At 43.7% G+C, this 57,671-nt stretch carries 57 protein-coding genes, 1 tRNA gene, 2 pseudogenes and 1 riboswitch (1 of these 61 running past the window's edge); of the genes and pseudogenes, 34 read left to right on the forward strand and 26 right to left on the reverse strand.

The window, feature by feature from the left end:
• The 5 genes from GPUN_RS08745 to GPUN_RS08765 form a co-directional block, all read left to right on the forward strand.
• On the forward strand, nucleotides 1–374 hold a 374-nt coding region (locus GPUN_RS08745; RefSeq protein ID WP_193360402.1), incomplete at its 5' end, for an XdhC family protein.
• Entirely contained in the window at nucleotides 374–1,666 is a 1,293-nt protein-coding gene (gene guaD / locus GPUN_RS08750; RefSeq protein ID WP_006005725.1) for a guanine deaminase, read from the forward strand. The genes GPUN_RS08745 and guaD, both read left to right, overlap by 1 nt.
• A 302-nt stretch (nucleotides 1,667–1,968) precedes the next feature.
• A complete protein-coding gene (locus GPUN_RS14370) occupies nucleotides 1,969–2,127 on the forward strand; it encodes a hypothetical protein (RefSeq protein ID WP_006005727.1) in 159 nt (52 codons plus the stop codon).
• The gene (locus GPUN_RS08755) at nucleotides 2,124–2,591 is read left to right on the forward strand and encodes a DUF3427 domain-containing protein (protein WP_500778377.1); all 468 of its coding nucleotides are present in this window, start codon (nucleotides 2,124–2,126) and stop codon (nucleotides 2,589–2,591) included. The genes GPUN_RS14370 and GPUN_RS08755 overlap by 4 nt, the downstream gene beginning before the upstream one ends.
• A gap of 254 nt (nucleotides 2,592–2,845) precedes the next feature.
• Entirely contained in the window at nucleotides 2,846–3,289 is a 444-nt protein-coding gene (locus GPUN_RS08765; RefSeq protein WP_006005731.1) for a hypothetical protein, read from the forward strand.
• Between the two features lie 256 nt (nucleotides 3,290–3,545).
• Here GPUN_RS08765 and GPUN_RS08770 read toward each other — a convergent pair.
• The 4 genes from GPUN_RS08770 to GPUN_RS08785 all read right to left on the reverse strand — a co-directional run bounded on the left by GPUN_RS08770 (nucleotide 3,546) and on the right by GPUN_RS08785 (nucleotide 5,698).
• Nucleotides 3,546–3,621, reverse strand: a tRNA-Phe gene (locus GPUN_RS08770).
• Nucleotides 3,622–3,741: 120 nt separating this feature from the next.
• Nucleotides 3,742–4,014, reverse strand: coding sequence for an oxidative damage protection protein (locus tag GPUN_RS08775; RefSeq protein WP_006005736.1), 273 nt, complete (start codon nucleotides 4,012–4,014; stop codon nucleotides 3,742–3,744).
• A gap of 23 nt (nucleotides 4,015–4,037) precedes the next feature.
• Nucleotides 4,038–5,297 (reverse strand): A/G-specific adenine glycosylase, encoded by a 1,260-nt coding sequence (locus tag GPUN_RS08780; protein WP_006005738.1) that lies wholly within the window; start codon nucleotides 5,295–5,297, stop codon nucleotides 4,038–4,040.
• Nucleotides 5,298–5,329: 32 nt separating this feature from the next.
• Nucleotides 5,330–5,698 (reverse strand): hypothetical protein, encoded by a 369-nt coding sequence (locus GPUN_RS08785; RefSeq protein ID WP_040520782.1) that lies wholly within the window; start codon nucleotides 5,696–5,698, stop codon nucleotides 5,330–5,332.
• 234 nt (nucleotides 5,699–5,932) lie between these two features.
• On the opposite strand from GPUN_RS08785, the gene trmB reads away from it, so the two are divergent.
• From trmB to arcA, 4 genes are all read left to right on the forward strand, one after another.
• Complete coding sequence (gene trmB / locus GPUN_RS08790) at nucleotides 5,933–6,652, forward strand: tRNA (guanosine(46)-N7)-methyltransferase TrmB (protein WP_006005743.1); 720 nt, start codon at nucleotides 5,933–5,935, stop codon at nucleotides 6,650–6,652.
• Nucleotides 6,653–6,668: 16 nt separating this feature from the next.
• On the forward strand, nucleotides 6,669–7,817 hold the full coding sequence (locus GPUN_RS08795; RefSeq protein WP_006005746.1) for a class I SAM-dependent methyltransferase: 1,149 nt from the start codon (nucleotides 6,669–6,671) through the stop codon (nucleotides 7,815–7,817).
• A gap of 30 nt (nucleotides 7,818–7,847) precedes the next feature.
• On the forward strand, nucleotides 7,848–9,284 hold the full coding sequence (locus GPUN_RS08800; RefSeq protein ID WP_006005748.1) for a glycogen synthase: 1,437 nt from the start codon (nucleotides 7,848–7,850) through the stop codon (nucleotides 9,282–9,284).
• Nucleotides 9,285–9,537: 253 nt separating this feature from the next.
• Complete coding sequence (arcA, locus tag GPUN_RS08805; protein WP_006005749.1) at nucleotides 9,538–10,242, forward strand: two-component system response regulator ArcA; 705 nt, start codon at nucleotides 9,538–9,540, stop codon at nucleotides 10,240–10,242.
• Nucleotides 10,243–10,332: 90 nt separating this feature from the next.
• Here arcA and pmbA read toward each other — a convergent pair whose 3' ends face one another.
• A complete protein-coding gene (gene pmbA / locus GPUN_RS08810; protein WP_006005751.1) occupies nucleotides 10,333–11,664 on the reverse strand; it encodes a metalloprotease PmbA in 1,332 nt (443 codons plus the stop codon).
• A 90-nt stretch (nucleotides 11,665–11,754) separates the two neighbouring features.
• Between pmbA and yjgA the strand changes: the two genes are divergently transcribed.
• Entirely contained in the window at nucleotides 11,755–12,300 is a 546-nt protein-coding gene (yjgA, locus tag GPUN_RS08815; RefSeq protein WP_006005753.1) for a ribosome biogenesis factor YjgA, read from the forward strand.
• 10 nt (nucleotides 12,301–12,310) lie between these two features.
• Here the strand turns inward: yjgA and GPUN_RS08820 are convergent, their stop codons facing one another.
• Complete coding sequence (locus GPUN_RS08820) at nucleotides 12,311–13,405, reverse strand: Gfo/Idh/MocA family protein (protein WP_006005755.1); 1,095 nt, start codon at nucleotides 13,403–13,405, stop codon at nucleotides 12,311–12,313.
• Between the two features lie 171 nt (nucleotides 13,406–13,576).
• On the opposite strand from GPUN_RS08820, the gene GPUN_RS08825 reads away from it, so the two are divergent.
• On the forward strand, nucleotides 13,577–13,774 hold the full coding sequence (locus GPUN_RS08825) for a hypothetical protein (RefSeq protein WP_006005757.1): 198 nt from the start codon (nucleotides 13,577–13,579) through the stop codon (nucleotides 13,772–13,774).
• Here GPUN_RS08825 and GPUN_RS08830 read toward each other — a convergent pair.
• The gene (locus GPUN_RS08830) at nucleotides 13,749–14,222 is read right to left on the reverse strand and encodes a MarR family winged helix-turn-helix transcriptional regulator (protein ID WP_006005759.1); all 474 of its coding nucleotides are present in this window, start codon (nucleotides 14,220–14,222) and stop codon (nucleotides 13,749–13,751) included. The two genes, GPUN_RS08825 and GPUN_RS08830, sit on opposite strands and share 26 nt — an antisense overlap.
• Before the next feature lie 318 nt (nucleotides 14,223–14,540).
• Here GPUN_RS08830 and hppD point away from each other — a divergent pair, with 318 nt between their 5' ends.
• Genes hppD through GPUN_RS08845 form a run of 3 tightly spaced genes read left to right on the forward strand, consistent with a single transcriptional unit; the run spans nucleotide 14,541 to nucleotide 17,217 of the window.
• Nucleotides 14,541–15,632, forward strand: a complete 1,092-nt coding sequence (hppD, locus tag GPUN_RS08835; protein ID WP_006005760.1) for a 4-hydroxyphenylpyruvate dioxygenase — start codon at nucleotides 14,541–14,543, stop codon at nucleotides 15,630–15,632.
• On the forward strand, nucleotides 15,632–16,180 hold the full coding sequence (locus tag GPUN_RS08840) for a VOC family protein (protein ID WP_006005761.1): 549 nt from the start codon (nucleotides 15,632–15,634) through the stop codon (nucleotides 16,178–16,180). Before hppD ends, GPUN_RS08840 begins: the two co-directional genes overlap by 1 nt.
• Before the next feature lie 26 nt (nucleotides 16,181–16,206).
• Nucleotides 16,207–17,217 (forward strand): fumarylacetoacetate hydrolase family protein, encoded by a 1,011-nt coding sequence (locus GPUN_RS08845; RefSeq protein ID WP_006005763.1) that lies wholly within the window; start codon nucleotides 16,207–16,209, stop codon nucleotides 17,215–17,217.
• 92 nt (nucleotides 17,218–17,309) lie between these two features.
• Here the strand turns inward: GPUN_RS08845 and GPUN_RS08850 are convergent, their stop codons facing one another.
• Nucleotides 17,310–18,536: a threonine/serine exporter family protein gene (locus tag GPUN_RS08850; protein WP_006005766.1), complete on the reverse strand. Its 1,227-nt coding sequence runs from the start codon at nucleotides 18,534–18,536 to the stop codon at nucleotides 17,310–17,312.
• 517 nt (nucleotides 18,537–19,053) lie between these two features.
• Here GPUN_RS08850 and GPUN_RS08855 point away from each other — a divergent pair.
• The 3 genes from GPUN_RS08855 (at nucleotide 19,054) to GPUN_RS08865 (ending at nucleotide 22,200) form a co-directional block, all read left to right on the forward strand.
• Nucleotides 19,054–19,587, forward strand: coding sequence for a DUF2058 domain-containing protein (locus GPUN_RS08855; protein WP_006005767.1), 534 nt, complete (start codon nucleotides 19,054–19,056; stop codon nucleotides 19,585–19,587).
• A gap of 62 nt (nucleotides 19,588–19,649) precedes the next feature.
• Nucleotides 19,650–20,543: a putative RNA methyltransferase gene (locus GPUN_RS08860; protein ID WP_006005769.1), complete on the forward strand. Its 894-nt coding sequence runs from the start codon at nucleotides 19,650–19,652 to the stop codon at nucleotides 20,541–20,543.
• A 379-nt stretch (nucleotides 20,544–20,922) separates the two neighbouring features.
• The gene (locus tag GPUN_RS08865; RefSeq protein ID WP_006005772.1) at nucleotides 20,923–22,200 is read left to right on the forward strand and encodes an O-acetylhomoserine aminocarboxypropyltransferase/cysteine synthase family protein; all 1,278 of its coding nucleotides are present in this window, start codon (nucleotides 20,923–20,925) and stop codon (nucleotides 22,198–22,200) included.
• 152 nt (nucleotides 22,201–22,352) lie between these two features.
• Here GPUN_RS08865 and ylqF read toward each other — a convergent pair whose 3' ends face one another.
• From ylqF to efpL, 4 genes are all read right to left on the reverse strand, one after another.
• Nucleotides 22,353–23,351 carry a ribosome biogenesis GTPase YlqF gene (ylqF, locus tag GPUN_RS08870; RefSeq protein WP_006005774.1) on the reverse strand — a complete coding sequence of 333 codons (999 nt, stop codon included), beginning with the start codon at nucleotides 23,349–23,351 and terminating at the stop codon, nucleotides 22,353–22,355.
• Between the two features lie 63 nt (nucleotides 23,352–23,414).
• On the reverse strand, nucleotides 23,415–24,323 hold the full coding sequence (locus GPUN_RS08875; protein ID WP_006005776.1) for a cache domain-containing protein: 909 nt from the start codon (nucleotides 24,321–24,323) through the stop codon (nucleotides 23,415–23,417).
• A 146-nt stretch (nucleotides 24,324–24,469) separates the two neighbouring features.
• The gene (locus GPUN_RS08880; RefSeq protein WP_006005780.1) at nucleotides 24,470–24,748 is read right to left on the reverse strand and encodes a hypothetical protein; all 279 of its coding nucleotides are present in this window, start codon (nucleotides 24,746–24,748) and stop codon (nucleotides 24,470–24,472) included.
• A 99-nt stretch (nucleotides 24,749–24,847) separates the two neighbouring features.
• Nucleotides 24,848–25,414, reverse strand: coding sequence for an elongation factor P-like protein EfpL (gene efpL, locus GPUN_RS08885; RefSeq protein ID WP_006005782.1), 567 nt, complete (start codon nucleotides 25,412–25,414; stop codon nucleotides 24,848–24,850).
• Between the two features lie 201 nt (nucleotides 25,415–25,615).
• On the opposite strand from efpL, the gene GPUN_RS08890 reads away from it, so the two are divergent.
• The 3 genes from GPUN_RS08890 (at nucleotide 25,616) to GPUN_RS08900 (ending at nucleotide 27,688) form a co-directional block, all read left to right on the forward strand.
• Entirely contained in the window at nucleotides 25,616–26,083 is a 468-nt protein-coding gene (locus GPUN_RS08890; RefSeq protein ID WP_006005787.1) for a GNAT family N-acetyltransferase, read from the forward strand.
• Between the two features lie 200 nt (nucleotides 26,084–26,283).
• Nucleotides 26,284–27,141, forward strand: coding sequence for a class I SAM-dependent methyltransferase (locus GPUN_RS08895; RefSeq protein ID WP_006005789.1), 858 nt, complete (start codon nucleotides 26,284–26,286; stop codon nucleotides 27,139–27,141).
• A gap of 307 nt (nucleotides 27,142–27,448) precedes the next feature.
• A complete protein-coding gene (locus GPUN_RS08900) occupies nucleotides 27,449–27,688 on the forward strand; it encodes a TIGR02647 family protein (RefSeq protein WP_006005792.1) in 240 nt (79 codons plus the stop codon).
• 44 nt (nucleotides 27,689–27,732) lie between these two features.
• On the opposite strand, the gene GPUN_RS08905 is transcribed toward GPUN_RS08900, so the two are convergent.
• Nucleotides 27,733–28,524 (reverse strand): CLCA_X family protein, encoded by a 792-nt coding sequence (locus tag GPUN_RS08905; RefSeq protein WP_006005794.1) that lies wholly within the window; start codon nucleotides 28,522–28,524, stop codon nucleotides 27,733–27,735.
• A 405-nt stretch (nucleotides 28,525–28,929) separates the two neighbouring features.
• On the opposite strand from GPUN_RS08905, the gene GPUN_RS08910 reads away from it, so the two are divergent.
• Nucleotides 28,930–30,516, forward strand: a complete 1,587-nt coding sequence (locus tag GPUN_RS08910) for an ABC-F family ATPase (protein WP_006005796.1) — start codon at nucleotides 28,930–28,932, stop codon at nucleotides 30,514–30,516.
• Nucleotides 30,517–30,552: 36 nt separating this feature from the next.
• On the opposite strand, the gene moaC is transcribed toward GPUN_RS08910, so the two are convergent.
• Together moaC and GPUN_RS08920 are read right to left on the reverse strand one after the other, a co-directional pair.
• Nucleotides 30,553–31,050: a cyclic pyranopterin monophosphate synthase MoaC gene (gene moaC, locus GPUN_RS08915; RefSeq protein WP_006005798.1), complete on the reverse strand. Its 498-nt coding sequence runs from the start codon at nucleotides 31,048–31,050 to the stop codon at nucleotides 30,553–30,555.
• Nucleotides 31,043–31,825, reverse strand: coding sequence for an AsmA family protein (locus GPUN_RS08920; protein WP_006005800.1), 783 nt, complete (start codon nucleotides 31,823–31,825; stop codon nucleotides 31,043–31,045). Before GPUN_RS08920 ends, moaC begins: the two co-directional genes overlap by 8 nt.
• A gap of 167 nt (nucleotides 31,826–31,992) precedes the next feature.
• On the opposite strand from GPUN_RS08920, the gene moeB reads away from it, so the two are divergent.
• A complete protein-coding gene (gene moeB / locus GPUN_RS08925; protein ID WP_006005802.1) occupies nucleotides 31,993–32,745 on the forward strand; it encodes a molybdopterin-synthase adenylyltransferase MoeB in 753 nt (250 codons plus the stop codon).
• A gap of 121 nt (nucleotides 32,746–32,866) precedes the next feature.
• Here the strand turns inward: moeB and GPUN_RS08930 are convergent, their stop codons facing one another.
• The 6 genes and pseudogenes from GPUN_RS08930 to GPUN_RS08950 form a co-directional block, all read right to left on the reverse strand.
• A complete protein-coding gene (locus GPUN_RS08930) occupies nucleotides 32,867–34,996 on the reverse strand; it encodes a TonB-dependent receptor family protein (RefSeq protein WP_006005804.1) in 2,130 nt (709 codons plus the stop codon).
• 426 nt (nucleotides 34,997–35,422) lie between these two features.
• Entirely contained in the window at nucleotides 35,423–35,959 is a 537-nt protein-coding gene (locus tag GPUN_RS08935; RefSeq protein ID WP_006005806.1) for a superoxide dismutase family protein, read from the reverse strand.
• 138 nt (nucleotides 35,960–36,097) lie between these two features.
• Nucleotides 36,098–36,193: pseudogene (locus GPUN_RS14740) on the reverse strand (hypothetical protein); the annotation flags it as partial.
• Between the two features lie 62 nt (nucleotides 36,194–36,255).
• The gene (locus tag GPUN_RS08940; protein ID WP_006005808.1) at nucleotides 36,256–36,639 is read right to left on the reverse strand and encodes a SpoIIAA family protein; all 384 of its coding nucleotides are present in this window, start codon (nucleotides 36,637–36,639) and stop codon (nucleotides 36,256–36,258) included.
• A 92-nt stretch (nucleotides 36,640–36,731) separates the two neighbouring features.
• Nucleotides 36,732–37,040, reverse strand: coding sequence for a P-II family nitrogen regulator (locus GPUN_RS08945; RefSeq protein WP_006005810.1), 309 nt, complete (start codon nucleotides 37,038–37,040; stop codon nucleotides 36,732–36,734).
• 1 nt (nucleotide 37,041) lies between these two features.
• Entirely contained in the window at nucleotides 37,042–38,019 is a 978-nt protein-coding gene (locus GPUN_RS08950; RefSeq protein WP_006005812.1) for a sodium-dependent bicarbonate transport family permease, read from the reverse strand.
• Between the two features lie 332 nt (nucleotides 38,020–38,351).
• On the opposite strand from GPUN_RS08950, the gene GPUN_RS13975 reads away from it, so the two are divergent.
• Nucleotides 38,352–38,687 (forward strand): Mpo1-like protein, encoded by a 336-nt coding sequence (locus tag GPUN_RS13975; RefSeq protein ID WP_081483938.1) that lies wholly within the window; start codon nucleotides 38,352–38,354, stop codon nucleotides 38,685–38,687.
• Nucleotides 38,688–38,690: 3 nt separating this feature from the next.
• Here GPUN_RS13975 and GPUN_RS08955 read toward each other — a convergent pair whose 3' ends face one another.
• Nucleotides 38,691–40,583: a propionyl-CoA synthetase gene (locus tag GPUN_RS08955; protein ID WP_006005814.1), complete on the reverse strand. Its 1,893-nt coding sequence runs from the start codon at nucleotides 40,581–40,583 to the stop codon at nucleotides 38,691–38,693.
• Between the two features lie 392 nt (nucleotides 40,584–40,975).
• On the opposite strand from GPUN_RS08955, the gene GPUN_RS08960 reads away from it, so the two are divergent.
• Entirely contained in the window at nucleotides 40,976–41,323 is a 348-nt protein-coding gene (locus GPUN_RS08960) for a NirD/YgiW/YdeI family stress tolerance protein (protein WP_006005818.1), read from the forward strand.
• A 286-nt stretch (nucleotides 41,324–41,609) separates the two neighbouring features.
• Here the strand turns inward: GPUN_RS08960 and rlmF are convergent, their stop codons facing one another.
• The 4 genes from rlmF to gnd all read right to left on the reverse strand — a co-directional run bounded on the left by rlmF (nucleotide 41,610) and on the right by gnd (nucleotide 44,875).
• Nucleotides 41,610–42,545 carry a 23S rRNA (adenine(1618)-N(6))-methyltransferase RlmF gene (gene rlmF, locus GPUN_RS08965; protein WP_006005820.1) on the reverse strand — a complete coding sequence of 312 codons (936 nt, stop codon included), beginning with the start codon at nucleotides 42,543–42,545 and terminating at the stop codon, nucleotides 41,610–41,612.
• 90 nt (nucleotides 42,546–42,635) lie between these two features.
• Complete coding sequence (locus tag GPUN_RS08970; RefSeq protein WP_238528963.1) at nucleotides 42,636–42,965, reverse strand: hypothetical protein; 330 nt, start codon at nucleotides 42,963–42,965, stop codon at nucleotides 42,636–42,638.
• Between the two features lie 31 nt (nucleotides 42,966–42,996).
• Nucleotides 42,997–43,344 (reverse strand): hypothetical protein, encoded by a 348-nt coding sequence (locus GPUN_RS08975; RefSeq protein ID WP_006005823.1) that lies wholly within the window; start codon nucleotides 43,342–43,344, stop codon nucleotides 42,997–42,999.
• Between the two features lie 79 nt (nucleotides 43,345–43,423).
• Nucleotides 43,424–44,875 (reverse strand): decarboxylating NADP(+)-dependent phosphogluconate dehydrogenase, encoded by a 1,452-nt coding sequence (gnd, locus tag GPUN_RS08980; protein WP_006005825.1) that lies wholly within the window; start codon nucleotides 44,873–44,875, stop codon nucleotides 43,424–43,426.
• Between the two features lie 535 nt (nucleotides 44,876–45,410).
• Here gnd and katG point away from each other — a divergent pair.
• The 10 genes and pseudogenes from katG to nadE all read left to right on the forward strand — a co-directional run.
• Nucleotides 45,411–47,714 carry a catalase/peroxidase HPI gene (gene katG, locus GPUN_RS08985; RefSeq protein WP_006005829.1) on the forward strand — a complete coding sequence of 768 codons (2,304 nt, stop codon included), beginning with the start codon at nucleotides 45,411–45,413 and terminating at the stop codon, nucleotides 47,712–47,714.
• A 306-nt stretch (nucleotides 47,715–48,020) separates the two neighbouring features.
• Complete coding sequence (locus tag GPUN_RS08990) at nucleotides 48,021–49,217, forward strand: FAD-dependent monooxygenase (protein WP_006005832.1); 1,197 nt, start codon at nucleotides 48,021–48,023, stop codon at nucleotides 49,215–49,217.
• 229 nt (nucleotides 49,218–49,446) lie between these two features.
• A riboswitch (TPP riboswitch) is annotated at nucleotides 49,447–49,568 on the forward strand.
• 151 nt (nucleotides 49,569–49,719) lie between these two features.
• A complete protein-coding gene (locus GPUN_RS08995) occupies nucleotides 49,720–51,312 on the forward strand; it encodes a bifunctional hydroxymethylpyrimidine kinase/phosphomethylpyrimidine kinase (RefSeq protein WP_006005834.1) in 1,593 nt (530 codons plus the stop codon).
• A pseudogene (locus GPUN_RS09000) lies at nucleotides 51,309–52,150 on the forward strand (HesA/MoeB/ThiF family protein). The gene GPUN_RS08995 and the pseudogene GPUN_RS09000 overlap by 4 nt, the downstream one beginning before the upstream one ends.
• Entirely contained in the window at nucleotides 52,147–52,362 is a 216-nt protein-coding gene (gene thiS, locus GPUN_RS09005; protein WP_006005841.1) for a sulfur carrier protein ThiS, read from the forward strand. Before GPUN_RS09000 ends, thiS begins: the two are co-directional and overlap by 4 nt.
• 3 nt (nucleotides 52,363–52,365) lie before the next feature.
• Nucleotides 52,366–53,136, forward strand: coding sequence for a thiazole synthase (locus tag GPUN_RS09010; RefSeq protein ID WP_006005843.1), 771 nt, complete (start codon nucleotides 52,366–52,368; stop codon nucleotides 53,134–53,136).
• Complete coding sequence (gene thiH / locus GPUN_RS09015; protein WP_006005846.1) at nucleotides 53,123–54,241, forward strand: 2-iminoacetate synthase ThiH; 1,119 nt, start codon at nucleotides 53,123–53,125, stop codon at nucleotides 54,239–54,241. The genes GPUN_RS09010 and thiH overlap by 14 nt, the downstream gene beginning before the upstream one ends.
• A 68-nt stretch (nucleotides 54,242–54,309) precedes the next feature.
• Nucleotides 54,310–55,086: a 3-oxoacyl-ACP reductase gene (locus GPUN_RS09020; RefSeq protein WP_006005849.1), complete on the forward strand. Its 777-nt coding sequence runs from the start codon at nucleotides 54,310–54,312 to the stop codon at nucleotides 55,084–55,086.
• A gap of 253 nt (nucleotides 55,087–55,339) precedes the next feature.
• Entirely contained in the window at nucleotides 55,340–56,578 is a 1,239-nt protein-coding gene (pncB, locus tag GPUN_RS09025) for a nicotinate phosphoribosyltransferase (RefSeq protein ID WP_006005850.1), read from the forward strand.
• A gap of 55 nt (nucleotides 56,579–56,633) precedes the next feature.
• Nucleotides 56,634–57,671, forward strand: partial view of an NAD(+) synthase gene (gene nadE / locus GPUN_RS09030; RefSeq protein ID WP_006005852.1) — the 5' portion only. It continues 840 nt past the right edge of the window; only the first 1,038 of its 1,878 coding nucleotides appear in the window; the start codon lies at nucleotides 56,634–56,636; the stop codon falls past the right edge of the window.

Here is a 57,671-nt window from a genome sequence, read left to right on the forward strand (position 1 = left end):
TTCTAACTCACAATCATCAGCTTGATTATGAGCTTGTTGAAACAGCATTAAAACTGCCTACCTTAGGTTTTGTAGGCATGATTGGTTCGCAAACTAAAGCAAAACGATTTATGATTAAATTGGCACATCGAGGCTTTAATACCAAACAAATGAGCAAGTTTATAAGCCCTATTGGTGATTTGAGCATTCCAGGTAAGCGCCCGCTTGAAGTGTCGGTGTCTATCTGTGCGCAGCTTATACGCTTGCTGCACGGCCCTTCTCAAAACGCTGTATTGCCAAGTCAACAAACTCAAGTAGATGCCTCTACTTACGATAAAACTGCATCTTCAACTGCAGCGCAAACATTGCCGCCACAAACCTTAAAGGGAAATTAGTGACACACTCATCTACTTTATATCGCGCTAGTATTCTTCATTTTAGCCAAACGACTCATAATATTGGTGATCAGGGCGATTACTTCGCAGACGGCGCATTAATTGTGCAAAACGCCCGCATAGTGGCCGTTGGTCATTTCAGTGAACTTGCTCCGGATTATGCAACATCGGTGCTAGTAGATTATCGAAATCGTTTAATAATTCCCGGCCTGATCGACAGCCACCTGCATTACCCGCAAACCGAAATGATCGCAAAATATGGTGAGCAGTTGCTGACTTGGCTTGAAAACTTTACCTTTCCCACCGAACAAAAATTCGAGTCATACACTTATTGCGAGCTTATGGCTAAGCACTTTGTGACACAGTTAATAAATAACGGCACCACCACTGCGTTTGCCTATTCCAGCGTTCATAAACATGCCGCAGACGCCCTATTTATTGAAGCCTCGAAGCACAACATGGCGATGATAAGCGGTAAGGTCTGTATGGACCGCCACTGCCCAGACGCGTTAAAAGACACGCCCGCGTCAGCTCAGCGCGACAGCGAAGACTTAATCAACAAGTGGCACGGTAAAGGACGTAATTTATACGCACTGACGCCGCGATTTGCGCCTACCAGCAGCCATGAGCAATTAAGCTTGTTAGGTGAACTAGCGCAGCAGTATCCTGATGTGTTTATTCAAACTCATTTGTCTGAAAACCAAAGTGAAATTGATTGGGTAAAAAGCCTCTTTCCTAAACAAAAGTCATACTTGGATGTTTACGATCATTATAATATGGTAAGGCCACGCGCCTTATTTGGCCACTGTTTACATTTAGAACAGCAAGACTGGCAACGCCTAGCTGAGGCTAAGGCAACAGCAGTATTTTGCCCTACTTCTAACTTGTTTTTAGGCAGCGGTTTGTTCAACCTCAAAGAAGCACAAGCAAATGATGTGTCTATTGCCTTGGCCACTGACGTAGGCGGCGGAACTAGCTTTAACATGCTGCGAACCTATGGTGAAGCTTATAAAATTGGGCAGTTACAAAACAATCCCTTAAGCGCTTTAGAAGGCTTATATTTGATGACTCAAGGACCAGCGCTAGCCTATTCGATGGCAGATGAAATTGGCAATTTGAACCCCGGCACTTTTGCTGATTTTGTGGTTTTAGACCCGCATTTCAATCAACTTGCAGAGTTACGCATGGCTAATTTTGAAAGTGGCGAAGATATTCTGTTCGCGTTGAGTTTTATAGGTGATGAGCGGGCGGTTGAGGCGACTTATATTGCAGGTAAGCAGTGTAAGGTTTGATTTGCTTATTATTTGAAGTTTCGACTTCAACTTTAAGACGTCTCGCGAACATAGGTTTCTGTACCATCGCAGCAGAAACTCTTAGCGCTAATGAATTGCCCCATTGTTTACTTTCCGTTTCAAATTTTATGTGTAAGCACCGTTAAGTGCTAATGGCTTAAGCACACACAATGTATCTACTTGTTCAAGTGAAAACCCCTTTCGTCTACTTGCTTAATGTTCACAAAGCAACTAAAGAAGTGCTTGTGATAAGAACAAGGCCTGCTTTTAAAAAGATCAGGCCCTAGACATTTTGCAAGCTAATGTTTAAACGAGAGATAGCACAAGAGCTTTCAGTAACGGTAGAGCATCTAGCCTTTTTCACAGTTAACAACAAGGGCACAAACTTCAATAGTGAATTAGTAGAAGCCTTTGAAACCTGCACCTCGTTTAGAATTAACGTGGTTTTGGCGACCAAATAAACGGTGATAACTTCCTAGGCCTTTATAAACATTACAATATGCGCGATGTTGCATTAGCATGCGAATATAGCAAAAAACACAGTGCGTTTAGAGGCGCGGGTGTCTTTAGCTACCGTCAGCATTATTTTTTGTTTATAGAGCTGCATAAAGATGAAGATGCAATTGCCTATCAAGACAAGTTGCTTAGCCCACAGCAGATGCAGTGGGACAGCCCAGAGTCGAGTCGTCCAGACAGAGGCCGCGGCGATGATATTATTAAGCATGTAGAAAAAGGACTTAAATTACACCTTTTCGTGCGCAAATTCAGAAAGATAGATGCAGTGGTACAGCCCTACATTTATATCGGCGAGGGCGTATACTTATCGCATATTTATAAGTCCTCCCATAAACCGATAACGTTTCAGTTAAGCTTAGACAATGTGATACCTACGCAGATTTATGCCGAATTTGTTACTACAGGCTAAGCTTTGTATTAACCCATTCAAAAGTATGAGCTGCAAACAATGCTAAATAACTTGCAAAACATAGCGAGCAAAATTTTGCAAGAGCACATAAAAAACATATTTTAATGTCTTTATTTGTGTTGGATACGCTGACAAACTTGCAATATTCACATAATATGCATGAAAAATATTGGCAATAAATGTTCGCTATGGCTGGCATAAAAAAATCAGAAAAGCGCATCAAAGATCTTAATTAGCTTTTAAAAGGAATTAGTATGGAACCAAATTATGCAAGGTATACTATTGACGAGTTACTTGAAGCAAAACGCAGTATCGAGAAAGAGGAAAACCCTGATGAATATGAGGAGATTGTTCGTGAAATTTCTATTCGGCAACAAACTGAGCCTTCTGGGCACGGCTCGCCACAAATCGATTCAGGTAAAACATCACCTCTGCGCAAAAAATTAAGTTTTGCAGTAGCTCGCCTGAGTTTGTTTCCACTCGTTATGGTAAAGATAATAGCCGGCACTTTATGTGTCTATTATGGTCTAGAATTGTTTGACGGTTATGTCTTGCAAGAGGTTGTCCGCAGAGATCAATTACTAACACTCGCGCAGGAACCAACTAGCTATTATATTCGGATGTTGACATATTTTGTGATTAGTTTAGCAGGGCTATGGGTTTTGACATTTGGCACTAAGCTGCGTAAATCATCCTAATTTATAAGAGTAGCTCTTAATAATCTTGCCAAAAGTGCCTGTTATAGATTATCTAAAGCCTTCGGGGCGGTGTCTATATCGAGCGATATTATTTTAAAGGTAGGCTGTTTAAGCGTTAATAGCATTTTGACATCGCCTACATGTACCTTTATCTTGATGGCAGGCGGCTATAGCGGTAGCACCTACTTCGAAAGAACCTGTGACCTTGACCCTGAAACTAAAAAGCCCCGCAATTTCTTGCAGGGCTTTAGGATAGTGGTGCCTCGACCCGGGATTGAACCAGGGACACGCGGATTTTCAATCCGCTGCTCTACCAACTGAGCTATCGAGGCATGAAACGCTACATAAAATGCAGCATTTCGCTTGAGGGGCGTATTAAACGGATTTTGGGGCGTTAAGTCAACAAATTTTTGCCATATTTGCTACTTTCCATCCAAAAATCGTTTGAGTGCCTATTTTGTAGGCGGCACGTAACCTTCTATAGTTGGCTCGACACCTTCAAACAAAAATGCGCTCATTTTTTCTTCCAAATATTTGCGATCGCTGGCTTCCATCATGTTAAGTTTATTTTCATTTATCAACATGGTTTGTTTCTTCTGCCATTGCGTAAACGCCTCTTTTGATATGTTATCAAAAATACGTTTGCCTAGCTCGCCAGGGTATAGTTGAAAATCTAGACCAGGGGCGTCTTTTTTGAAATGTTCGCAGTATACTTCTCTAGCCATTTTATTTTCCTTTGCTTGTTCATTTAATACATTAACTGTATTTGTTTAATTATTTTAACCGTGGGCGCAGCAAGGCCAACTTTTGATGCTTCTTGAATATTAAACCAAAGCGACTTTACATCCGTGCTACTTGGCGTCTCAATTTCCACTTCGCTTTGCGGCGCGGGTTCATTAAACGCTAGTGTAGCCGAGCTTTGCTGTAATTGCTTCACACTTTCTAACTCTATTAGTATGGGCGAAATATGCAAATGAAAGTGACTAAAGGTGTGTGTAAAGGGTTCTAGCGCTTTAATTTGTGGCTTTTTATCCACCAGCAGGCTAGCTAACTCTGCGGGCAATGAAGCGTTAAACGTTCCTTTCAAAGTTTCTAGTGGCTCTTGGCTTTCATAAAAACCCCATAAACCACCCCAAATACCTGAAGAGGGTCGTTTATGCATAAGAATGCTGCCGCTGGTAAATGGAATGAGCATGTAGGTGTATTTTGTTGGAATCGCTTTTTTGGGCTTTTTGTGCGGAAGTTCTTGCTGTCTGCCTTGAGCAAAAGCTAAACAGTGAGACTGCAATGGGCACTCATCGCATTTAGGCTTGCTTCGCGTGCATAGCGTTGCGCCTAAGTCCATTATCGCTTGGGTATAGTCGTCAAATCGCAGCTTATCATCACTAATCGATAAAGGTAAATCATCTTCGCTAGTAGCGTCTGAGACATTATCATAGTCATCTTTATCGCTAACCTTGGTTAATTTGGGGGTACTAGGTTTAAGTGATTCAGCCATTATCCACATAGCGTCTTCTACTTTTTTATTACCCGGCCAGCCTTCTACTGCAAAAAAACGAGCAAGTACGCGTTTTACATTACCGTCTAAAATCACATAAGGCTGGTTACTTGCTAGCGACAGCACCGCAGATGCCGTAGAGCGACCAATGCCCGAAAGTGACAATACTTCGTCAAAATCTTTGGGGAATATACCACCAAACTCATCACGCACACGCTGGGCAGCTTTATGCATATTACGCGCTCGGGCGTAATATCCTAAGCCTGTCCATAAATGCAGCACTTCATCTTGCGTCGCATTGGCTAGATCAATTACGCTTGGGAAGCGCTGTATGAACCTCTCATAGTAAGGAATTACGGCGCTTACTTGGGTTTGCTGCAGCATAATTTCCGACACCCACACTGAATAGCGCGATTTTTGCTGCTGCCAAGGCAGGTGCTTGCGGCCGTGTTGATCAAACCATGCAAGCAAATGCTGACTGAAATTAAAAGGTGGTAATTTATTGGGCATTTTTTCTAATTCATTTGAAAGGTAAAGGCTAACTATTTATTGCCTTTTTTAGGCGTAATGATAAGTTTTGGTGAGTATTTCCTTCTATATATTTCATAAGCTGGAACGGCGCCAAACATACCGATTAAATAACTCGTTTGAAATGAGCTATAGTCAAATATTGTCTTTGCGATTATATCAACCAACAACCAAACCACAGCGAATGCAAGCAAAGCAATTGCAATTCCTACCGTGTGAAATCGAAGCATAGATTGGCCATACAAAGTAGCACCGAATTCTTGTGAGCAGTACGGGCACGTAAAGCTGTCGCGAGGGTGCTCAATATCAAACTTATAGGCTCTACTTTCTAAAAACGGCTTATCACACGAGGAACAGCTAACTTTTCTACCTGGAAAATTCATTTGCAGATCGCATCCGTTCAAACACCCTAAATTCAAATAAATACAAATTAAAGCAAAAGCTTTTTCTATGCAACCGCTTTCGATTTTGCAGCAATCAGCTTCATTAACACCTCAGAAAACTAAAAATAATCACCGTTAAGCCAGCAAGCCAATTCACACAAGCTATTATGAATTGCAATTACCACCAACACTGGGATAATACGCGCCAACGTTTTTACAAGAGCACTACAGTTCATGAGTCGGTTTAACTCTGAAGAAGAAGCACGCGCCGCCGGCGTTTACATATCAAAGATCAAAAGTTTTGTGAAACGCGAAGGTCGCTTAACGAAAGCTCAAGGCAGTGCCATTGAAGAAAATTGGCCCAGCATGGGCCTAAGCATAGATCAAGGCCAGCTTAATTTAGAGCATGTTTTTGGCCGCAACGTCCCAACCGTGCTCGAAATTGGTTTTGGTATGGGTAAATCTTTGGTAGAAATGGCGCAAAACGCGCCAAACACCAACTTTATTGGGATTGAAGTACATCGCCCAGGCATAGGCGCCTGCTTGGCATCCGCGCAGCAGGCTGAGCTAACTAATTTACGCGTGTTTGAGCACGACGCCGTAGAGGTCTTAGACAAGTGCATCGCCAATGAAAGCTTAGATCGCTTGCAGCTATTCTTCCCCGATCCTTGGCATAAAACACGTCATCATAAGCGCCGAATTGTGCAAAGCGAATTTGTGCAGGCGCTTCGTACAAAACTCAAAATTGGCGGTGAATTTCATATGGCAACCGACTGGGAGCCATATGCCCAACACATGCTAGAAGTGATGCAGATCGCCCACGGCTTCGAAAACAAGTCAAGTAGTCAAGACTATTTAGCGCGCCCCGATTACCGGCCTATTACCAAATTTGAAGTACGCGGCCAAAAGTTAGGCCACGGCGTTTGGGATATTATTTTTACGCGAACACAATAAGGTTATTTTTAAGCATATGTCTACATTTAACACTACATCAAACCAAAGCCTGCTATTGCTTAGAAGCGAAGACCTTTTCAGCCAAGGCAAGTGGGCATTCATAAACCCATTAGACGCGGCGGTTTTCAACAATATCGATAACCCTAATATAATTGGCCTACATCAATATCATCATCATTTTAGCGAATGCGAACGTGCATGCAGCCAAGCTCAATACTTTGGCGCTGCTTTTGGCGAAGGCGTGTTTGGCGAAACTGCCGATGATGAAAAAGCTACTGACCAAAGTACCGTCGCCAATAGCCAAGCAAATAAAGCTGACGCCATAGCAAAACACTCTTTAGACGGCGTGGTTATATACATGCCAAAATCTAAACAGCAATTGGCCATGCTCATAAATAACGCTAGCTATTTAGTAAAGCCAAACGGCAAAGTATTAATAGTGGGTGAGAATAAGGCCGGTATAAAAAGCGCACCGAAGCTGTTAGATAAAATTGGTGAGCACGTTAATAAAATAGATAGCGCAAAACACTGCGGCCTATTCGCCGTTGCTGTTACCAATCCACTGCCAAGCTTTACAATAGCCGATTACGCGCAAGTGCACGAGTACAAGATTAACCAGCAAAGCATGCATATATATTCCTTACCCGGCGTGTTTGGTCACAAACAATTAGATCCGGGCACCGATTTGTTACTACAGCAGCTCACCCCAGAGTCACTGGCTAAAACACGCGGCCATATATACGATTTCGCCTGCGGTACGGGTATTATTGGCTGTTACTTAGCCAAAATTATCACAAAAACCAAACGCGTTACCATGAGCGACATTTCAGCCTTAGCCACTTACTGCAGTGAACAAACGGCGCGTTTAAATGAAGTAGAGGTAAACATTATTGCTTGCAGCGGCGTTGCCCAGTGCGATCCGAAGTTTGACGTAATAGTCTCAAATCCGCCGTTTCACGAAGGCATTCAACAAGACTACAGCATTACCGACAACTTTATAAAACAGGCCTATAGTCGCTCGCATCCCCATGCTAGTATCACGATAGTAGCGAACCGCTTTTTACCCTACCCAGGTATTTTAGACGCTGTTTATAAAGGCTTCACCGAAGTAGCTGTTAGCAACAAGTTTCGCGTATATGGCGCTAAAAAATTCGCGAAATCTTAAACTTATGCGACTCAAAAGAATCTACCTATTATGAAAATATTGTTTGTTATATCAGAAGTTGAAGACATAATTAAAACGGGTGGCTTAGCCGACGTAGGCAAAGCTCTTCCCATAGCCTTGTCAAAACTAGGACATGATGTGCGCATTGTTATGCCGTACTACAAGCAAGTGGCTAAAGATCTTGATTTAACAAACACCATACAAAGTCAAATTATGCACATTAACGGCGCTCATTATACATACAAGGTTAAAGAGCTAGGTTTTCACGGAATTAAAATCTATTTAATAGACCACCCTTATTTTAGTGAAGCGCAAAGTTTATACGCAGACGAGTCTTTAGCCAGCAATGCACAGCGCTTTAGTTTACTTTCGTTGTGCGCGCTGAGCGTAAGCTACTACTTAGACTTTGCGCCTAACATTTTACACTGTAACGACTGGCACACTGCGCTTACTCCTTATTTCATGCACAGCGATTATTTAATAAGACATCAGCTTATTAACAAGCACGATTTTTTTGCACAGACAAAAAGTGTTATAACAATTCACAATGCTGCCTTTCAAGGCGCAGAAAAACTTGACCGTGTGCCTTTGCTAAATGACCACGACAAACACCATATTTACAGCGACAACAATCATGTGAATATGCTGCGAACCGGCCTTATGTTTTCAAACAAGATATGCCCAGTTAGCCCTAGCTATGCGCATGAAATTACTAGTTATTTAGGCAGCCATGGTGTGTCTGATGTTATTAACCAAGCACCGCACAAGGTTATTGGTATATTAAACGGCTGTGACTATTCACAGTGGGACCCTGCAAGTGATAAACACCTACCGGCGAATTTTGAGATTGGCAATATGAAGGGCAAGCAAGAGTGTAAAAAAGTGCTGCAAAAAACGGCCGGTTTACCGCCGTTAAAATCAACGCCCTTAATTGGCATGGTTTGCCGCGTGGCAAAGCAAAAAGGCTTTGACTTTATTATGCCCATTATTGAAGATTTACTGTTGCACAAGGTCCAGTTTGTGATTATGGGCACAGGAGACGCCGCAATCGTGGCTAAACTACATGACATAAGCCGCCGTCATCCTGATAAATTTCATTTTTTAGAAGCTTTTAAGCCCAACCTATCGCATTTAATTGAAGCGGGCAGCGATTTCTTCTTAATGCCGTCTGAATTTGAGCCTTGCGGATTAAACCAAATGTATAGTCTGGCCTATGGCACATTGCCCATCGTTCGCCATGTAGGCGGATTGGCCGACACCGTTATTGATATTAGCCAGTCTAATGCCACCGGCTTTTCGTTCACTGAGCCTTCAGCGCTTAATCTTCTATCTACCATTCGTAATGCTTTGCTGAGCTATCACGACTCACCCAGCAAAATAAAAAAAATGATAAAACAAGGCATGCAGACCCGATTCACGTGGGAAACTGCCGCTAAGCACTACGAACATGTTTATAAAAGCAAGTAGATTTACAGAATTTAACTAGGCATATAGTGTAAACTGGATGATTGCCACCGTTTTTGAACCCAGATCGACAAAATGAGCCCCTCAAAGTGCTTTTTTTTTGAAATACTCCGCAAAAGAGAGTAAATTAAGTAAACAAAAGGTTAAAGTCGTGTTTCAGCAAAGAATTGGGTCATGTTTTATAAAAACGACTAAACAAAAATTTTATTCGTTACCTTAATTAGTTCAATAATTATAACAATACAGTGTAGAGTTTATGCAAACGCCAAATATATTAATAGTAGAAGATGAAATAGTAACTCGTACGACCTTAAAGAGTTTATTTGAAGCTGAAGGGTACAACGTATTTGAAGCCGAAAACGGTACCGAAATGCATGAATTTTTTAAGAATAATAATATAAACCTTGTTATTATGGACATCAATTTGCCCGGCAAAAACGGGCTTATACTAGCTCGCGAAGTGCGCAATCGCAAAAACGTTGGGTTAATATTCTTAACCGGACGTGACAACGATGTTGACCGCATATTGGGTTTAGAAATTGGTGCCGACGACTACTTAACTAAGCCCTTCAATCCTCGTGAGCTTACTATACGCGCACGCAATTTACTGTCGCGCACCAGCAATGCCGCTGAAGATGACGACCTGCCTAGCAAAGTTAAGTTTAACGGATGGACTTTGGACGGTGACAGCCGCAGCTTAATTTCTCATCAAGGTCGCGAGTTTAGACTTCCGCGCAGTGAATTCAGAGCGCTCCATTTATTTTTAAGTAATCCTGGTAAAATACTCACCCGTGAGCAGCTTATTATGGAAATGACGGGCCGTGAATTACGCCCTAATGACCGCACGGTCGACGTCACCATTCGTCGTATTCGCAAGCATTTTGAGTCTGAACCAAACGACGAAGAGTTAATTGTGACCATTCACGGTGAAGGCTACCGTTTTTGTGGCGCGGTAGACTAAGCATTTAAAATAGTATACAACAAAAAATCCCAAAGTTTACGCTTTGGGATTTTTTTTGCTGCAGTTTATGAAGTCAACTTAGCTTGCAGTTTAGGCACCCGCAATTTGCATATCACTCACCAAAACAGAGCCCGTCTGCAAAGAGCCTCGTACTTCACGCTGCGCTCCAATAGCTGCTATGTTAGCGAACATGTCACGTAAATTACCCGCAATGGTGATTTCATGTACTGGGTATTGAATTACGCCATTTTCAACCCAAAAACCTGCAGCGCCACGAGAGTAATCGCCGTTAACAATGTTAACGCCTTGGCCCATTAATTCTGTTACCAGCAAGCCAGTGCCCATTGTGCGCAATAGTTCTTCGTCGCTGTGGCCAGTGTCGCTTACTATACAATTATGAATACCGCCGGCATGGCCGTTACTGCGCAGACCTAGTTTGCGCGCGGAGTAACTGGTTAACAAGTAATTAGCTAGGGCGCCGTCTTTAACAATATCCATATCATGGGTTTGCACGCCTTCATTGTCAAAACTTGCACTAGCTAAGCCCTGCTTTAAATAAGGCACCTCGTTAATGCTTAGCCATGTCGGGAAAATTGTTTCGCCTAAACTGTCGAGCATAAAGCTCGATTTACGATACAAACTGCCGCCGCTAATAGCCGCAACCAAATGTCCAAATAAGCCTGAAGCAATACCGCGATGAAATATAACCGGCGCTTTGGTGGTACCAAGCTTTTGAGCACCTAAGCGAGAAAGCGTTTCTTTTGCTGCTTCAATCCCAATGTTTACGGGCGTGTCTAACTTATTAGCATCGCGCGATACGGTGTACGCGTAATTGCGCTGCATGTCTTGCTGCTGTTGGGCAATAAGCACACAGCTTAGGCTGAAGCGGCTGCTTGCATAGCCCGCATTTATACCTTGGGTATTGCCGTATACGCGCACGCCTATATTGGCATTATAAGATGCACCGTCTGAATTCACGATAAGATCAGAATACTCTAAACCTGCTGTTTCTGAAGCAAGCGCTTGGGCTAGCGCAAATTCCGCGTCTAGCGGCTGCGGATGATATAAATCAAGATCAGGAAAGTCGCTTGCAATTAAGTCGGCATCTGCCACGCCAGCACAACTATCTTCATTGGTGTACTTTGCAATTTCAATGGCTTTGGTAACGGCTAGCTTTAGGGCCTGTGGGGATAAATCGGCGGTTGACGCACTGCCTTTTTTATTGCCAACAAATACCGCTATGCCAAGACCGCCGTCATTAGTAAATTCAAGTGTTTCTATTTCTCTTAATCGTGTGCCAACCGCTATGCCTTGTATTTTAGACATACTTGCTTCAGCGGCGGTGGCGCCCAGTTTCTTGGCAAAAGTAAGGGTCTCGTCTACTATATTTTGAATGTCGCTAAGTTGTTGCTTTACTTCCATATGATAAATTTCGCTATGTTTAACTATTAAATTGGTCAGGCTCTCGTTACAATTCGGATAGTTTACCATTAAATGGCCGAAAAACAGTAGATGACCACCAACTCACCCCAAAACAACAGTAAAGATAAAAACGTTAGCGTGCAAGATGAACAAGAGCCGCCTAGTAAAACACAGCTTAAACAAGACTCTGAAAGGCTGAAAAAGTTAGGTTTGGAATTGGTTGATCTTACGCTAGGGGAGCGCAATAAAATTCCCCTTGACGAAGAACTGCTTACCGCAATTGAGTTATGCACTCGCATAAATCGGAAAAAGGATGGCTTTAGACGCCAGCTTCAGCTTATTGGTAAAAGGCTACGAGCCCGCGATGTAGAGCCCATTGAAACTGCATTAGCTAATTTAAGATCGTCGCATTCAGTCGCCAACCGACATTTTCATTCTCTTGAAAGAATGCGCGATGATATTCTTAAGCATGGCAACGACGGTATAAATAAAGTCATTACAGAATATCCCCAGCTTGAACGACAGAAACTGCGTCAAATGCTACGAAATGCGCAAAAACAGGAAGCCGAGAATAAACCACCGGGGGCTGCACGCGAAATTTTTCAGTATTTACGCGCGGAGATCCCGCTTCCTTAAGCTTAGCTATTTACGCATCTTCATGTGGGTAGCGCAGTCCCCATTGCTCTCTGATGGTGTCCATAATACCCATGACTCTTAGCGTAGTGTTTTCTGGCATAAGGTCACTAACCAACAGTTGTTCAGCATTGCAGTCGCTTTTTGCAGCGCGGCTTTGACTATTAATTTGACTTGATTCAGAGCCACATAGCAACAACTGCGTGAAGTGCTCTATTTCAAATTTAAAATTGTCGCTTTCGTCAAAATCGTAACGATGTAGCTGGGGCGGTTCGCCATTTAGTGTGACGCTAAATGATTTAGCACCCAAGAAAAACGGCACGTAAATATCCCCTTTATCGCCCATTATGTTTGCGTAAGTTGGACCACTCATTCTAAACCCAGCTGAAAGTTGGGCGACTGCTCCTGTGTCGTATTCCAAAGTATAAAATGAGTTTTTATCAACACCGGTGGATGTCCGGATCCAGCTGCTTGTAATTTTTACGGGCGACTTTTTAAAAATTATATCGGCTATCGTAATAGGGTAAATACCTAAATCGAGCAAGGCTCCGCCAGCCAGCTCGGGGTTATTAAGGCGGTGAGCGTCTGGAAATTGCATATTCAAGCTAAAGTTAGCCTGCACGCATTGAATATTACCAATGCTGCCTTTGTCTAGTACCGCCTGTAAGGCGCTAATTGCAGGCAAAAAGCGCGTCCACACGCCTTCCATCAATAAAAGATTGTTCTGCTTGGCCAGTGCAAACGCTTTTTTTGCTTGGTGGGCATTAAGCGTAAGGGGCTTTTCGCACAGCACATGTTTACCATTTTGCAGACACAACATAATATGTTCAAAATGAAAGTTGTGCGTTGTAGCGATATACACGGCATGAATCGAGCGCTGTTGCAGCATGCTTAAATAGTCACCAAAGTGTTGAGGAATATTAAAGCTCTCAGCAAAGGCTGCAGCTCTAGCTTCGTCGCTTGCAGCGCAGGCTATTACATCAGCATGCACTAGACTTTTAACACCCGCCATAAACGTTTTAGCAATTTGACCACAGCCAAGCACTGCCCAATTTATTGTACTCAACCCTATGTTAGACGGGGTTTCTTCAAGCTTATTGCTTTGCATTATAGTATTCCTTCATATATCTGCACCACATGTTTAGTCAGCATGTGTTGTTACACTTTGGCCCCATACTAAATGGAAACGAGACTTACCTAAGCTACATTAACAACAAGCAAAATATAGAGGTATAAAAGACACTCATACATACACTACAAAGAGATGTAGATTGCATTTATGGATATTGCGACCAAAAATCAAAGCATTATTGTGGTGGTAGCCGACGCCATAACTAGTATTAATTTAATTAGTGAATGCGTAAGTGATTTGGCCACTGGACTGGTTGCAAAAGCCACGCAAAACAACACCCCTTATGCCTGTGTTATGTCGCCTTATTGGTCGCATGAAATTAAAACTGTAACTTCACCGCGTTAACATACAAACGATCTATTAATTCACTTAACAGCGCTTGCTCATCATCGGATAAACAGCTTAATATCTGCTCTTCATACTTTAAAGACAAGGGAACAATTTGGCTGTACACATCGTATCCCGTTTCAGTTAAATCTATTTTAGTACGTCTTTTATCTTCTTTAGAAATTTGCCGTTGAATTAAATTACGGTTTAACAGATTACTTATTGCGCGGCTTATTAGGGACTTTTCAATTTGCGTTTTTGCTGATATTTCATCAGCTGACGCACCAGGATACTCTCCCAGCACCGCCATTATACGCCACTGGGTAATAGACAAACCAAATCTGTCTTTATAAGACTGAGCCACAAGCGAGCTGGTTCTATTGGATAATATTGACAGCCTGTAAGGCAAATACCTTTCTAAGATAAGAAGTGACGTTTTTGTCGTGTTTTCGTTTTTATCGCTCATAAAGTGTTCTTTAAACTTATCGTCACTAGGCGTGATTAATACAAACCTTATGGTTTATGTTTACGTAAAAATAGCGGTAACAACTTATATCACACTATAGCGTTCTTCTCTTACCATAAAGCAAAATAAAGTACGCAAGGGAATACTTAAAACTTGACATTAGTTGCATTAACAACTAATTTAGTTGAAAGTACGACTATGTTTACTTGTTTCTTTGTTTTTAGTCAATTATTTTCGGCACCAGCCATGTTGACTCAAAATACCTTACTTCGCATCTGCAGACACTGCATTTGTAAACAACACCTAGAGGATTTGCACATGGCAGACTTATTTGAAAACCCAATGGGATTAGACGGCTTTGAATTTGTAGAATTCACCGCACCCACAAAAGGTATTTTAGAAACCGTATTTACCGCAATGGGTTTTACCCATGTAGCTAATCACAAATCTAAAGAAGTTGCGCTGTGGCGCCAAGGCGACATTAACTTTATCACCAACTATACCAAAAATACCCCTGCCTTTTATTACGCGCAAGAGCATGGCCCTTCTGCCTGTGGCATGGCATTTAGAGTAAAAAATGCCAAGCAAGCCTATGCCCTAGCGCTTAAAAACGGGGCACAGGCGGTAGACATGCAAACCGGCGCAATGGAGCTTAAACTACCTGCGATAAAAGGTATAGGCTCAGCCGCCCTGTACTTGATAGACCGCTACAAAGTAGGCGAAACCATTTACGACATAGACTTTGATTGGATAGAAGGCGTTGATATTCATCCACAAGGCTGTGGTTTTCATACGCTTGATCACCTTACTCATAACGTTTATCGCGGCCGCATGGGCTACTGGGCAAAATTTTATGAAGACTTATTCAACTTCCGCGAAGTACGTTTTTTTGACATAAAAGGCGAATACACTGGCCTATTATCAAAGGCCTTAACTGCTCCCGACGGTAAGATAAAAATTCCGCTAAATGAAGAAGCGGGCGGCGGTGGCGGTCAAATCGAAGAATTTTTAATGCAGTACAACGGCGAAGGTATTCAGCACATTGCGTTTGCCTGCGACGATTTACCTGCATGTTTGGACCGTTTGAAAAAACTTGGTCTCGAATTTATGACGCCACCCCCAAACACTTATTATGAGATGCTTGAAGAGCGCTTACCTGGCCACGGCGAACCGACTGATGAATTGAAAGCTCGCGGAATATTGTTAGACGGCACCACCAAAGACGGCGAACCGCGATTATTACTGCAAATATTTTCAGCCGCCATGCTAGGTCCCATATTCTTTGAATTTATTCAACGTAAAGAAGACCAAGGCTTCGGCGAAGGTAACTTTAAGGCTTTGTTTGAGTCTATTGAACGCGACCAAGTAACACGCGGTGTGGTAGGTAAGCCAGCAGGAGCGGCCCAATAATGAAACTATCGCGTATTCACCATGTAGCGTATCGCTGTAAAGATGCCAAAGAAACCGTTGAGTTTTATCAAAAAATGTTGAATATGGATTTTCAGTTGGCCATTGCCGAGGACAAAGTGCCGTCTACCCAAGCCCCCGACCCTTATATGCACGTGTTTTTAGACGCGGGCAATGGTAACGTACTGGCCTTTTTTGAACTGCCCAACTCACCAGAGATGGGCCGCGACGGCAATACGCCCGAATGGGTACAGCATATTGCCTTTGAAGTGGCTAGCATAGACGACTTACTGAGCGCCCAATCCCACTTAGAGTCAAATGGTGTGTCTGTTCTAGGCCCCACCGACCATGGCATTTTCAAATCTTTGTATTTCTTTGACCCCAATGGGCATAGAATTGAGCTAGCGGCCAATATTGGCACACCCGCAATGATGGCCGAACTTAAGCGAGTGGCACCAGCAATGCTAAAAGAGTGGTCGCAAACTAAGCAGGCGCCCCAGCATGCCAACTGGCTACATACAGGTGAAGGTTTTCCTAGCAAACAGCCATAAAATACAAATTTTTAGGGACGGTATTAATGAAATTAGCAAGTGTAAAACAAGGCCGCGATGGTCAATTAGTGGTGGTAAACAAAGCCCTAACGAAAATGGCAAGCGTGCACTTTATTGCGCCAACACTGCAGTATGCCTTAGACAACTGGGAGCGCGTTAGCGCTAAATTAGAAGATCGCTACAATCAGCTGGAATCAGGCTCCTTAGAAGGCGAAGACTATGACGCCTCTATGCTTGCATCTCCCCTGCCACGCGCTTTTCAGTGGGCCGACGGCAGCGCTTATGTGAACCACGTTGAGCTTGTACGAAAAGCGCGCGGGGCCCAGATGCCTGAAACATTCTGGACCGATCCACTAATGTATCAAGGCGGCTGTGACACCTTTCTAGCGCCCCTAGAAGACATTGTTATGCCCCAAGACGAAGGTTTTGGTATCGATTTTGAAGCTGAAGTGGCAATTATAACCGGCGATGTACCCATGGGTGTGTCACCCACTGACGCTTTAGACTATATTCGCTTAGTCATGATTGTGAATGACGTATCGCTGCGTGGATTAATTCCTGGGGAGCTAGCCAAAGGCTTTGGGTTTTTCCAATCTAAACCGTCTAGCGCGTTTAGTCCAGTGTGCGTTACCCCTAACGAATTAGGCGATAGCTTTAAAGATGGTAAATTGCATTTACCCTTGGTGTCGCATTTTAACGGCAGTAAATTCGGCGAACCCAATGCAGGCGTTGATATGACCTTTCATTTTGGCGAACTTATTGCTCACGCGGCCAAAACTCGCGCCCTGTGTGCAGGCACAATAATTGGCTCGGGAACAGTGTCAAACAAGTTAAACGGTGAACCTGGTAAAGCCATAAATGCAGGCGGTGCAGGCTATAGTTGCATTGCTGAGCTGCGTATGATTGAAACCATTCAAGATGGCAAGCCAAGTACTGAATTCATGAAGTTTGGCGATTCTGTTAGCATCGAGATGTTTGATCAGCAGGGGCAGTCAATTTTTGGCCAAATTGCACAGCGCGTGAAACAAAGTAGCTAATAATTAGCTGAGATCTACAATCCACCATGGCTTATTCCCGCGCAGGCGGGAACCCCCATAAACTACACGCAAGTTCAAATATACGGCCATTACTAAAGGGCTTTTCTAGATGGCAGTATAACATTTGCAAATATTAAACCCGCCACCAAAGACATAAAAATTACAAAGGTTTCTTGGCCTATATGTTCAGCCTGCACAAAGTCCTTGCCCGACACAAAAGAATTTAAGCCAATATACGTTTTAGAACCCGGCACCAGTACTATAAGACCCTGCATTAATACAATGGTAGACGGCGCTTTAGCAATACGTGAAAATAAATTGGCGAATATACCCACCGCAAAAGCACCCACGAAAGTTCCTAATCCAAACTCCATGTATTTAGACGCCCAGTAAGTGGAAAAATAACCCACAAAACCGCACATTATGGCAAATGGCGCATGCTTTAAGCGTATATTAAAAATAGGTACCAGCGCGGTACATAAGATAAGTACTGCGACAAACAATGACCAAGACGGTAACTTTGTTAAAGGGTTGTGTTCAACCTCACTAAATAGAAAAAAGCCAATAGAAATACCCAAGAAGGCACCAAAATACAGCTTAAAGAGCTGCATTAACGCGTCCATCACTCGGGCGGTACCGCTGACTACGTGTCGTGATGACAGCTCGGCAAGTCCTATTGCTAAGGCCAAACCTGGTATAAAAATAATAATTGATGACAACACCACTAAGCGAATATTAATACCAGGCTGTAAGTAGTGCGCTATGGCGCAGGCCAACACGCCCGCTACTATAGCCACAGCCGGCTCAAGCATATACAGCACGCGCCTTGAGTGCTGTGCCCAAAATACAAATAGGTACATGATCAGGCCAATAGCACTTGTGGCTGCCGCATCAAGCATGCTCGCCCCCATAAGTACAGCAAATGAGCCTGTGGACAAACTGTAGGCAAACATCATACCCAGCGGATGAAAATACTTAACTTTAGCCTCTATTTCGCTAAGCCGCTCGTCGGCCTCTGCTAAAGTACGTTCACCAGCAATCAATGAGCTAACCAATTCATCGGTGCGCGCCAGTGAACCTAAGTCGAGCTCACCCGGCTGCATGCGCGCTGAATGGTTGTATTCTTCTTCATGTTTGTCACTCCAAATAACGAAGGTAAGCGAGGTAGGCGTTGAAATGAAACTGGCGTTCACATTCAAATAAGCAGCCACTTCGGCTAAATGTGCTTCAAGTCTAAACGCAGGTGTACCGTACTTATGTAACATTTTACCAAGCTTAACAATAAAGCGGCGAATACGAATAAATTCAAATAAATCCATTCAACAAAAACCTTAATAACGTGGGTGGAATAAGCTATAGTGAGTGCAGTATTAATGTAATACCAAGCGCAGTTTTGTATGATGTGTAGCAGGGCGTAAACGCCAAAAATCGCCCCTGCATATTTTCGCGTAGCTTAGTTTAGTACGTCATTTAGGTCAAGAACTAAGCAGTTTATTGGCGCATTAAAGTATAATAAGCGCTACGCTTTACTTTACTAGCTTACGAGCCTAAAGCTAACAAAGTCAGATACTGTGGAAGTTGGCCCTATCCGCAGGTGAAATTCACCATTTTCTATCATAAGGTGTTTTCTTGGCCAGGGCTTATGAACAAGACGCCCTTGATATATTTGACGCCAACGCAACAGATTATGTCTTAAAATCTATAGACGATGAACGAATTGGTCAAATCAGTACCCACTTGCTATTTTATAAGACACAGCGTTACACAAACCTTTATTTGATTCCCGCCAAGAGGTAAACTCATTAGCCAAATTCAATGAACTTCACTGGGTAGGAAATGGCGAAATTATCTTTACAGGAACAACTACTAAAAGCCGGTTTGGTAAACGAAAAGAAACTCAAGAAGGCGAAGAAAGGGTCCAAAAAATCACGTGACTTAGCCAAAGAAATAAAGGCAGGCGTTGCCGTCACAAAACAGGTCCAGCAAGAACGTACACAACAGCTTAACGAACTTAAAAAAGAACAAATAGTGTCCAAAGAGCTTAAAGCACAGGTTAAACAGCTTATTGAAATGAACAAGCTTGACTTAAAACGTGCTGACATAAAATACAACTTCACCGACGGCACCCTAATTCGCTATGTGTATGTAAATGAAGCAACTCGCAAACAACTGATAGCTGGCATTCTAGCGATAGCAAAATATGAAGGCGTAAATGAAACAAGCTATGCGGTCATTCCTAGTATTGTGGCAAATAAAATTGCCCAGCGCGACGAACAAACGATATTAGAAAACAAAATTCCGGAAGAAGAGATTCCAGTTGAAGACGATCCTTACGCTGACTATGTCGTGCCTGATGATTTGATGTGGTAGCCCGCGTTTTGGTATTGTTTAAAATTTCGCTTTTACATTTAGCTATAGGCGCTTCCTAATATATGGAAAATAAAGCACCTTCATGCTGGCGTTGTCCTGTTTGTGAATTGCCCTTAAGGCTCAACTCAACAATTACAGCAAGGCTGTGGCAATGTGACAATCAGCACCGCTTTGACATTGCAAAAGAAGGCTACGTTAATTTATTGCAGCCTCAACATAAGAAAAGCAAAGCACCCGGAGACAGCAAAGAAATGGTGCTCGCTAGGCGCGCTTTTTTATCGCAAGACCACTATTTGCCGTTGGCACAGCATGTAAGCGAGTACCTACTTAGCATATTTTCAAAAAACGCACATACGCAAAACCACCTGTCGGTATTTGACGCAGGCTGCGGTGAAGGCTATTACCTAAGCAGTATTGCTGATTATTTGCTGACGAATACTTTTGATAACGCAGGCCAAACATACTCTTTTTGCGGCATCGATATCGCGAAACCTGCTGTGCAAAAAGCGGCGAAACAAGCGCAAATAGGTTCTCCGGATATTTTTGATTTTGCAGTCGCAAACGCATTCAACTTACCTGTACTTGATGACAGTCAACACGCTGTTATCCAAATATTCGCGCCATCAAAACCCGATGAAATTCACCGCATACTAAAAACTGAAGGCATGTGGATAAACGTAAACCCCGCCAGCGAACATTTATTTGAATTAAAGAATATGGTTTACGACAGTCCACAAAAACATATCCCTGAGACTGATAATATTGAAGGCTTCACCCTTGTTTCACAACAAACACTTAAATTTGAGCTTATACTAGCAGACGCTCAGCAGCGGCAAAATTTGCTTATGATGACACCTTTTTACTGGACTATTTCACGTGATAAAAAGCAAAAGCTGCTCGAGGAATTAACGAGCACACATGCACACTTTGATATTACAGTACTGCGTAAACAATAGGCTATAAACATTTCCTTGGGAACTACCCAATTTCGGCGCATCGACAACCTTTGCTATTTATGGTGTATTTGCGCTGATAGGCCTTAGCTTTGTCATAAAACTTGCATCAGAAACAAAGAGCAAAAGTTTAGAAGAGCTAGCGTTAATCTTAAGTGGCCAAGAAAAGAAGAATGACACCTAGGAGTAATTAGCATAATAAATTACATTCCTTTATATTATAGACCGAATTAATCATTGACTACTTTTGTGAAACGCTTAGATTCACTCTAGTTTTTAATAATCTTTACCCTTGAAATAATCCTGAAACTAACACAATACAAATCTTTAGGCTTATTAAGCGCTAGCACTAATAAACGCCTCAATGACAACGGAGAAATAGATGAAACCAGAAACAATTGCCCTACATGCCGGCTTTAAAAGCGACCCAACAACCAACGCAGCCACTACCCCTATTTATCAAACTACCTCGTTTACTTTCGACAACACGCAGCATGGCGCAGATCTTTTCAACTTAGTGGTTCCTGGTAACATTTACAGCCGTATAATGAACCCAACCAACGCGGTGCTTGAGCAGCGCGTTGCTGAGCTTGAAGGCGGTATTGGCGCACTCGCCGTTGGCTCTGGCATGGCCGCTATTCGCTATGCCATAGAAGCTATTGCCGAAGTAGGTTCAAATATTGTTAGTTCGAGCCAACTTTATGGCGGCACTTATAACCTGTTTGCGCACACATTCCCGCGTCAAGGCATAGAAGCCCGCTTTGCGCCGGGTGAAGACTTTGACAAGATAGCGTCTTTAATTGACGAAAACACACGTGCTCTTTTTTGTGAGTCAATTGGCAACCCAGCCGGTAACGTCGTTGACATAGAACGTTGGGCCGAAATTGCACATGCGGCAGGTGTCCCCTTAATAGTCGACAACACCGTAGCCACGCCTATTTTATGCCGAGCATTTGATCATGGCGCCGATATTGTAATCCACTCACTAACCAAATACATTGGTGGCCACGGCACCACCATTGGCGGCATCATTGTCGATTCAGGCAAATTTGATTGGGCCGCTCATTCTGAACGATTCCAAATGATGACCACACCCGATCCGTCATATCATGGGGTTGTGTATACCGAAGCACTCGGACCAGCCGCCTATATTGGCCGCTGCCGCGTAGTACCTCTTCGTAATACTGGCGCGGCCTTAGCCCCACAAAGCGCGTTTCAAATTATGCAGGGCCTTGAAACCTTGTCATTACGTATGGAAAGACACTGCGAAAATGCAGAAGCCGTAGCCAAATATTTAAGCGCTCACAGCGCGGTAAGCTGGGTCAATTATGCAGCCTTGCCTTCAAGTAAATACTACGACACTTGCCAGCGCATATGCGGGGGTAAAGCAGCCGGTATTATTAGCTTTGGTATAAAAGGCGGTGTTGAGGGCGGTTCAAAGTTTATTGATGCACTTGACCTAATTTTGCGCTTGGTAAACATTGGCGATGCAAAGTCTCTAGCCTGCCATCCAGCTAGCACCACTCACAGACAATTAAGCCCTCAGGAGTTGGCGGTTGCTGGCGTCTCTGAAGATATGGTAAGAATATCGGTGGGTATTGAGCATATAGACGATATTATTGCTGATATTGAGCAAGCGCTTGTTGCCAGCCAAGCTTGAGAAAGGAAGGTAGTAGGGTTAGAGATGTAAGTGCCGTTGTAAGTAAATACCAACGTTAATTCGCCCTCGGTCATTCCCACAAAGGTCGGGGTCTCTTTTGTAGGCTTACGTTATAGCACTTAATTCTGTTTTAGAAGACAGCGGTAAATAAATTATCGCTTTGTTTTTGATTCTTTTTGCATTTCACGTTTACCCGTGCGTATTTCTTTTCTATCTCTTTTGTCGGGGGTAAGTGACCCGTCTTTAAACTTCTGTTTGCGGCTGGCTTTCTCTGCAGCTTTCTTTTCAGCAGCTTTGCCCATTTCTACTTCTTCTTTTGCAATCATCTCGTGGGTTTCAAGGGTAATTCGACCCAACTTACCTGATCTATATTCACCGATAAGCAGTTCACAAATTTTATGTAGGTTAACCCTGCCACCGGCCATTAATGCGCCTCTTTTAGCCGCGGCAAGTTCTAAAAACTCAAGCTCGGTTGCGGGTAGATCATCAATTTTATAGCGCTCTTTTAATAGCTGCGGATAAGCTTTAAGTAAATAGTCGGCGGCATAAAAACCAATGTCATCGTATTCAAGGGCAGTGTCTTTGACCGCACCTGAAATAGCGAGTCGATAACCCGTGTTGGGGTTTTCTAACTTTGGCCACAACACGCCTGGTGTATCGAGCAATACTATGCCATTACCTAAATTTATTCTTTGCTGGCTTTTTGTAACCGCAGGTTCGTTGCCGGTTTTGGCTATCACCCGTTCTGCCAGTATATTAATTAGGGTAGATTTACCGACGTTTGGAATACCTATAATCATCGCGTTAATGGTTTTAACTGAGGCATCTTTTTGCGCACATGTTTTTCGTATAAGCTCTAATATTTGTTTAGTTTTGGCGATGTTGTCAATAGAAGTGGTAAAGGTTTTAACCGCGCGATCGTCTTCTAAATGCGCCTGCCATGCGGCGGTAGAGTCAGGGTCGGCTAAATCAGATTTATTGAAGATTTTAATGCAGGGTTTGTCGCCTCTTATTTTGGCTATTTCAGGATTTTCGCTTGAATAAGGAATGCGCGCGTCAAGCACTTCAATTAACACGTCAACCTTTGGTAAGGCTTCTTTCATTTCTGTGAGGGCTTTGTGCATGTGCCCGGGGAACCAATGAACGGCCAAATCAACTATCCTTTTTTGTTGTGTAAAATAAAACTATTATAAATGTAGTAAGTAATCTGGCACTTATTCATCATGTTTAGTCAGTGGCGCACTCAACGATGTGGCAAGCGCGTCTTTAGGCACCTGCGCCACCATGAACCAAGCCATGCTAGGAATATAGCTGCTGCCTATAAGCATGTTTTCATCTGATAGACTGCTTGTGAACTGCGCGCCCTGCTCACCTTGTGCCTTTAGCATTACCTTAGCGTTATTTTCGCCAAGCAATAACTGCAAATTTTGCGGACCGCTGGCGTCGTCTTGGCCAACTTGATCGTACTTTTTCTCGCCCGAACTGCCGCTTTGTACCTGAATAATGCCTGCACTATCCACCAAGAACACATTGCCATGCTGCGCAAAAACTGAGTCATTTAGCATATTAAGCACACCGTTGAAAGACGTGGCTATGCCCGACAGCCCATTCCCATCTGTTTGTTGATAATTAACGTAAAGGTCAACTCGCTTTTTATTTTGATCATAATAAATACTTACCAAATCTTGCTTAGCACTTGCTAGGTAAGCAAAATACCACGTGTCTGTTTCAGGCGTAAGAACCCTTAAAAAACCTTCGTGATTCCAATATTTATGTGAATTTTTATCCGCAAATGAAGCACTGGTAAGGCCATATTCTTCAACATAAAAACCTAGCTTATCCACCAAGACCGACTCCTGGCTAGCATCAAAACCATCGTTTACCCATGCGTGAATGTGCTTGTCATTCGCTAGGCCTTTAGAAATAAGCTTCATTTGTGCCACTCGCGCATCTACCTTAGCGCTTAAAACATCTAAACTAAGCCCTAAGGTATTTTCAACATTGTACTTATTTGTTTGTATACCTTGCGAATTTATATACACTGCGCCAGCCAGCATAAAAACAAATAAAATTGCCGCGCTAACAGCGTAAACACGGGTTTTGGTAGTAGATACTTTTAACATTAGTAGCTCTTTTATAGGTGTAAATTTAACGGCCGAAATAGCGTTTAACGATGAGCATAAAAATGCTAAATGTCATCAAACAAGTTTTATAGCAGACGGAATTTGCCAAGCCTTAGGGCACAATATTAGTGAGTTTTAGCAGTGCCTCAAGGCTGTTCTACTAGTTCAAAGCGTAAGCGCTCAACTAAGTCATCGTCTATCTTAATTTGATGTTTTGCTAAAGCCTGTGCTTTTAAAACGTCTATATACACATCAAACTCTTGCTGAATTGGGCCTTCTTTTAGCTCCGCTAACAAATGATTTGAAGACGCGTAGCCCATTGCAGCCGCGTGGCGTTCTTTTGCTCGGGTAAACTTTATGTCGAGCAACTTTTTAATTGCATGAGCCGCTACCGTTAAGTCGCTTATGTCATTATGCGTAATCATTGTACTAATCGTCCTAAGTGTCTGCTTACGGAGAGTTTATCACTTCGCACTGTCAAAACTAGCCAATTACGACCAAGTATAGGCTTATAAGATCGCGTATCAGGCTCTACTAGTATACTTACCTTCTGCCGTATTCACTTTAATTTTTTCACCCCTTGAAATGTACTCAGGCACCTGCACCGTTAAGCCGGTAGACAATACGGCAGGCTTGGTACGGGCGCTGGCAGAAGCACCTTTTATAGAAGGATCGGTTTGAGTAATGACTAAGTCTACCGAGGTCGGTAATTCAAGACCCACGGGTTTTTCGTCAACTATTAACACCTGCAAGCCAATCGTTTCTTCGGTAATAAACATCAGTTCGTCGCTAATGACTTCTTTGTCAAGTGAGTATGGGGTGTAGTCTTCGTTGTCCATAAACACATATTCGTTACCGTCTACATATGAAAACATCACTTTCTTTTTACTGAATTCTGCAGTGTTTATCATTTCATCGGCTTTGAAGCTTTCATCAGCCTTAGCGCCGGTGGCAACTTCGTACAGGCGCATTCTATATAAACTAGCCCCTGCTCTGCCACTTGGGGTCAGTTTGGCAATATCTTTTACAAAGTAGACTTTACCGTTATATTCTATCGCGGCATTTTTCTTAATTTCACTGGCTTTTGGCATACTGCTTCTCATTGTTGTATAAACAAACTACGTTGTTGTAATCATATATCATTTTTGTTATTTGTAGCGTAAAACCTTGTATGATTTTTGCTAAGCTTGCTGCCCTAACGCTTGGTCAGCGAATTATTTACTTCACTGTTCTAAGGCAATCGTTTACTTTATGTAACTTGCCTGTTTACAAGCTCAATATGAGTATTTTCAATGAATTACCTTTGTTTACCCTTTAATGAACTCACTTGCCTACAGCTTTATGAAATACTGCATTTACGCAGCGAAACCTTTGTGCTCGAGCAAACCTGCATTTATCAGGACATTGATTATAAAGATATTCAAGATGATGTGCATCACCTTATGCTGTATGAGCATGAAAAGCTTATTGCTTATGCTCGCTTATTACCACAAGGGCTCAGCTTCAACACACCAAGCATAGGCCGAATTCTACTCGTCCAATCTATGCGCGGCTCAGGCTTAGGTCGCAAATTTATTCAAGAGTGTGTGGATCGCACTTTTCTACTGTGGCCAAAATGCGATATAACTATTGGCGCCCAAAGCCATTTGAGTCGCCTGTATCGTACGTTTGGGTTTACAGAGGTTTCAAAGCACTATTTAGAAGATGGCATAATGCATGTAGATATGTGCATTTCAAAGAATACAGCGCCCAGTCTCTAACAGACTTATGTGGAGAATCAATTGCATCTTTTTTTGTCTTGGTAAAAGCTTAGCCAGTACGCTTTAATTCGAGAAATAGCAAATATACAAGCAGTATCAAAACATCCAAAATTGACTGGAATATGTATGAATAAGGCTATATCTTAAGCATTAAAGTAGCTTAGCTTAGTAAGCTACATCAGCCAAGGACCTAACCCGATATGATAAAGCCTCTAATATTAGGCGCAACCAGCGCACTTTTCTTGCTCACCGCAGCCGCTGTTAAAGCTGATGACCATAAAAAAGACGAAGTTCACAGTAATATGATGTCGGCTAAAGCCGCTATTGAAAAAGCGGTTAGTGGTAATGAGTTTCGTACACCAAGAGACATGGAGCGAGACCAGTATCGCAACCCCGTCGCTACCCTAGACTTTTTTGGCATACAGCCAAATATGACAGTGGCAGAGCTTGGTCCGTCAAGCGGCTGGTATACCCGCATACTAGCGCCACTTACCGCGCAAGACGGCAAATACATTGCATTAAATGGCAGCCCAGCCCCCGGCGAGCGCTATGACGGTTCTATGCAGTGGCGCGAAACATTTATCGATCACGACAGCGACATGTTTGGTGACAATGCTACGGCTCGCTTCATTGGACAAACAGTCCCGTTTGCCTCGCCTAACAGCGTTGATACCGTGCTTATATTCCGTGGCATGCACGGCCAAATTGGCCGCGGCGATGTAAACGGTTTATTAGCAGAAGTATTGACGAGTCTAAAGCCAGGCGGCGTTCTAGGTATTGTTCAGCACCGCGGACCTGAAGACTTAGAGCACGACCCAGTAACAAGTATGCGTGGATATGTAAAACAAAGCTATATTGTAGACTTAGTCAAGAACGCAGGCTTTGAGCTAGCCGCCGCCAGCGAAATAAATGCCAACGCAAAAGACCCAGCCGATTGGGAAAACGGCGTGTGGGCACTGCAAGCCAGCAGACCTATTGCTGAAAAAGACGAAAAATTCCGAGAAATTGGTGAGTCAGATAGAATGACATTGAAGTTTGTGAAGCCAGCAGCAGAGTAACGTAGTCGCCAAAATCAGCCGCTATGCCGCGCTCGCATCCTCTTAGCCGAAAGTTTTGAGAACCAGCGGCTCAGCAGCATGGCCGGCGCCACTTTCCCGTTTAGCCCTAATCGAAAGTGGACCCCAGACATTGTCTTACAGCAAGCTGACAAGGCTTTGTATCAAGCCAAAGATTAGGGCAGAAACCGCTGCAGTTATTTTTCATTAACCTACTTTTTGTTTTGTGTTTGTGAGCGTAAAACGATAGTCTAAGACATGAAATTCGATACTATTTACAGCACGAGAACATAATTTTAAAGGAGAAAGCATGTCATTTACTAAAGAGCTTGTTGACGAATTAAATCTTATCTTAAAATTTCCAGACAAAAGTCTTATGCAGGGTATAAAGATCCATAACAATGCCGACCCAGCTTTAGTCAACGCAGCCCAGCGTTTATTTGAAAAAGGGATTGTTGATCAGCACGACGGCGGTTACTTGACCAATTTAGGCCACGATTTGGCTGAACATGCGACCATTATTCAATCGGCGCTTACTTCTAAACCATAGCATCGTTTGAACGCCACCACCTTGGTTTATTAAACTGGACAGGCTTAGCGTCGTAAACTACGTGCTAAACCTGCAAAGTAGCCGTACAAATGGTACTGAATTTTGAATAGACTATCAGAATGCGGATACAGCCCAACTCGTGCTTCTTTACTTTGCATAGTGCCAGCGACTAAAAAGCTATTTTTAAGCCTATGTTCTTGTATCATTCTCTCAAAGGCTCTTGCAGCGACCTCTTGCGGCCTTGCATAGTAAAACATATTGTATGATTTGTCGGTCAAAATACTTTGCTGCATGAGTTCACTCGGGCCGGTCTTATCAAGCTTTAGGAACATACTTTCAAAAGCGCTTGCTAATTCTAGGTTGAGCGGATGTGGTTTAAGTTGGGCTATGTTGTTAAGCCATACTTCACTGGCATAAAGTCTCGGGTTGGTAGTATGGAACTGGCGGGTGCAAATGTAATGGTCATAGGCATGAAACCACTCATGCGCGAGCGCGCCTCCACCCGCGTTCTTGGCCAACGCTAGGGTTCGGCTTGCCCCATTATAATGGGCATAAGCGCCTTTACGGCCGCCTATACCAAAATTAATCGCTAACGTGGCGTTCAACGATATAACTTGCTCTGGTACTGACAAAATATCCATTAAGTCACACAGCGCGTCAAAAAATAGGTTAGCCGCTAACTGCTGCTCTTCTTTGCTTACCCAGCGTCCAACCTCAACACCTCTAAAGCCAAATACTTTTACAATATCGCCAAAACTAACGTCGGCACCCGCGCGATGATTTTCACCATTACGGTAGTAAGCTTTGTGCAAACGGCCTTTTTTCTCTTCCATCATAACTATATTAGCTGCGCTGTATTAAATAAATTGCTTAACGACTGTGTGAGTCTATAAGCTACAAAAAGAAAGTGAAATAACGAATGCTATTAAAATACTAAATTGGTGCGTTAATTAATGTTGCCGTAAACATCTTAGCCGGTAACATGATTTTCAAAAACTTCGCATTTTTTCAGCAGTCCGTAGAATGTTTTAGCACATTGAGGTTAACAAAACGTTACAAAAGGACGGTTTTACTCGCTAAATCCGTTCAAATTAGAAATTTGTTAAGTATCAACCAATCATAGGTTTAATGAATATGGCTTTTAGGGTATAGTGCGCGCGCAATTTTTGCACAAACTATATGCTTGTCTGTCATCTTTTATCAGTATCCATGCATTTTATACCGTCAAAGGAAATACCAGTTTGATCACTACCGCTAACATCACTATGCAATTTGGCGCTAAGCCATTGTTTGAAAATATTTCGGCTAAATTCGGTAACGGCAATCGTTACGGCTTAATTGGCGCTAACGGCTGTGGCAAATCAACCTTCATGAAAATTCTCAGCGGTGAGCTAACACCATCCTCAGGTAATGTATCAGTAATGCCAGGCGAGCGTATTGGCACATTGAATCAAAACCAATTTGCCTTTGAAGAATTCTCGGTAGTCGATGCGGTAATCATGGGCGACGCCGCGCTGTGGAAAGTCAAAAAAGAAAGAGATCGTATTTACTCACTGCCTGAAATGTCTGAAGAAGACGGCATGAGAGTAGCCGATTTGGAATCTGAATTTGCAGAAATGGACGGCTATACCGCAGAATCGCGCGCCATAGAACTCCTACTAGAAGCAGGCATTAGCGAGTCATATCACTTCGGTTTGATGTCGGCAGTTGCACCAGGTGTAAAACTACGCGTGCTAATTGCTCAAGCTTTATTTTCAAATCCAGAAATTTTACTATTAGATGAGCCGACCAACAACCTCGACATATTTACCATAAAGTGGCTAGAAGACGTTTTAAACCAGCGAAAATGCACAATGATTATTGTCTCGCACGATCGCCATTTCTTAAACGCGGTGTGCACGCATATGGCTGACATTGACTATGGCGAATTGCGCATTTATGTCGGCAACTACGAGTCTTATATGGCATCAGCCAGCCTAGTTCAAGAACAACTGCATACTGAAAATGCCAAAAAATCCGCAGAAATTACTGAGCTAAAAAGCTTCGTAGCACGCTTCTCAGCAAATGCGTCAAAAGCAAAACAGGCGACTTCGCGGGCCAAACGCATGGATAAAATTCAGCTAGACGAGGTCGTAGCGTCAAGTCGACAAACTCCTTACATTACCTACAAGCAACATAAAAAACTGCACCGCTTAGCGCTTGAACTTCATGACGTATCGCATGGCTTTAACGGCGAAACTTTATTTACAGGTACAGATATTTTACTTGAAGCTGGCGCAAAGCTTGCTGTAATAGGCGAAAACGGTGCGGGTAAAACAACCTTTTTACGCTGCTTAGTAAAAGAGCTTGAAGCCAACAAAGGCATCGTAAAATGGTCTGAAAATGCTTCTATTGGCTATTTGGCTCAAGACGTTAGCAGCGACTTTGAGCGCTCTGCGACGGTATTTGATTGGATGTCAAGATGGCGCACACCTAAGCACGACGACCTAGCCGTACGCGCTATATTGGGAAGATTGTTGTTTAGCGCCGACGACATTGAAAAAGACGTAAAGGTTTGTTCAGGAGGCGAAAAGAATCGCCTACTGTTTGGCAAACTTATGATGCAAGAGATTAATGTCATTGTAATGGACGAACCAACAAATCACATGGATATGGAAGCAATTGAAGCGTTGAACACTGCCCTCAAAAACTTCGATGGTACGCTTATTTTTGTTAGCCATGACCGTGAGTTTGTGTCTACTTTGGCCAGCTCTATTATTGAAATTAAAGATAAAAAGTTAAACTACTTCCAAGGCAGTTACGATGAGTACGTGAGTAACCGCAATTAAGAGAGGCGACAAAGGGCGTGGCATAGTCGCGCTTACTCACGTCCTTTGCCAGTGCCCAGTCTTACCGCCCGTTTTTTCAAGTACGCGGATAGAATGAATAGTCATATTGGGATCAGCAGCCTTACACATATCAAACAAAGTTAGGGCCGCCACCGACACGCCCGTTAACGCTTCCATTTCAACCCCTGTGTTACCGTTTAATTTGCACATGCACAGAATACGTATTTGATTTTGCTCTTCATCAATTTCAAAATCAATCTGTATCTTAGTCAGCATTAAAGGGTGGCACAGCGGAATTAAATTAGCGCAGTTTTTACTTGCTTGAATACCGGCAATACGGGCCACGCTAAACACATCACCTTTAGCAATTTGGTTTTGCTGTATTTGCTCAATGACCGTTGGCAGCATACTTATATATCCTTCAGCACGCGCGATACGCTGCGTAATCTCTTTATTTGAAACGTCGACCATATTCGCTTTGCCGCTTTCATCAATATGACTCAAGCTATTGGGTATGGGCTGTGCTTTACTCACCAAATAAGCCCTTCAGTTTATCACCTGCTTTGTCTAGCAACTTCTGTTTTTCTTCATCCACCTTTTCTTTGAGCTTTCTTTCTGCCTCTTCTTTTAAGCGATTTTTAGCCTCGGCTTTAGCTTGAGCAATTATGTTGTCAAGCAATGCGTTTACAATGGCCGCGCCTACTTGGTCTGCTGGGATACCGTTTGGCTTCCCAATTGAACCCGCATTGAACGTGGGCAAGGTAATTTCATACACCTTTTTCTCAATGTTTAACTCCCCTGTGGACAGTTTTTCAAAATCAAGCTTAAGGCGCACCTCGCTGAGCGTCACGTTTTCAACAATAACAAGAGGGTTAGCAGCCTTTTTGTTAGGGTCAACAGGCTCGTTGTTTTTGGGCAAGTTAGCCATCAGGTTATTTTTTAATATTATTAGGTTGCCTTGGCCTTTTGCATCTACTTCATATAGTACTTCTGGCGCGTTCACAATAAGCGTTTTAACCGTGTAGGGTTCGCCTAATACCTCTCCTAATTCAAGTGTAATTGACTCAAAACTAAAGGCGTTAGACTGACTAAACCCAGCTGGATTTTCTACGTCTACATCTGTAATCGTCATGCGCCCTTGTGAATAGGCTACGTCTACGGAAAAAACAGAAACGCGCGTGCCTAAAAACTGGCTACCTTGCTCTTCAATTTGAGCACGAATAAAATCTCCTGCACCGCTTAGCAAATACCATGCGCCGCCACCTAGCAATACTGCAATGACTACCACTGCTATTAAAAACTTTTTCATCTAGTTCTCCATTATTATGACATTGGTCTAATCGTCATTGCGTATGTTTTAAAGAATACATCATCGTCAAAAGACTTGCCATTCACAATACACTTATACGCTGTATACTTTACCCATAAGGGCTGTCTTATTATTGCTCACACATAAATGTCCACTGGAAAATATAAATGCAAACAATTACTACAGCACAGGCTATGCGCTATAGCCGCCAAATTATGCTGTCGGGCTTTGATTTGGACAAACAAGAGTTACTGATCAATAGCAGTGTATTGCTTATTGGGGTTGGCGGATTAGGCTGCGCGGCCTCGCAGTACTTGGTGGCAGGCGGTATAGGTAAGATTACTATTGTTGATGATGATATTGTTGAAAGTACTAATTTACAACGTCAGGTGCTTCACTTTGAAAGTAGCATAGGTGATAAAAAAGTAGATTCAGCCGCGCAGACTTTGCGTAATATTAACCACTTTGTTGAGGTGCTTCCGATTGATCATAGGCTAGGTCCCGATGAACTTTGTCAGGCCATACAGCAGCACGATATAGTACTTGATTGCAGTGACAACCTAGCCACTAGAAACGAGCTTAACAAGCATTGCTACGCGCAAAAAACACCGCTGGTGTCGGGCGCCGCTATTCGCATGGAAGGGCAAGTATTTTGCGTTATCCCGCAGCGTAAAAGTGCATGCTATGCCTGTATGAGTCATTTTTTTGGTGAGCAAAGTTTAAGCTGTACAGAAGCCGGCGTTATCTCGCCTTTGGTGGGTATTGTGGGGGCAATGCAGGCATTGGAAGCGATAAAAATACTCACCCAATATGGCACTACTCCGGTAAATACTTTGCAATTCTTTGACGCAATGACTTGTACTTGGACAAACATTACGGTTGAACCTTTAGCTAATTGCGCATGTTGCTCTAAATCTTGATGGTGCTTGTCGCTCGGATTACTTGAATATGCTTAAACTAAACGTAAAGCTGCCTTTATTTACAAAGACAGCTTGTATTTACGCATTTAGTTGAGGGTGACTACAAAATTCCTCAACTAGCCTAAAGCTGAAATTTAAACCCAAGGTACAAGGTGCGCTCAGCCGCCGGCTCAATGCCGTCGTTTCTAACACGGCTGTAATAATCTTCATCAAGCAAATTATTAATACCGGCTTGCACTGACCACGACTGATTAATGTCATAATCAGCGCTTAAGTCGACTACCTGATAGGCATCAATGATAGCATTTATTTGACCGTTACCTGCTCCTCGCGGCTGATTTGAATCTTGCCAAAACTGCTCGTCTACCAGCGTCGCGGTTAAGGCAACGTTTAGCTTGTCTTGGCTATAAATAAAGCCCGCTCGCAGCACATAATCGGGCGCAAATCCTGGTGTATTACCCACTAGGTTGGCGTTTGTGCTTTGCGTAATTTCTGCATCTAATAAAGACCCGTTAATAAAGCCAATTAGTTTGCTGTCGTTATTTTGCTGATGAAAGAAATCATATTCAGCACTAAACTCAATGCCCTGATGACGAGAGTTACCAGAGTTCACTCGCTGCACATCTACGATGTTTACCTGTATTTGCTCAACTTTGTCGTCAAAATCAATTCTAAAAAGACTCACATCCAAGTTAAGACCGTCTATCACCATAGAGCGCACGCCTAGCTCGAAGTTTTTTGCGCTGGAAATACCAGGCCCGTTTGCCCCAGTGAGTTCGGCGTTAGGATTCGCTAAATCATCAAATCGCTGCGGCCGGTAAGACTCTGATACATTCGCATATACCTCCGTTGCATTATTTACTCTATAGCTTGCGCCAAGGCCAAATAACAGTTCATTACTAGTTTTATCAATATTAATGGCACTGCGCTCTAAACTTGCACGCTTTAATGGTTCAAATAAATCATAATTTACGCGCTCGTAGCGCAGCGTAGGCACTACACTTAAGTCACCAAAGCGAAATAAGTTTTCAGCGAAGACCGATGAGTAGGTCATAACCCGGTCCTGATCAAACAATAAATCGTCAGCGTTTTGGGTGTTTGAGCGAATATTGCTGCTTACATACCGTGTTCTAGGACTGTCTCCACGATACAACATAGTGCCTGCGGTAAATACATTGTTAGCGCCCCATGCTTGTGCATAGCGTACATCAAGCCCCACAGTGGTGAATTCTTGTTGATCAATATTCGTGGTTGCGGGCTCGTCAGCAGGCTCTAAAAACGCACCAGAACGTCGGCTGAAACGGTCTTGGTAGGAATAATAAAGCTTACCGTTAAGAGTTGAGTCATTGCTAAGCTGTTGATCGTAGGTAAGTGAAGCAATTACTCTGTCTATCTCGATACGGTTGAAAGGGGTATTTACCAAGTCACGGTTTTGCGCAAATTCGCGTGAGCTTAAACGACCTGCTTCGCCTGAGTCTGATTGATATACATCTACATCAAAACCAATACGAATATCGTCAAAACCTTTGTATGCGAGCCCAACGTAACCCGAATTCACCTCGTAGTCTTCGTTAGTGCGGGGCCCGTCGGCCTGCCGATGCTCTAGACTGGCAATAAAACCAAAATCGTCTTTTGCGTAGCGTACTTCATTGTAGGTGCTGTAGAAACCGTCACTGCCAATACTGTGCTCGGTTGACGCGCTGTTTTTTGCGTCAGGGTTAGCACGTGTTGTCATGAAATTGATGGTCGGACCAATTTGCGGACCATACAGTAAACCACCGCCGCCTCTTATAAATTCAGCGCGCTGAATGCGCTGCGCAGGCGGTAAATAATAAATGGTAGCGTAGCCAAACACATCAGACGCCAGCGGTATGCCATTTTGATAAAAAGCCACAAATTCTGATTCATGTGGGTTACCTAAACCACGATAGTTAACGTTATAAATGCTCGGTATTTTTTGGTCAGAAACAAATAAGCCCGGCAGACGAGAAAACACTTGACGCAAGTTGGGCTCAACAAAAGTAGGCTGTAAACTTAAGTCAACGACTGACACTTTTTTACCCGCTAAAATTTTGCCCTCTTCAACCGTATTTATGTTGAATGGAAATGCCTCAAATGTTCCAGACTGTCCTTTTATTTCTATGCGTTCAATTTCGTTTTTTTGAGGATCAACTTGCGTGACGACTGCATGTACAGATGAAGCAAATAGCGCAGATGCGATACAAATTGCGATTGTTGTGCGTTGGTACATTTATTTTACCTTTTGGAATAATATACGAATGATAATGATTACTATTTACTATCAAATGTTAAGATAAGGATCAAAATAAATGGAACTATTTTTGTAGCGTATCACCGGTAGGAAGGGTTTAATTATACCTTTAGGTAAATCTGCCATTAGGTGCTGCTCATGGCTACGCTGCTTGGGTTGAGCACTACGCTCTTACCTGGGGCTGTTCTTTGAGTAACGGGACCCTAGAATGATACTTGTAATATATCTTACTAAAGGCTACTTTTTTTGAGTAGGCATGTAAAAGCATAAGACTATAAAAAACAGCAAATGACTCACATGATTTGCTGTTTTTACTTACTTAGTTACTTCGTATAGTTCAATGGTATTAGTCCTTATAAGACCCACTACCATTTATTCTATAGCTACTATTAGGACTATGCAGACTTACTCAATCAAAGCGCAGCCAATGCGGCTGCCCGCAGCGCCTGTTGGCTGCGTTATGTAGTCGTCAGCCTTTTCATGAATAATAAGCGCGGTACCGTCTTCATCTAGCAATGCCGGTAAACCATGTTCACCGTTTATGGACACCAGCTCATTAATAACTGTTAAGCTGCCAGTACCGTCATCGCCTACTTCTATATTCATCATGTCGCCTGCATGAGGACCATCGGCAGCCAATTTACCGTGCGCCATATCCATCGGGTTTTTATGCCCACCGGCCGAGGTAAAGTCAGGCGCGTCACATAAACCAAACTCATGAAAATGCATCGCATGCGTTCCTGCGCCGTCAAGACCGCTGATGCTAACAGTCACTTGCGTTCCGCCTTCACCAAGATCTTTTAAAGTAACAGTACCAAGCGTGCTGCCCGTTGCGGTTAAAATACTGTTTTCTAGATCGGCCATCTCTGGCGGTGTTGAAGGCGAACAAGCGGCTAAAACACAAACAGACGTTAACAAAACGGCAGCTTTAAGATTAATCATAAGGGTCTCCATAAGGGTAATTAATTCACGCAAAATTATGTGGTCTTTGTTACTTAATGGGTACGCAACTAACAGCAAGAGTGTTCAAAATGATATTTGAAATTTTGAACACTTCAGTCTTTATGTCCCCTTTGCGTTTTAGCTCGAGGTTAGCTTAAGTACTTTGCCATTTATGCCGTCAGTTAGTACATATATGCTACCGTTGTGACCTTGTACGACATCGCGGATCCGCTCGTTGCGATCTTCTAGCTATTTGAAATCGCGCTGCCTCACTATCAAAGTAAACCCGAAAAAAATCAATCTTTTAACTGCGCATTTGCCCACGCGTAAGCGTCTTCAAGAGTTTCAAACACTTTAAATTGAACAGGGCTAGGTTGAATTTTAAATACTAAAGCGAGCATATTTCTTAAAAAAGCGTTAGGGATAACATAGGCAATCCCCTGGCAGTAGCGCTCAACCACATCCTTATTTTGCCTTAACCACTTAGCCTGCTTTAGCTGATACACCGGGTTTAAATCAAGCGCATTGCGCGCGTCAAATACTAAGGCAATGTCTTCTTTGCCTGCGTAGTTTTCTTCTAGCCCTTTCAAATAGACTGCGAAATTTTGTGCATTCGCTTTTTCGCCAGTGAACTCGATAACGATTAACGGCGCTTTTTCACGATGAAACCGTGCAAACATAATGTAGTGTTCCGAATAAAAATATTGCTAAGGGGGGTAGTTAATAAACCTGAGACTGCGCCAAAAAGCGCGTATTCAAGTGCTGGCGGAAATTAAAATCGCTCAGCCCGAACAACGTGCGCGTCGGTAATACTGACAACGCCAATATGTTTTTCAACCACCCTGTATGCAGCTTCTAGCAGGGTGTCTAAGCGCTCTGGTTTGATTAAGCAAACAACCGACACCATGCCCGCGCGGCCTACTTGGCCTTCGAGCGTCCACTGGCCTGAGCGGCCTGATCCACCTAACACCGGCAGTATTGTGTAGCCCGTAACACCGGCCTTAGTCAGTGCGGTGGTTAGGCGGCGCTCCAATGGGGCTTCTATAACAATTTCGACACGTTTTGCGATATGGGTTTGCATATTAAGCTCCGGTTACAGTTTGGGCAATGGCAAGATACAAAGGTATCCCCAGCGCAAGATTAAAGGGGAAGGTGACCCCAAGTGAAAGGGTTAAATAGATCGCTGGATTGGCCTCAGGTAGTGCCACTCGCATGGCAGCTGGGACCGCGATATAACTGGCTGATGCACATAGAACCATTAACAGAACAATCCCCCCTAGCGACAATCCAATTAGCATGCCAACTAGCAAACCAATGAAAGAACTCACCAGCGGCATGGCGATCGCAAAAGCGACCGCGCCTACACTAAGCACTTTCTTTGACTGGCGCAGGCCACGCCCGGCGATTAACCCCATATCTAGCAAAAACAAACATAATACACCTTTGAAGGGCGCCACAATGAAAGGGCTTATTTCAGCCAAGCCTTTTTCACCCGTAAGCGCGCCTATAAAGAACGAGCCTACAAGCAGCACAATGGAGCCATTAAGCATTAGCTCACGCATAAGGTCAGGCTCCATTTTAGCTTTAGACCCGCTGCGTGCCACTAGCCACAGCGCTGAGAGAATGGCAGGTGCTTCCATTACGGCAGCAACTGCCACCATGTAGCCTTCAGAGTCGATCATTTGGCCTTTGAGTACCGATGTGGTCGCAACGAAAGTCACAATACTTATCGACCCGTAATGCGCAGCAACAGCCGCGGCATCAATATTAGACAGTCCCGTCATGAGTCGCAGCATCCCAAATGCGAGCATTGGCAGCCCAAATGACAGCACCACTCCGGCCACAAGCGATAGCACCAAGGTTGTGTCAATACCGTGCGCGCTAACCGCAACACCGCCTTTAAAACCTATTGCAAACAGCAGGTATATCGACATACCTTTGGCAACCGCCTCGGGTATTGTAAGTTCGGAGCGCGCCAAAGCAGCAACAAGACCCAGTGCAAAGCTAAGAATAATAGGCGAGATCAGATTTGCGCCGGTGAGGGATAAAATTTCGTTCATCGTGTCTTCCTAGACCTTGTATGACGACAAACTTGTCGGTGCATAGTGTAAGCAAAATAGACTATAAACCTGCACTATTCAACAGGTAGTATTTTATTAATTTCAAACATTTATGCATAGACAACTTCCTTGGAAATAAGAATCAGATATAAACAGTATGATAAATTTGCTGAATATGACAAACTCATATAGAGCATATAACAGTCGTTGCTTTTTTAATGAACGAAACCATCGCTTTACGAAGACGCGTTTTGCTATCTGAGAAATCCGCTGTGCCCCGTTTATTAAGCCTTGAAAAAGCCTTTCATGACCCAGCGATATAAGAGGTAAGCATTTTGTCAGAATCCCGATTCACCAGCTTCTCACAGTTTTACCCACATTATTTAAGTGAGCATACTAATCCAACGTGTCGCTTACTGCATTTCATTGGCTCTTGTCTGGTATTAGCTCTTATTGCCTATGTAATAATAAGCGCGTCAGGCGCTCTGCTGTGGCTAGTTCCCATAATAGGATATGGCTTTGCGTGGGTGGGCCACTTCTTCTTCGAGCATAACAAGCCTGCTACGTTCAAGTATCCTTTTTACAGTTTTTTGGGTGACTGGGTCATGTTTAAAGACATATTACTGGGCAAGATATCTTTGTCAGCAAGGACTTCAACTAAGGAGTAATAGCTACTCTTTCACCAGACCACTACTGCGCATTATGTCTTTTATCTCCGCCACACTAGCGGGATCATCTATCGTTGAGGGCACTGTAAATTCTTCATTGTCGGCAATTTGCCTAAGCACCTTGCGCAATATTTTACCTGAACGCGTTTTAGGTAATCTAGGCACCACAATAACCTGCTTCAAACAAGCCAGTGCGCCAATTTCTTTACGTACCATGGCAACAAGCTCGGTTTGCAAGGCTGCGGCGCTAATATCTGCGCCATCTTTAAGCAGAGCAAAACCTACAGGCACTTGTCCTTTTATACTGTCGTACACGCCAATAACCGTGCACTCGGCTACCGCATTATGAGCCGCTAATATCTCTTCCATTTCGCCCGTTGATAAGCGGTGGCCGGCCACGCTGATGACATCATCTGTTCGGCCCATAATAAACAAGTAGCCGTCTTCGTCTATATAGCCGCCATCACCAGAGCTGTAATAGCCAGGAAACTCTGTTAAGTAGCCGTCACTGAAGCGGTCAAAATTTCCCCAGATAGTCGCCAAGCAGCTAGGCGGCAAGGGAAGCTTTAGCACAATCGCACCTTGTGTATTAGCAGGCAGAGGTTTTCCATAAGGATCTAAAACTTGAATATTAAAACCGGGCACTGGCTTTGTGGCCGAGCCCGCTTTAACCGGTAAAGCTTCGATGCCCATTAAATTAGCGCAAATTGCCCAGCCGGTTTCAGTTTGCCACCAGTGATCAACCACCGGCTTACCGGTTTTTTTGAACGTCCATTCATAAGTGGGAGGATCTAAACGTTCACCCGCCATAAAAATTGTCTCTAAGCAGTCTATATTATAATTGGCTAACAACTTAGCTTCGGGGTCTTCTTTTCGTATGGCTCTAAATGCAGTAGGTGCGGCAAATATAGCCTTAACATTGTATTCTTCAACGACTCGCCAAAATGCACCAGCGTCGGGCGTCCTAACCGGCTTTCCTTCATAAACAATAGTCGTGCAGCCGTGCAGCAAAGGCGCATACACGACGTATGAATGCCCTACCACCCAGCCGACATCGGAAGCAGCCCAAAATACATCCCCGGGTTTGAGATTATAAACCGCACTCATAGAGTACTTAAGTGCTACCGCATGACCGCCGTTATCGCGCACTACACCTTTGGGTTTGCCCGTGGTGCCCGATGTATATAGTACATAGAGCGGGTCGGTGGCTTTAACTGCCACGCAATCGGCAGGCCTTGCTGAAAAAAGTGCGTCTTGCCAATCAATATCTCGAACAGCTTGCATACTAGCGATACACTGCTGGCGCTGCAGCAAAATAACGTGTTGAGGTTTATGTTTAGCAAGCACTATGGCTTCATCTACCATCGGCTTATATTCAATAATTCGATTAATTTCAACGCCACAAGACGCCGTAACAACAAGCTTTGGCTGCACATCGTCAATACGCACCGCTAGTTCATGAGCTGAGAAGCCACCAAACACTACGCTGTGCACTGCGCCTAATCGCGCAACTGCAAGCATGGCAATAATAGCCTCACTAATCATTGGCATATACACTATAACGGTATCGCCCTTGTCCACACCGTATTGCTTGAGCACGCCCGCAAAAGTGGCTACGTTATCGCGTAACTCTTGGTAGGTAAATCGGCTTTTTAATTCAGTCACCGGTGAATCGTAAATTAAGGCAAGTTGATCACCACGACCATTTTTTACGTGATGATCAAGCGCCATGTAGCAAGTATTCATTTCGCCGTCGGCAAACCATTGGGCCATACCGTTTTCATCAGTAGATAAGATACTTGAAGGTGGCTTAAACCAAGCGAGATCTGCAGCTTTTTCGGCCCAAAACTTTTCGGGAGACTCGATAGAATGTTTGTATTCTTGCTGATATGACATAATAATTAGGCCTTTTGTCAAACTACATAAAAATAAAAGATACGCGACTTTTTGGTCTTCAAATCGTAAATTTTGCTCTAACGCTAGACCGAGTGAATGCGTGAACTTGACGTTTATCCTAAAACAAAACACGGTGGGAACGATATGAGACTTAAGGCTTAAAGGCAATTAATTTACCCTGGGCCACTCCTAACAGGCTCCTGAATTTTCGACAATTCAAAGTAATAACATACGCGCTAAGCTTCTTTTTAACTATTAGCACCGATATATATTGAATAACCGCTGCCATAGCATGATTCGATAAATTGAACTATTTTCACAATTAAAGAACTAAGAAATGCCATGACCGTTAGCCACATGGACTAAAACTTTAATCAATGGAGTAAGTCGCTATGAAAATAAAAATAATGATTTCTGTTATTCTCGTAATAATGACATTAAGCGTGTCAGCCCAGTTCACTGGTCCTAGCGCCAAGGGGAACAAAACTACAGTGTCGCAAATTGCTGATGCACGACTGGGGACTTACATCACCGTTTTAGGCAATATTACCTCGCACTTAAGAGAAGATTATTATACTTTCAAAGATGAAACTGGCGAAATTCGAGTAGAAATTGAAAGCTCTGTTTGGCAAAGCCGTGAGATTGGTGCAGAAACTAAAGTTCGCTTGTTAGGCGAAATTGATACAGGACTAACGGGCCGCTATCTCTGGATAAAATCATTAGAGCTTTCGGATCAATAACTTTAAGCATACCCTTTTTTCTGGAGCCTTGAATGACGGACTAAGTTCGTTTGCCGTAAATAGGGCTTGTCCATCGGTAAAGCCCAGCGACAGGCGCTTGCTAGTTCTTTCGTCTGAAAATAATTGCCAACCCATGCCCAAGTGGATGTGAATTTCGCTCTATTCTCGCCTGACACAAAATTATTCGATTGTACTTCCCAACATATACGGTGGTACTGACACAATGCCACTAAAAGGAGACATCTGGGCTGTGTCAATATCGAACATTTTGTGGGAAAAAAGACAGTTAAAAGCGCCATGCAATAAAACGACTTATTTTGCTGCCTTGCGCCATACCTACTGTTTTATATTCTAGTGCTCCAACCTGAGTGAGCTTCTTATATAGTGGCGCTAAACTTTTCTGCTTAGCCACCAAAGACGTAAACCACGTTACTTGTTCTTTATAATGCACACTTTCAGCAATCATGCGGCTGATGAAGCCCACTTCACCACCGGCGCACCACAGCTCATTCTTTTGTCCTGCAAAATTCAGATGAGAGCCACTTCGATCATTTTTTGGCGAGCTATGGCCTTGAATTGAGGAATGACGCTTATCTTGGTTACGCTTAATGTTTTGATTTTTTTGCATAGAGCCCGCTAACGCTTCTTTTTGACTATTGTGAAAAGGTGGATTACACATGCTAAATGCGAATTGCTCATGTGGCTTTATTACGCCATCAAAAATGCTGTTAAGCTTATGCTGCTGGAGGATCCTGACGCTTTTTCGCAGCACAGAATTACTAGACCGAATCAAATTTGCAGACGCAATGGCACCCTTGTCTACATCACTAGCCACAAAATGCCAACCATACGATTGACTACCAATAATGGGGTAAATTAGATTTGCGCCAGTACCTATGTCTAGGCCTACGAGCCTGGCAGGAAACTGTCTCGTCGATGCTGGGGTGGCGGGCGAAGCGCTTAATAAATCGGCAATGGCATGAATATAATCGGCTCGTCCAGGAATGGGCGGACACAAATACCCCTCAGGAATGTCCCAGTGTTCAATATGATAGTAGCGCTTTAACAAAGCCGCATTCAGCGCCTTCACTGCATGCGCATTACCAAAGTCGATTGTTTTTCTTGCGCTAGGGTTTCGTATAACATGGGGCGCAAGCAAAGGGTGAGTTCGCGTTAGCGCCTCGAAATCATAGCCGTTTTTATGTAAGTTGCGTGAGTGCATAGCATGCTATTGAAACATGCTTAGACTCTTCATTCAATTTATAAAGAATGCAAATTTACCTGTTAAACCAGCCACTATTAACACGCTAACCTAGCGCTTGCCCCGCCAAGTGAGTGACTGTAAATTCAGGCCTGACAAGTCGACCTGACCCGCAATAATTTCATTACACAGTTTAACGGCAAGCTCTGCCTGCGGGTAAGTCAAATGTTTATATGCAGGACGCTTAATGCTCTCGTACCATACACCTTGGCATACTGAATCAAGCACAATACGCTGAAAACAATGATCATGCTTAACCGGCCAAGTGCTTGACGCTTTACGTGCCATTTCTGGCATAGTTTCTTTTGTCATAATCAGATACTGATTTATGAGAAATGCCATTTCATCGGATGCAGTTTGTGTCATAAACATTATTTTCATAATTGTCACTACCATGCGTGGCTTTCGCCTCTCACTGACGCTTAATCTCACTTAGTATTATTGAACGCCCTGTAGTCGCCGAGAAGCGAAACTCTCCCGTTACCACTACGAATTGTCCTAAATAAGGGCCTACTTTATCATGCGGCACAACTTCAACGCGGTTTAAGCTCTCATCTTCAATCCAGTAATGCATAGGCGTTTCAAAATGACGTACTTTGCCGTTGGTGGTCACTTGGCTGTTGTTAAATTCTGCAGGGCTGTCTACCAGCACTGACAAGCTGACTTCCCGAGCTGGTTCTTTTTCAGCACATCCAAACAGCGCTATCAAAGTAAAGAAGCAGATTGCTATTAAGCTGATACGCTTTTTGTAATGGTGCATTTTGTTACTGTCCTTATGCTGGTAGTAAGCTCATGAATTTCATTTATAATTGCCTAGCTCATCTTTTTTAAAACCACGCTTACACATTATAGGTAGAGGATGCAGTATCGCCGCCCCGCCCGGTCCAATTAGTATGAAAGAACTCTTTGCGCGGCTTGTCGATACGCTCATACGTATGAGCACCAAAATAGTCGCGCTGGGCTTGTAACAAATTGGCCGGCAAACGCGCACTGCGATAGCCATCAAAATAACTGAGCGCAGAGGATAAGGTTGGTGTCGGCACGCCGTTCATAGCGGCAGTAGCCACCACTGTTCGCCAACCAGATTGTGCCGCATGTAATTTTTCAACAAAGTAATCGTCAATCATTAAATTAGTCAGATCGTGATTTTTATCAAAAGCGTCTTTAATTTTATTTAAGAAGGTTGAGCGAATAATACAGCCGCCTCGCCACATAAGGGCAATGCCGCCATAGTTTAAATCCCAGCCTAATTCGTTTGCCGTTTCTCGTAGTAACATATAGCCTTGTGCGTACGAGACAATTTTAGAGGCCAGCAGCGCTTGGCGAATGTCTTCTATGAAGGCTTTTTTGTCACCTTCAAAAGCCGGTTTAGGCCCCGACAATATGCCCGATGCTAAAACACGCTCGTCTTTTTGCGCCGACAAACAGCGAGCAAAAACGGCTTCGCCGATTAGGGTTAAGGGTACGCCTTGCTCTAAGGCTGAAACCGCGGTCCACTTGCCAGTGCCTTTTTGCCCGGCGGTATCTAAAATTTTATCAATTAGGGGCTCCCCGTCTTCTTTAAAAGCAAGAATATCGCGAGTGATCTCAATTAAGTAGCTGTCAAGTTCGCCTTCATTCCAGTCGGCAAACACTGCATGCATTTCATCGGCAGACATGCCCAGTAAATCTTTCATTATTTGGTAGGCTTCGCAAATTAGCTGCATATCGCCATACTCAATGCCATTGTGCACCATTTTAACAAAATGGCCTGCACCGCCTTCACCAACCCAATCACAGCATGGTGTGCCGTCTTCTACTTTGGCCGATATCGTTTGAAAAATATCTTTTACCGCAGGCCACGCCGCCGCCGAACCGCCGGGCATAATTGAAGGCCCTGTTAGCGCGCCTTCTTCTCCACCTGAAACACCAGTACCTATATACAAGAGCCCTTTGCTTTCAAGGTATTTGCTTCTACGATTTGAATCAGGAAAATGCGTATTGCCGCCATCTATAATAATATCGCCTTTATCAAGGTGCGGTATAAGCTGCTCTATTACGTTATCAACAACGCCGCCGGCTTTCACCATTAACATAACTTTACGCGGTGTAGACAAGGAGCTCACTAATGCTTCAATACTGTAGGCACCGCGGATACTTTTATCTTTAGCCCGCCCGTTAATAAAACTTTCTACTTTGTCGGTTGAACGATTATATGCGGTAACCGTGAAGCCTTTATTGGCCATGTTTAAAATTAAATTTTCGCCCATAACGGCAAGGCCGATTAGGCCAATATCTGACAGTACTTTCATAAAATTAGTTAACTCTTTATTATATATATAATATAAGTAGTGACTAGCGAGGGCATACTCAAGGGGTAATATAAATTAACTGGAAAAAACGACACTCCTTTTATTTAGGCCCTTATTCAATATTGCTAAAAGAAAAGCACTAATTGCAGGCTACGGCAGTTTGCTAAGCCAGTTTTCTCGTCAATCATACAGTCAAATAAATGAGACTGGCCTTCCTGTTATGGTAAACGCGTGGAATAGTCATAGCCATTTCTGCTCATTTGCACCAGTTGCGTCTCATCAGTGAAAATGCTTCCCTGCTAGCACTGAAATTTTCACGTCCTTTCATTAACGATGCATTTCACTCATCGTAAAAAGCGATTAAACCAATTACTTTTATTCACAATATATTTACATTATAAACCGATATAGTTTTCCTTGTGCCTAATTAATCGTGTAGTGGCATATTAAGTTTACGATCTAAACCTAAAAATCAGATAAACGTCGCCGTATATTGCATATACGACGAAAATAACCCAACAAAAGGAATTTTAAAATGAAAAAACAAAAAATGTTTTTGAGATCAGTTGTAGCTGGCTGGGTAAGCATTGCCTTACTATCGGGCGCTGCGCTTGCGCAAACACCGTACCTCTCGGGCGCTGAGCTTGCGCAAGGACCGGAAATAAGTAAGCCCAAAGGGGCCATTGGAACCGGTTCAGTAAAGCAAGGACAAGCAAAACCAAATGACTTTTGGTGGCCTGAACAGCTTAACCTCGCGACACTTAGAGACAATGATGCTCGTTCAAACCCATTGGGGCCTAATTTTGACTATGCAAAAGAGTTTAGTAAGCTCGACCTTCAAGCCGTTAAAACTGACCTAAATACACTACTCACTACCTCACAAGATTGGTGGCCTGCTGATTTTGGTAACTACGGACCATTTTTTATTCGTATGTCATGGCACAGCGCTGGTACCTACAGAACGCTCGATGGTAGAGGCGGATCAGGCGGTGGACAGCTGCGTTTTGAGCCCCTCAATAGCTGGCCCGACAATGCGAATCTAGACAAAGCAAGACGTTTGCTATGGCCAGTTAAACAAAAGTACGGCGAGGCGCTTTCTTGGTCTGACCTAATGGTATTAGCGGGTAACGTTGCACTTGAAAATATGGGCTTTGAAACTTATGGCTTTGCGGGCGGGCGCGCAGACGACTGGGAGCCCGACCTAGTGTATTGGGGACCAGAAGTAGAAATGCTTGCAAGCGATAGAGAGACCCGAGACGGCAAGCTGCAAAGACCACTTGGAGCCACGCACATGGGCATAATTTACGTCAATCCTGAAGGTCCACGAGGCGTGCCAGATCCTATAGGATCTGCCAAAAATATACGTATTACATTTGAAAGAATGGCAATGAATGATGAAGAAACCTTAGCATTAATAGCAGGTGGGCATACTTTTGGTAAAATGCATGGCGCGCACAAACCAGCAGACTGTCTTGAAGCTGAACCCGCCGCTGCAGGCATAGAAGAGCAAGGCTTAGGTTGGAAAAACAACTGTGGTAAAGGTCATTCTGAAGATACCATTACCAGTGGACTTGAAGGTGCGTGGACACAAGCGCCAACGCGCTGGACTTCATTATATTTGAGCAATTTGTTAAATTTTGAGTGGAAGCAAACTCGCAGTCCAGCTGGCGCTATTCAATGGATACCTACCGATGAATCGCTGCATGCCATTGTGCCCGACGCTCACATTAAAGGTAAATTTAATCCGCCAGTAATGACCACCGCCGATTTAGCCTTAAAATTTGATCCTGATTATCGTAAAATTGCTGAACGCTTTTTGGCAGACCCAGAAGAATATCGCTTAGCCTTTGCAAAAGCGTGGTACAAACTAACGCACAGAGATATGGGACCTTCTAGAAATTTCTTGGGCAATGAAGTGCCTAAGGGTATCAAAATTTGGCAAGATCCTATTGCCGAAGACACTAAGTCTACGCTTAGCAATTCGCACATTAATCAACTTAAGAAAGACATACTTAGCGCTGATTTGACTATATCAGAACTTGTGCGTGTAGCATGGGCCTCGGCCGCTAGCTATCGCGCTTCTGATATGCGCGGCGGTGCCAATGGTGCTCGTATAGCGCTAGCCCCACAAAAGGATTGGCCGATAAACAACCCGCAAGAACTAGCTAAAGTACTCAAGGTATTGAGCACTATACAAAGCGACTTTAATAGCGGCTCGTCGAAGCGAAAGCATGTATCATTGGCCGATTTAATAGTACTAGGTGGCTCAGCAGCAATAGAAAAAGCCGCAAAAGACGCTGGTTATGCTGTTTCAGTACCCTTCATGCCAGGCAGAGGTGATGCAACTCAAGCACAAACTGACGTTAATTCGTTTAGCCTGCTTGAACTGAATGCTGACGGGTTTCGAAATTATTTTGTAGCACAAGAAAGCTATGAACGTTCGCCTACAGAAATGTTAATTGACCGCGCAGACCAATTAGACCTAAGCGTGCCACAGATGACCGCTTTAATAGGTGGCTTACGTGCCTTAAATGCAAATTATGAACAATCTGCGCATGGCGTATTAACTGATCAACCAGGTACACTTAATAATGATTTCTTTGTGAATTTGCTTGACATGTCTACCGTGTGGAGAAAATCTGCTACCGATGGTCTGTATGAAGGCTTTGATCGTAAATCTGAAGAATTGAAATGGACAGCAACCTCGGTCGACCTTATTTTTGGTTCTAACTCTGAATTACGTGCAGTAGCCGAAGTGTATGCTTTTGATACGTCGCAAGAAAGATTTGTGAATGACTTCGTTGCGTCTTGGGCGAAGGTGATGAATTTAGATCTTTAGTTTGATTTGAGTTAGTTTGTAAGCCGCGGCTGTGATTAATTTGCAGCCGCGGTTTTTTTTTAGCGCCAAGGTGACAGCTACTCAGTCAAAATAAGCTAACGAAGTAAGCAAACCTGCAGCACCGCAGAAAAAATGTGCGCTTTGGTCACCACTTTCAAAACAGTATAAGTAAAGCCGAGAAATATAGGTATTATGGATCATCTTAGTAAGCCTTACTCAGGTTAAATCAAAAGATCTATCGAACTGGCTATTTTCTGTGTAACTGAGCAGATATAGCTGTTCACAAATAATCATGGGGGAGTTGTTTTGAGTAAAAAAATTGTTATCGCTGGTGCCGGCATTGGTGGATTGTGTGCTGCCTTGGCGCTGGCAAAACGCAAATTTGAGGTGCTTGTTTACGAACAAAGTCCGCAACTTAACGAAGTAGGTGCAGGTTTACAGCTTAGTCCCAACGCCATGCATGTATTACAAACACTTGGTATAGCAGACGAGATTAAAACTAAGGCCTTTCGTCCAAATTCAGCCGTGATGCGCCACTATAAAACTGGCAAGACTTACTTTACTGTTCCTTTGGGTGATACCGCCACACAAAAATATGGCGCTCATTATCTGCATATTCACCGCGCTGATTTACATTCTATTTTGCATAATGCCTGCAAAAATATGAACGTAAGTATTCACTTAGGTCAAACTATCCAAAGTTACCAACAAACGCCACAGAATCTAACAGTACAATTTGACAACAATGAATGTCTCTTCGCCGATGTGCTCATAGGCGCTGACGGTATCAAGTCAAATATCCAAGCTTGCATGTTAGGGCAAACACCCTCTGAATTTACCGGACAAGTAGCCTGGCGTGGCATGGTACAAGCAAACAAACTGCCTAAAGGCTTGATTAAATCAAACGCTAATTTATGGGTGGGCCCAAACAAACACTTTGTTAGTTATTATTTGCGCGCCGGCAACTTAGTCAATTTTGTTGCTGTACAAGAGCGTACAGATTGGCAAAAAGAATCATGGCATGAAAATGGTGATATAAGTGAACTGCGCAGCGCATTCGCTGGCTGGCATCCAGAGGTAAGCGAGTTACTAGAGGCTACGGACGAATGTTCGCTATGGGCCTTGTTTGCCAGACAGCCCCTAAACCGATGGTCTGATGGAAACGTGGCGCTTTTAGGGGATGCTTGCCACCCTATGTTGCCATTTTTAGCGCAAGGCGCGGCAATGGCCATTGAAGACAGCTATGCTTTGGCGCATTGTTTGGCTGCTTGCACCGATACTAAAACCGCACTGCAAACCTATCAAAAAACGCGTTTACCACGCACCCGCAACATTCAACTTAATGCGCGTAAAAACGCAGCTTTGTATCATATGAGTTCACCAATTGAGCAGGCCAAATTAGCACTTCTTTCCGGGCTATCTAGTATTGGCCTTAGCAATAGGATCGCGGCAAATATGCTAGACCCCGTCTATGCATATAATATTGTTGAGCAATTAAACTGATCAAGTAGAGCAGGCGCAATTGACAGCTTATTGTTTATGTATTTAATTGTTTTAGGGGTAAATAGCCGTTAAATCTGAAGTAAAACGAAGTACGGCCAAGGGAAAACACGCGGGGCCTGCCCTTCTTAACCTCTGGTTTTCATAGGGAATTTTCAACTCTGCTTTTTGTGGACTTATCGCACGACTGCAGATAGCACTTGAGAAATTGTTTTACTATGCTTATAGTTATGTCTTCTTGTCGGAGTGCTAGTACGTTTCACCTAGGTGATTTGTATAGCTGAGACCGTTAATTCGGGATCCGTTGAACCTGATCGGGCTAGTACCCGCGAAGGAAACAAGCGTGGCATTTAATAATACCGGACACACCAGTATTTGATTTAAAAAGCCACTTTGCCAGAACACGCGAGTAATATTTTTATATTCGATTACTCTTATTGGCGCTTTTCAACAATTCATTTCTCCAGACAAGCAACTTCATCTTACTTAATATGAGAGATTGCTTATGTCAAATCAGCACAAAATTTTTGCTAGAACACAGCCCGCTAAACCTATTGTATGGAGTATTGCCGGTTCAGACAGTGGCGGAGGCGCGGGTATTCAGGCCGATAGCCTAACAATTCATGACTTAGGCGGACACGCTTGTAATGTGGTAACCGCAATTACCGCGCAAAACTCTCACCAAGTTATAGATGTTGCACCTACCTGTGCAATGGTCTTACTCAATCAGCTTAACGGCTTACTTGACGATTTACCCCCTAGCGCAATTAAGATAGGGGTATTGGCCAACGCTGAACAATTTCAACTAATTAGCCACTGGCTAAGCAATACTTTAAGGCCTTATCAGCAACAACATGATTTACTCATCCCTGTAATTTGGGATCCGGTGATGGTCTCTACCAGCGGTCAATCACTCACCCTTGCCAATAATTCACCCACTGTTGACGACTATATATCTTTGGCTAATCACGTCACGCTGATAACACCTAACGCGTTTGAACTGCAGGTGCTTGCAAGGTTGTTACAAGCTCAAGGTAACACTTCCCAAGAGCCGCTTGAGTGCCTTGCTAACGCAGTTTTATCAGGTGTTTTGGTGACCGGTGGCGCTGATATTGATACATTTGCCATCGACTGGTTAATGGCTAAAAGTATTGCGCATACCTCTGTTTTTCATGCACACCAGCGAATTGGGTTTCAAAGCAGTAGAGTAGACACTAGGCATAATCATGGTACGGGCTGCGCCTTGTCTGCTGCCATTGCTACGGCGATGGCGTTTGGTCATCCTTTGCTAGACGCTACTGTGATTGCTAAAGCATATGTACATCAAGGTTTATCTAGCGGCTACGGCTTGGGTAAGGGAGCTGGTGTGCTGGGCCGCAACGGTTGGCCACACGATCTTGTGCATTTCCCTGAAATTTTGATGCCCCACTATGCTTCGCTAAGCATTAACCACGGGCTTGTCTTTGCCAAGGTTATCCAGCCCTTAGGCGTCTATACCGTTACAAAGTCAGTCAGTGTGTTGGAGCAGGTGCTTAAGTCGGGTGCACGCACTGTGCAACTACGTATAAAAAATAACAGCGTTGATAAGAGACCCCTAAATGAGATTGAAAAGGACATTATTCAAGCAATCTCGCTAGGCCATAAATACAAGGCACAAGTGTTTATTAACGACCACTGGGAGATTGCACTCAAACACGGTGCTTTTGGCGTACATTTAGGCCAAGAAGATGTCTTGCAAGCCAATTTACTACAAATAGCAAATGCCGGGCTCGCCTCAGGTTTATCTTCACATGGTTATTTTGAAATGCTCTTAGCACAGCAACTTAATCCTAGTTATTTGGCCATTGGACATATTTTTTCTACACCAACCAAACAAATGCCCTCAAAGCCTCAAGGTCTGTTGAAGCTGTCGTGTTATTGCAAGTTGCTTAAAAACAAAATGCCATTAGTGGCTATAGGCGGCGTTGATTTACAAAACTTAGCCCAGTTAAAAGCAACTGCCGTGCATGATGTTGCCGTGGTTAGAGGCATTGAAAGCACAGAAAATCCGGGACAAAGCTGGCAAGCTTTGCAACAAAAGTGGCAGGCGCTCACATGACACAAGCCTTAAATGATAGACAATTCGTGCAGTATTATCGACAAATATTGCTACCTGAGGTTGGTGAGCTAGGGCAGCAACGTTTGCTTGATCACCATATTATTATTATCGGCATAGGCGGTTTAGGTACGCATGTTGCGCAGCAATTAAGCGCAGTAGGAATTGGCCACCTGTACTTAGTGGATGACGATAGTGTGGAAAAATCCAATTTACCTCGGCAAATATTGTTTGATGCATCCTGCATTGGTAAATTAAAAGTAAACTGCGCTGGTGAGCGACTACGCACAAGTAATACAGATATTAGCGTAAACACCTACTGCGAGCGCTTTTCGTTTGAATTTGCCGAAACACTGTTGGCTGAGCATGAGATGCTTAAAAAAGCGTATGTAAATCAGAAGTTAACGGTACTTGATTGCACTGACAACATGCCCACACGTCAGCTAATTAATGCCTGGTGTGCACAAAAAAAATTGCGCTTATTAGTGCATCAGTAAGCGGCTTTAGCGGTCAACTTATGGTTATCGATGCAGTAAACAACCCTCAAGCAGGCTGTGTTCACTGCGTATTCAATACTCAAGAGTTAACTCAAAGCTGTGCCAGTGTAGGCGTATTAGGCCCAACTGTTGCGATTATGGCTAGTATGCAAGCACTTACTACGGTTAAGCATATTTTGAAAATTAACACACCCGATTCATACCTACATATATTCAATGCATTAACGCTCAACTGGCGACGAATATATCGGCATAAAGACGCTCAATGCCCTATTTGCCAGCATTGGACAAACTTGAGTAAGCAAGAGCCTACGCGTAAAGCCCAACAGGAGAATATTTCATGATCACTATTTTTATCAACGGTGAAGCCATAAAAGTACAACAATCCCATAGTTTGCGACAAATTTTAGAAGCAAACAGTAAAGAGCAGCAGTGGAATTTAGGCTCTGTAGCAGCTGCGTGTAATCAACATATAGTGCCTAAAAGTGAATGGTCACAGCTTACCTGCCAAGAAAATGACCATATCGAATTGTATCACGCTGTTGCCGGAGGATAAGACATGTTAACTATTGCCGATCATACTTTTTCATCACGCTTGTTTAGCGGTACTGGCAAGTTTTCGCATACGCAGCTTATGTTAGACGCATTAATAGCCTCAAGCACCGAGCTTGTGACCTTGGCAATTAAGCGCATCGACATTAGACAAAGCACCGACAACTTAATGGCGCCACTAAGCAGCTTAGGCGTAAAATTGTTACCCAACACCTCAGGTGCACGCAATGCGCAAGAGGCTATTTTTGCCGCACAGCTTGCCCGAGAAATGTTCAATACACACTGGGTAAAACTGGAAATTCACCCAGACCCTAAATATTTAATGCCTGACCCAATAGAAACATTGGCTGCGGCCGAAGTCTTAGTGAAACAAGGATTTGTCGTGCTGCCCTACGTGCACGCTGATCCTGTATTGTGTCGTCGATTAGAAGAGGTTGGCTGCGCGGCGGTGATGCCTTTAGCTAGTCCAATAGGCAGCAATCAGGGTTTGCTCACCAAAGAATTTATACGCATTATTATTGAGCAAGCCAACGTGCCGGTTATCATCGATGCTGGAATTGGCTGTCCTTCTGATGCTACCGCCGCAATGGAGCTTGGCGCCGATGCCGTATTAGTTAATACCGCTATCGCTTCAAGCGCCCAACCGGTAATAATGGCTAATTGCTTTCGTGAAGCGGTTATAACCGGGCGCCGTGCTTATGAGGCCGGATTAGGTTTAGTCTCAAATAAGGCCAATAGCACCAGCCCACTAACGGGGTTTTTGCATGAGCTTTGTTGATACATTTGCAAAACTAGACCGCGATCATCTTCTAATGTCTTTGTATAGCACCACTAGTGACGATGTAGAGCGGGCCTTGCAGCGGCCAAGCGGAAGTGTGGAGGCATTAATGGCGCTGTTGTCCCCTGCTGCGCAGCCTTACCTTGAGCTAATGGCGCAGCAAGCAAGCTTGCTTACTAAGCAGCGTTTTGGCCACAATATAAACTTGTTTATCCCTTTGTATTTGTCAAACTTATGTGCCAACGAGTGCGATTATTGCGGCTTTACCATGAGCAATAAAATAAAACGTAAAATTCTCAATAAACAAGAGATTCAGCAAGAAATTGATATCATAAAGGGATATGGATTTGACAATGTTCTGCTGGTTACCGGTGAACATGAAACTAAGGTTGGCATTGACTATTTTGCCGACGTATTACCCCATATGAAGCAGCATTTCAGCCATGTTTCCTTAGAAGTACAGCCTCTTGAAACTCATGAATACAAAAAGCTAGTTGATTTGGGCCTGGATGCGGTAATGCTATATCAAGAAACTTATCAGCCACGTACGTATGCAAAACATCATACCCGAGGCAAGAAAAAAGACTTCACGTATAGGCTACAAAGTCCCGATCGCTTGGGTCAGGCTGGGGTCGATAAAATAGGCCTAGGGGTACTGCTAGGCTTAGACGAATGGCGCTTAGATGCATTGCTAATGGGGCACCATTTAGCGTATTTGGAAAACCGCTACTGGCGCAGTAAATTCAGCGTTTCGTTGCCGCGCCTGCGGCCATGCACAGGGGGGATTGAGGTGAAATACCCGATTACTGATAAAGGGCTGGTGCAGCTAGTTTGCGCATTTCGATTGTTTAGCGAACAGCTTGAAATAAGTTTGTCAACGCGTGAAAACAGTCAATTTCGCAGCAATATAATGCCTTTAGGCATCACTCATATGAGCGCTGCTAGCTCGACTCAACCTGGTGGGTACGCCAATCCCGCAACGCAACTCGATCAATTTGAAATTAGTGATGAACGCTCGGTCGTAGAGGTTACAAGCGCGATACGAGCACAAGGCTATATACCCGTTTTTAAAGATTGGGAGGCTGATTGGTCGGGTCGGTTATAGTGAGTCCTTACACCTTCAAACACCGCTAATAAATAGTCAATATCGTTTTAATTTTTTAAGGGATACATATGCAACATTCTGCAAATACACTCAATCAGCAGCTAGTATTAATCACCGGCGGTGGCCGCGGTCTTGGTGAGCATTTGGTCAATGCCTTCTTACGTGAAGGTGCTAAGGTCGTCATTAATTACCTACATAGCGCTGAAGCCGCTAACGCAGTTGCTGCCAATTATCCAAATCAGGCCCTTGCAGTTCAGGCCGACGTAACTGATGTGAGGGCTGTACAGGCGATGTTTAGGCACGCAAAAAAACATTTTGGCCAAGCCATAAGCACGGTTGTTAATAATGCGCTGCCGTCTTTTTCTTTTAACGGCGATGCACGCGAACGCGGTATGCAAATTAGCTGGGGCAGCATGCAAAATCAATTTGAAGGAGTAGTTAAAGGCGCGCTTAACACGACACAGGCAGCAATACCCGATATGCAAGGCGCAGGCTTTGGTCGCATTATTAATGTGGGTACCAATTTATTTCAAAATCCGGTGGTGCCATATCACGACTATACCGCAGCTAAAGCGGCGCTGCTGTCACTTACCCGAACCTTGTCTCAAGACTTGGGGCCTGACCAAATTACCGTCAATATGGTTTCTGGTGGTCTGCTGCGAACAACCGACGCTTCTTCAGCGACACCTGAAGCCGTGTTTGATTATATTGCGCAAAATACACCGCTGCGACGCGTCATCACTCCTGCAGAATTTGCCGATGCCACTTTATTTTTTGCATCGCCATGGTCGCGGTCGGTTACCGGTCAAAATTTAGTGGTAGACGGCGGTTTAGTCAAAAACTAGTACAAATAAATACCGAATGAGAGCTGATTTGAACCGTTAACCATCAATAGTAAGAATAAAACACATGACTGATCTGTTCAACAGGCTTTGACTTTGCTAGGTTCAAGGTTATAAGCGATGCGAGTCGAGGCGGCATAGATCTTACCCAATGGGTGATTTAAATGAGCAGTTGCTAAAACTAGTCGCGCCTGAGTAACACTCGAAGGCGGAATTTTGTTCTTTACAATCTATTCTTAAAAAAGGAGAAACAAACATGACAAAGCTATGGAAAAAAGACGAGCCTATCATAAAGTCACTCTTGGAGACTGACGTATACAAGATTCTGATGCTTAACTATATCTTTCGCAACTACACCAACCTGCAGGCTACTTTTTCTTTCATCAACAGGACCGATGTTGATTTACTTCAGTATGTCGACATCGACCAGTTGCAAGAAGAGCTGGCACACGTTTCAACCCTTGTGTTTACTGCAGATGAAATTGCGCACCTCAAAGGCTGGGCAATGTTTCAGTCGGGGTTTGCAAAGAATCTGGCTGAACTCAAGCTGAGCGTTCCTGAAGTTTCAAAGAGTGCAGACGGTCGTCTGCAGATTGAAGCCAGCGGTCTGTGGTCACATTCCACCCTATGGGAGATTGCGACACTTGCAATCGTAACTGAGCTGTATGGTCGAGGCAAGGCCAAGGCCGAAGGTCTGAGCGAAACTCAGCTATACAACTCGGGTATGGATATACTGCTTGAAAAAGTGGCGTTTCTGAAAGAGAATCCGCAGTTGCATGGTTCACAGTTTGGACTGCGTCGGCGGTTTTCTGGTCCGTGGGAGCAGCAGATGACAGAGGTGCTGTTAGCTGAAACCAACTTCCTCTCCGGTGTCTCAAATGTCAGACTGGCGCGCGAGCTTAAAGTGGAAGCTCAAGGTACTAACGCGCACGAACTGCCAATGGCAGCTTATGCGTACGCCAGAGCTAAGAGCAACTTCGATGCACGCAACTCTGTCTATGAAGTGCTGGCTGACTGGCAAGCACTGTATGGTCAGACCGCGCTTATCATGTTGCCCGACGCCTATGGCACTGATGTGTTTCTGGAAAAAATACCTGATAGCTATGCTTATGATTGGCGTGGCTTTCGGCAAGACTCTGGAGACGCAATAGAGTTTGGTGAAAAGATCATTACTTTCTATCAGCGCTACGGTATTGACCCGCTGGAGAAGCTAGTCATCTTTAGTGACGGGCTAAACCTAAAGCGGATGCAGCAGCTGCAGTCGCACTTTGCCGGTCGTATTAACGTCGCGTTTGGCGTTGGTACCAACCTATCCAATGACTTCGGGTTAATAAAACCTCTCTCATTGGTGATGAAGCTGACCAAGGTCAATGGCTTGGAAACGGTAAAGCTGTCGGACAATATCGCTAAGGCGACGGGCGACCCAAAAGAAATTGAGATCGCCAAGCGTATTTTCGGCTACGACACCACGTTCCGCGAGGAAGTGGTGTACTAAATATTCGGCGCGGCAGATTACTTTGTCGCGCCTTACTTTCATAAGGATCAGAATCATGAACCAGACGCAGAGTATACTTGAACTGAATATCGCGTTGGTCCAAATGGCTATCGACAACCAACCAATGAATAACGCGCAGAAGTTTCTCTATCAAGCTACTTTGGCAGTTGAGCAAGGCGCTGACGTTGTCATAGGGTCTGAGATGATGCTCAGTCATTATGTCTGTGGCGACCGTTACGAAGAAGAAGGATTCGTTGACGAAATGTGGTCGACCGCCGTGTACATCGCTAGCCAATGGCGTAGTGAAGCGGTACTCATTTTCGGTGGTATCGCACTTGACGCTGAATCAAAAGGTGGTGAAGACGGTCGCAGGCGTAAATACAATGCGGCTTTTGTCATTCAAAACGGTAGCTTTGTTTTCAATAAAGCCGGTCTACCGTTTGCCATCAAGTCACTGATGCCAAACTACCGATACTTCGACGATTCACGACATTTCTTTGATTTGCGGAAACTGGCTGACGAGCAAGGCCTTGTATTAAAAGATTTACAGCAGCCATTTCCAGTCACAATTCGCGGGAAGGTACATTATCTGGGCGTAATGATCTGTGAAGACATGTGGGACGCTGACTACGCACAAAAGCCAGCCAAGAATTTGGCTGACAACGGCGCCGACATCCTTATCAACCTATCAGCTTCACCCTGGGGCTGGCAAAAGAACCGCAAGCGTGATCAGGTGGTGCAAACTATCTGCGAAGCTACGGGCCTAGCGTTTGTCTATGTGAATAACGTCGGCAGTCAAAACAACGGTAAGAATTTTTTGGTCTTCGATGGTGCTTCTTCGTGCTATGACCAAAAAGGCAATTTAGTCGCCATAGCCAAACGGTACGAGGAAGTCACTATGGTAGTGCAGTTTGCAAGCAAGCGAACATCGCTCAAGCGAGAGGCAAACTCTGACGTGGCTGAACTCTTCACTGGTATCAAAGTTGCTACCCTTGGCTTTCTTTGTACTCTTCCTACGAGTGTAAAAGGAAAGGTGGTGATTGGGGTCAGTGGTGGGATTGACTCGGCTTTATCGCTTGCGTTGTTTGTGCAT

The sequence above is a fragment of the Glaciecola punicea ACAM 611 genome, assembly GCF_000252165.1.
Lineage (GTDB): Bacteria > Pseudomonadota > Gammaproteobacteria > Enterobacterales > Alteromonadaceae > Glaciecola > Glaciecola punicea.

Coding starts and splice junctions, on each gene's coding strand:
- rlmF (WP_006005820.1), bottom strand. CDS start 42,545: ATGCACTCACGCAACTTACATAAAAACGGCTATGATTTCGAGGCGCTA.
- GPUN_RS08820 (WP_006005755.1), bottom strand. CDS start 13,405: ATGCAAAGCAATAAGCTTGAAGAAACCCCGTCTAACATAGGGTTGAGT.
- GPUN_RS08930 (WP_006005804.1), bottom strand. CDS start 34,996: ATGTACCAACGCACAACAATCGCAATTTGTATCGCATCTGCGCTATTT.
- pmbA (WP_006005751.1), bottom strand. CDS start 11,664: ATGGAAGTAAAGCAACAACTTAGCGACATTCAAAATATAGTAGACGAG.
- GPUN_RS08775 (WP_006005736.1), bottom strand. CDS start 4,014: ATGGCTAGAGAAGTATACTGCGAACATTTCAAAAAAGACGCCCCTGGT.
- moeB (WP_006005802.1), top strand. CDS start 31,993: ATGCAAACAATTACTACAGCACAGGCTATGCGCTATAGCCGCCAAATT.
- GPUN_RS08955 (WP_006005814.1), bottom strand. CDS start 40,583: ATGTCATATCAGCAAGAATACAAACATTCTATCGAGTCTCCCGAAAAG.
- GPUN_RS08780 (WP_006005738.1), bottom strand. CDS start 5,297: ATGCCCAATAAATTACCACCTTTTAATTTCAGTCAGCATTTGCTTGCA.
- GPUN_RS08830 (WP_006005759.1), bottom strand. CDS start 14,222: ATGAGCGATAAAAACGAAAACACGACAAAAACGTCACTTCTTATCTTA.
- GPUN_RS08975 (WP_006005823.1), bottom strand. CDS start 43,344: ATGCACCATTACAAAAAGCGTATCAGCTTAATAGCAATCTGCTTCTTT.
- GPUN_RS08950 (WP_006005812.1), bottom strand. CDS start 38,019: ATGAACGAAATTTTATCCCTCACCGGCGCAAATCTGATCTCGCCTATT.
- GPUN_RS08795 (WP_006005746.1), top strand. CDS start 6,669: ATGTCTACATTTAACACTACATCAAACCAAAGCCTGCTATTGCTTAGA.
- GPUN_RS08920 (WP_006005800.1), bottom strand. CDS start 31,825: ATGAAAAAGTTTTTAATAGCAGTGGTAGTCATTGCAGTATTGCTAGGT.
- thiH (WP_006005846.1), top strand. CDS start 53,123: ATGAGCTTTGTTGATACATTTGCAAAACTAGACCGCGATCATCTTCTA.
- thiS (WP_006005841.1), top strand. CDS start 52,147: ATGATCACTATTTTTATCAACGGTGAAGCCATAAAAGTACAACAATCC.
- hppD (WP_006005760.1), top strand. CDS start 14,541: ATGGCAGACTTATTTGAAAACCCAATGGGATTAGACGGCTTTGAATTT.
- GPUN_RS08865 (WP_006005772.1), top strand. CDS start 20,923: ATGAAACCAGAAACAATTGCCCTACATGCCGGCTTTAAAAGCGACCCA.
- GPUN_RS08845 (WP_006005763.1), top strand. CDS start 16,207: ATGAAATTAGCAAGTGTAAAACAAGGCCGCGATGGTCAATTAGTGGTG.
- GPUN_RS08765 (WP_006005731.1), top strand. CDS start 2,846: ATGGAACCAAATTATGCAAGGTATACTATTGACGAGTTACTTGAAGCA.
- GPUN_RS08825 (WP_006005757.1), top strand. CDS start 13,577: ATGGATATTGCGACCAAAAATCAAAGCATTATTGTGGTGGTAGCCGAC.
- GPUN_RS08855 (WP_006005767.1), top strand. CDS start 19,054: ATGGCGAAATTATCTTTACAGGAACAACTACTAAAAGCCGGTTTGGTA.
- GPUN_RS08880 (WP_006005780.1), bottom strand. CDS start 24,748: ATGATTACGCATAATGACATAAGCGACTTAACGGTAGCGGCTCATGCA.
- gnd (WP_006005825.1), bottom strand. CDS start 44,875: ATGAAAGTACTGTCAGATATTGGCCTAATCGGCCTTGCCGTTATGGGC.
- GPUN_RS08945 (WP_006005810.1), bottom strand. CDS start 37,040: ATGCAAACCCATATCGCAAAACGTGTCGAAATTGTTATAGAAGCCCCA.
- GPUN_RS08850 (WP_006005766.1), bottom strand. CDS start 18,536: ATGGATTTATTTGAATTTATTCGTATTCGCCGCTTTATTGTTAAGCTT.
- GPUN_RS08800 (WP_006005748.1), top strand. CDS start 7,848: ATGAAAATATTGTTTGTTATATCAGAAGTTGAAGACATAATTAAAACG.
- GPUN_RS08995 (WP_006005834.1), top strand. CDS start 49,720: ATGTCAAATCAGCACAAAATTTTTGCTAGAACACAGCCCGCTAAACCT.
- trmB (WP_006005743.1), top strand. CDS start 5,933: ATGAGTCGGTTTAACTCTGAAGAAGAAGCACGCGCCGCCGGCGTTTAC.
- GPUN_RS08785 (WP_040520782.1), bottom strand. CDS start 5,698: ATGAATTTTCCAGGTAGAAAAGTTAGCTGTTCCTCGTGTGATAAGCCG.
- GPUN_RS09020 (WP_006005849.1), top strand. CDS start 54,310: ATGCAACATTCTGCAAATACACTCAATCAGCAGCTAGTATTAATCACC.
- GPUN_RS08960 (WP_006005818.1), top strand. CDS start 40,976: ATGAAAATAAAAATAATGATTTCTGTTATTCTCGTAATAATGACATTA.
- GPUN_RS08890 (WP_006005787.1), top strand. CDS start 25,616: ATGAATTACCTTTGTTTACCCTTTAATGAACTCACTTGCCTACAGCTT.
- GPUN_RS08840 (WP_006005761.1), top strand. CDS start 15,632: ATGAAACTATCGCGTATTCACCATGTAGCGTATCGCTGTAAAGATGCC.
- GPUN_RS08860 (WP_006005769.1), top strand. CDS start 19,650: ATGGAAAATAAAGCACCTTCATGCTGGCGTTGTCCTGTTTGTGAATTG.
- GPUN_RS08940 (WP_006005808.1), bottom strand. CDS start 36,639: ATGTTTGCACGGTTTCATCGTGAAAAAGCGCCGTTAATCGTTATCGAG.
- GPUN_RS08875 (WP_006005776.1), bottom strand. CDS start 24,323: ATGTTAAAAGTATCTACTACCAAAACCCGTGTTTACGCTGTTAGCGCG.
- efpL (WP_006005782.1), bottom strand. CDS start 25,414: ATGCCAAAAGCCAGTGAAATTAAGAAAAATGCCGCGATAGAATATAAC.
- katG (WP_006005829.1), top strand. CDS start 45,411: ATGAAAAAACAAAAAATGTTTTTGAGATCAGTTGTAGCTGGCTGGGTA.
- yjgA (WP_006005753.1), top strand. CDS start 11,755: ATGACCACCAACTCACCCCAAAACAACAGTAAAGATAAAAACGTTAGC.
- GPUN_RS08970 (WP_238528963.1), bottom strand. CDS start 42,965: ATGAAAATAATGTTTATGACACAAACTGCATCCGATGAAATGGCATTT.
- pncB (WP_006005850.1), top strand. CDS start 55,340: ATGACAAAGCTATGGAAAAAAGACGAGCCTATCATAAAGTCACTCTTG.
- GPUN_RS14370 (WP_006005727.1), top strand. CDS start 1,969: ATGTTTAAACGAGAGATAGCACAAGAGCTTTCAGTAACGGTAGAGCAT.
- GPUN_RS08905 (WP_006005794.1), bottom strand. CDS start 28,524: ATGATGGAAGAGAAAAAAGGCCGTTTGCACAAAGCTTACTACCGTAAT.
- arcA (WP_006005749.1), top strand. CDS start 9,538: ATGCAAACGCCAAATATATTAATAGTAGAAGATGAAATAGTAACTCGT.
- GPUN_RS08900 (WP_006005792.1), top strand. CDS start 27,449: ATGTCATTTACTAAAGAGCTTGTTGACGAATTAAATCTTATCTTAAAA.
- GPUN_RS08935 (WP_006005806.1), bottom strand. CDS start 35,959: ATGATTAATCTTAAAGCTGCCGTTTTGTTAACGTCTGTTTGTGTTTTA.
- GPUN_RS09010 (WP_006005843.1), top strand. CDS start 52,366: ATGTTAACTATTGCCGATCATACTTTTTCATCACGCTTGTTTAGCGGT.
- GPUN_RS08895 (WP_006005789.1), top strand. CDS start 26,284: ATGATAAAGCCTCTAATATTAGGCGCAACCAGCGCACTTTTCTTGCTC.